This is a genomic window from Lactobacillus sp. UMNPBX17, assembly GCF_002553735.1.
Lineage (GTDB): Bacteria > Bacillota > Bacilli > Lactobacillales > Lactobacillaceae > Lactobacillus > Lactobacillus gallinarum.
Window position 1 is genome coordinate 1 of record NZ_PCYT01000002.1, and the last position, 57671, is coordinate 57671.

At 35.4% G+C, this 57671-nt stretch carries 59 protein-coding genes, 1 pseudogene and 1 other annotated feature (1 of these 61 running past the window's edge); of the genes and pseudogenes, 14 read left to right on the forward strand and 46 right to left on the reverse strand.

Annotated features, from left to right (window positions below):
* The first annotated feature begins 67 nt into the window (after positions 1-67).
* Genes CP368_RS00525 through CP368_RS00535 form a run of 3 tightly spaced genes read left to right on the forward strand, consistent with a single transcriptional unit; the run spans position 68 to position 1887 of the window.
* The gene (locus tag CP368_RS00525; protein ID WP_098036819.1) at positions 68-340 is read left to right on the forward strand and encodes an acylphosphatase; all 273 of its coding nucleotides are present in this window, start codon (positions 68-70) and stop codon (positions 338-340) included.
* Between the two features lie 46 nt (positions 341-386).
* The gene (gene yidC / locus CP368_RS00530; RefSeq protein WP_087176477.1) at positions 387-1349 is read left to right on the forward strand and encodes a membrane protein insertase YidC; all 963 of its coding nucleotides are present in this window, start codon (positions 387-389) and stop codon (positions 1347-1349) included.
* A gap of 49 nt (positions 1350-1398) precedes the next feature.
* Positions 1399-1887: a YbaK/EbsC family protein gene (locus CP368_RS00535; protein WP_098044102.1), complete on the forward strand. Its 489-nt coding sequence runs from the start codon at positions 1399-1401 to the stop codon at positions 1885-1887.
* A gap of 101 nt (positions 1888-1988) precedes the next feature.
* On the opposite strand, the gene CP368_RS10675 is transcribed toward CP368_RS00535, so the two are convergent.
* Positions 1989-2633, reverse strand: a complete 645-nt coding sequence (locus CP368_RS10675) for a fibrinogen-binding adhesin SdrG C-terminal domain-containing protein (RefSeq protein ID WP_369822566.1) — start codon at positions 2631-2633, stop codon at positions 1989-1991.
* Between the two features lie 104 nt (positions 2634-2737).
* Here CP368_RS10675 and CP368_RS00550 point away from each other — a divergent pair, with 104 nt between their 5' ends.
* Entirely contained in the window at positions 2738-3916 is a 1179-nt protein-coding gene (locus tag CP368_RS00550) for an IS256 family transposase (protein WP_040457022.1), read from the forward strand.
* A gap of 46 nt (positions 3917-3962) precedes the next feature.
* On the opposite strand, the gene CP368_RS00555 is transcribed toward CP368_RS00550, so the two are convergent.
* The 33 genes and pseudogenes from CP368_RS00555 to CP368_RS00715 all read right to left on the reverse strand — a co-directional run bounded on the left by CP368_RS00555 (position 3963) and on the right by CP368_RS00715 (position 37809).
* Positions 3963-4538: an Ig-like domain-containing protein gene (locus tag CP368_RS00555; protein WP_098045618.1), complete on the reverse strand. Its 576-nt coding sequence runs from the start codon at positions 4536-4538 to the stop codon at positions 3963-3965.
* 170 nt (positions 4539-4708) lie between these two features.
* Positions 4709-4906, reverse strand: coding sequence for a YSIRK-type signal peptide-containing protein (locus CP368_RS00560; protein ID WP_098045619.1), 198 nt, complete (start codon positions 4904-4906; stop codon positions 4709-4711).
* A gap of 400 nt (positions 4907-5306) precedes the next feature.
* The gene (locus CP368_RS00565) at positions 5307-6875 is read right to left on the reverse strand and encodes a HAMP domain-containing histidine kinase (RefSeq protein WP_098045620.1); all 1569 of its coding nucleotides are present in this window, start codon (positions 6873-6875) and stop codon (positions 5307-5309) included.
* Positions 6853-7569 (reverse strand): response regulator transcription factor, encoded by a 717-nt coding sequence (locus tag CP368_RS00570; RefSeq protein WP_087176673.1) that lies wholly within the window; start codon positions 7567-7569, stop codon positions 6853-6855. The genes CP368_RS00565 and CP368_RS00570 overlap by 23 nt, the downstream gene beginning before the upstream one ends.
* A gap of 162 nt (positions 7570-7731) precedes the next feature.
* The gene (locus CP368_RS00575; protein WP_098045621.1) at positions 7732-8286 is read right to left on the reverse strand and encodes a DUF177 domain-containing protein; all 555 of its coding nucleotides are present in this window, start codon (positions 8284-8286) and stop codon (positions 7732-7734) included.
* Between the two features lies 1 nt (position 8287).
* Entirely contained in the window at positions 8288-9439 is a 1152-nt protein-coding gene (locus tag CP368_RS00580; protein WP_098045622.1) for a nucleotidyltransferase, read from the reverse strand.
* A 5-nt stretch (positions 9440-9444) separates the two neighbouring features.
* Positions 9445-9792 (reverse strand): ribosome silencing factor, encoded by a 348-nt coding sequence (gene rsfS / locus CP368_RS00585; protein WP_025005322.1) that lies wholly within the window; start codon positions 9790-9792, stop codon positions 9445-9447.
* 20 nt (positions 9793-9812) lie between these two features.
* Positions 9813-10406, reverse strand: a complete 594-nt coding sequence (gene yqeK / locus CP368_RS00590; RefSeq protein WP_056945533.1) for a bis(5'-nucleosyl)-tetraphosphatase (symmetrical) YqeK — start codon at positions 10404-10406, stop codon at positions 9813-9815.
* Complete coding sequence (locus CP368_RS00595) at positions 10387-11043, reverse strand: nicotinate-nucleotide adenylyltransferase (RefSeq protein WP_025005321.1); 657 nt, start codon at positions 11041-11043, stop codon at positions 10387-10389. The genes yqeK and CP368_RS00595 overlap by 20 nt, the downstream gene beginning before the upstream one ends.
* A 10-nt stretch (positions 11044-11053) precedes the next feature.
* Entirely contained in the window at positions 11054-12163 is a 1110-nt protein-coding gene (gene yqeH, locus CP368_RS00600; RefSeq protein WP_087363261.1) for a ribosome biogenesis GTPase YqeH, read from the reverse strand.
* Positions 12156-12680, reverse strand: a complete 525-nt coding sequence (locus CP368_RS00605) for a YqeG family HAD IIIA-type phosphatase (RefSeq protein ID WP_087176669.1) — start codon at positions 12678-12680, stop codon at positions 12156-12158. The genes yqeH and CP368_RS00605 overlap by 8 nt, the downstream gene beginning before the upstream one ends.
* A 134-nt stretch (positions 12681-12814) precedes the next feature.
* Positions 12815-13171, reverse strand: a complete 357-nt coding sequence (gene rplT / locus CP368_RS00610) for a 50S ribosomal protein L20 (protein ID WP_005719897.1) — start codon at positions 13169-13171, stop codon at positions 12815-12817.
* A gap of 43 nt (positions 13172-13214) precedes the next feature.
* Positions 13215-13415 carry a 50S ribosomal protein L35 gene (rpmI, locus tag CP368_RS00615; RefSeq protein ID WP_014918452.1) on the reverse strand — a complete coding sequence of 67 codons (201 nt, stop codon included), beginning with the start codon at positions 13413-13415 and terminating at the stop codon, positions 13215-13217.
* A 21-nt stretch (positions 13416-13436) separates the two neighbouring features.
* Positions 13437-13970: a translation initiation factor IF-3 gene (gene infC / locus CP368_RS00620; protein WP_098044107.1), complete on the reverse strand. Its 534-nt coding sequence runs from the start codon at positions 13968-13970 to the stop codon at positions 13437-13439.
* Positions 13971-13995: 25 nt separating this feature from the next.
* Positions 13996-14107 (reverse strand) — a sequence feature (ribosomal protein L20 leader region).
* Positions 14108-14160: 53 nt separating this feature from the next.
* On the reverse strand, positions 14161-15858 hold the full coding sequence (locus CP368_RS00625; RefSeq protein WP_087176668.1) for an aryl-sulfate sulfotransferase: 1698 nt from the start codon (positions 15856-15858) through the stop codon (positions 14161-14163).
* Positions 15859-15949: 91 nt separating this feature from the next.
* Complete coding sequence (locus tag CP368_RS00630; RefSeq protein WP_087235666.1) at positions 15950-17209, reverse strand: DUF389 domain-containing protein; 1260 nt, start codon at positions 17207-17209, stop codon at positions 15950-15952.
* A 95-nt stretch (positions 17210-17304) separates the two neighbouring features.
* Positions 17305-17841 carry a hypothetical protein gene (locus tag CP368_RS00635; RefSeq protein ID WP_087176666.1) on the reverse strand — a complete coding sequence of 179 codons (537 nt, stop codon included), beginning with the start codon at positions 17839-17841 and terminating at the stop codon, positions 17305-17307.
* 205 nt (positions 17842-18046) lie between these two features.
* On the reverse strand, positions 18047-19981 hold the full coding sequence (gene thrS / locus CP368_RS00640; RefSeq protein ID WP_098045623.1) for a threonine--tRNA ligase: 1935 nt from the start codon (positions 19979-19981) through the stop codon (positions 18047-18049).
* A 290-nt stretch (positions 19982-20271) separates the two neighbouring features.
* Positions 20272-21180 carry a primosomal protein DnaI gene (gene dnaI / locus CP368_RS00645; protein WP_087235664.1) on the reverse strand — a complete coding sequence of 303 codons (909 nt, stop codon included), beginning with the start codon at positions 21178-21180 and terminating at the stop codon, positions 20272-20274.
* Positions 21181-21211: 31 nt separating this feature from the next.
* Positions 21212-22543, reverse strand: a complete 1332-nt coding sequence (locus tag CP368_RS00650) for a replication initiation and membrane attachment family protein (protein ID WP_098044109.1) — start codon at positions 22541-22543, stop codon at positions 21212-21214.
* Positions 22544-22545: 2 nt separating this feature from the next.
* Positions 22546-23013 (reverse strand): transcriptional regulator NrdR, encoded by a 468-nt coding sequence (gene nrdR / locus CP368_RS00655; RefSeq protein WP_098044110.1) that lies wholly within the window; start codon positions 23011-23013, stop codon positions 22546-22548.
* A 2-nt stretch (positions 23014-23015) separates the two neighbouring features.
* A complete protein-coding gene (coaE, locus tag CP368_RS00660; protein WP_098045624.1) occupies positions 23016-23618 on the reverse strand; it encodes a dephospho-CoA kinase in 603 nt (200 codons plus the stop codon).
* Positions 23615-24445, reverse strand: a complete 831-nt coding sequence (gene mutM / locus CP368_RS00665; RefSeq protein ID WP_098045625.1) for a DNA-formamidopyrimidine glycosylase — start codon at positions 24443-24445, stop codon at positions 23615-23617. Before mutM ends, coaE begins: the two co-directional genes overlap by 4 nt.
* An 8-nt stretch (positions 24446-24453) precedes the next feature.
* Positions 24454-27117, reverse strand: a complete 2664-nt coding sequence (polA, locus tag CP368_RS00670) for a DNA polymerase I (protein ID WP_098045626.1) — start codon at positions 27115-27117, stop codon at positions 24454-24456.
* A gap of 299 nt (positions 27118-27416) precedes the next feature.
* The gene (locus tag CP368_RS00675; RefSeq protein ID WP_098045627.1) at positions 27417-27821 is read right to left on the reverse strand and encodes a hypothetical protein; all 405 of its coding nucleotides are present in this window, start codon (positions 27819-27821) and stop codon (positions 27417-27419) included.
* A 404-nt stretch (positions 27822-28225) separates the two neighbouring features.
* The gene (locus CP368_RS10680; RefSeq protein ID WP_233185776.1) at positions 28226-28654 is read right to left on the reverse strand and encodes a hypothetical protein; all 429 of its coding nucleotides are present in this window, start codon (positions 28652-28654) and stop codon (positions 28226-28228) included.
* A 27-nt stretch (positions 28655-28681) separates the two neighbouring features.
* Positions 28682-29149, reverse strand: a complete 468-nt coding sequence (locus CP368_RS00685) for a hypothetical protein (RefSeq protein ID WP_098045628.1) — start codon at positions 29147-29149, stop codon at positions 28682-28684.
* 64 nt (positions 29150-29213) lie between these two features.
* The gene (locus tag CP368_RS00690; RefSeq protein ID WP_098045629.1) at positions 29214-30692 is read right to left on the reverse strand and encodes a restriction endonuclease subunit S; all 1479 of its coding nucleotides are present in this window, start codon (positions 30690-30692) and stop codon (positions 29214-29216) included.
* Positions 30692-32170 (reverse strand): class I SAM-dependent DNA methyltransferase, encoded by a 1479-nt coding sequence (locus CP368_RS00695; protein ID WP_098045630.1) that lies wholly within the window; start codon positions 32168-32170, stop codon positions 30692-30694. The genes CP368_RS00690 and CP368_RS00695 overlap by 1 nt, the downstream gene beginning before the upstream one ends.
* A 13-nt stretch (positions 32171-32183) precedes the next feature.
* Complete coding sequence (gene hsdR / locus CP368_RS00700) at positions 32184-34487, reverse strand: EcoAI/FtnUII family type I restriction enzme subunit R (protein WP_098045631.1); 2304 nt, start codon at positions 34485-34487, stop codon at positions 32184-32186.
* Between the two features lie 326 nt (positions 34488-34813).
* Positions 34814-36411: pseudogene (purD, locus tag CP368_RS00705) on the reverse strand (phosphoribosylamine--glycine ligase).
* A 184-nt stretch (positions 36412-36595) separates the two neighbouring features.
* Complete coding sequence (locus tag CP368_RS00710) at positions 36596-37477, reverse strand: SPFH domain-containing protein (RefSeq protein WP_098045632.1); 882 nt, start codon at positions 37475-37477, stop codon at positions 36596-36598.
* A 17-nt stretch (positions 37478-37494) separates the two neighbouring features.
* A complete protein-coding gene (locus CP368_RS00715) occupies positions 37495-37809 on the reverse strand; it encodes a type II toxin-antitoxin system RelB/DinJ family antitoxin (protein WP_025005298.1) in 315 nt (104 codons plus the stop codon).
* A 169-nt stretch (positions 37810-37978) separates the two neighbouring features.
* Between CP368_RS00715 and CP368_RS10555 the strand changes: the two genes are divergently transcribed.
* The gene (locus CP368_RS10555; protein WP_180706846.1) at positions 37979-38146 is read left to right on the forward strand and encodes a hypothetical protein; all 168 of its coding nucleotides are present in this window, start codon (positions 37979-37981) and stop codon (positions 38144-38146) included.
* 58 nt (positions 38147-38204) lie between these two features.
* Here the strand turns inward: CP368_RS10555 and CP368_RS00720 are convergent, their stop codons facing one another.
* Positions 38205-39182, reverse strand: a complete 978-nt coding sequence (locus CP368_RS00720; protein WP_098045633.1) for a class III bacteriocin — start codon at positions 39180-39182, stop codon at positions 38205-38207.
* Between the two features lie 133 nt (positions 39183-39315).
* On the opposite strand from CP368_RS00720, the gene CP368_RS10560 reads away from it, so the two are divergent.
* The 4 genes from CP368_RS10560 (at position 39316) to CP368_RS00735 (ending at position 43348) form a co-directional block, all read left to right on the forward strand.
* On the forward strand, positions 39316-39474 hold the full coding sequence (locus tag CP368_RS10560; RefSeq protein ID WP_199161325.1) for a hypothetical protein: 159 nt from the start codon (positions 39316-39318) through the stop codon (positions 39472-39474).
* Positions 39475-39483: 9 nt separating this feature from the next.
* Positions 39484-40830 carry a M1 family metallopeptidase gene (locus CP368_RS10690; RefSeq protein ID WP_233185778.1) on the forward strand — a complete coding sequence of 449 codons (1347 nt, stop codon included), beginning with the start codon at positions 39484-39486 and terminating at the stop codon, positions 40828-40830.
* A 98-nt stretch (positions 40831-40928) separates the two neighbouring features.
* A complete protein-coding gene (locus tag CP368_RS00730; RefSeq protein WP_098045634.1) occupies positions 40929-41906 on the forward strand; it encodes an SLAP domain-containing protein in 978 nt (325 codons plus the stop codon).
* Positions 41907-42013: 107 nt separating this feature from the next.
* A complete protein-coding gene (locus tag CP368_RS00735) occupies positions 42014-43348 on the forward strand; it encodes an MATE family efflux transporter (protein ID WP_098045635.1) in 1335 nt (444 codons plus the stop codon).
* A 56-nt stretch (positions 43349-43404) separates the two neighbouring features.
* Here the strand turns inward: CP368_RS00735 and murC are convergent, their stop codons facing one another.
* Positions 43405-44718: a UDP-N-acetylmuramate--L-alanine ligase gene (gene murC, locus CP368_RS00740; RefSeq protein ID WP_098045636.1), complete on the reverse strand. Its 1314-nt coding sequence runs from the start codon at positions 44716-44718 to the stop codon at positions 43405-43407.
* Positions 44719-44812: 94 nt separating this feature from the next.
* Here murC and CP368_RS00745 point away from each other — a divergent pair, with 94 nt between their 5' ends.
* Positions 44813-46132, forward strand: a complete 1320-nt coding sequence (locus CP368_RS00745; RefSeq protein WP_098045637.1) for a hypothetical protein — start codon at positions 44813-44815, stop codon at positions 46130-46132.
* 60 nt (positions 46133-46192) lie between these two features.
* Here CP368_RS00745 and CP368_RS00750 read toward each other — a convergent pair whose 3' ends face one another.
* The 7 genes from CP368_RS00750 to CP368_RS00775 form a co-directional block, all read right to left on the reverse strand.
* Complete coding sequence (locus CP368_RS00750) at positions 46193-46666, reverse strand: hypothetical protein (protein WP_199161326.1); 474 nt, start codon at positions 46664-46666, stop codon at positions 46193-46195.
* A complete protein-coding gene (locus tag CP368_RS10470; protein WP_158227417.1) occupies positions 46666-46839 on the reverse strand; it encodes a hypothetical protein in 174 nt (57 codons plus the stop codon). The genes CP368_RS00750 and CP368_RS10470 overlap by 1 nt, the downstream gene beginning before the upstream one ends.
* 99 nt (positions 46840-46938) lie before the next feature.
* Positions 46939-47586 carry a YtpR family tRNA-binding protein gene (gene ytpR / locus CP368_RS00755; protein WP_012212147.1) on the reverse strand — a complete coding sequence of 216 codons (648 nt, stop codon included), beginning with the start codon at positions 47584-47586 and terminating at the stop codon, positions 46939-46941.
* Positions 47587-47605: 19 nt separating this feature from the next.
* On the reverse strand, positions 47606-47926 hold the full coding sequence (locus CP368_RS00760; RefSeq protein ID WP_025005554.1) for a thioredoxin family protein: 321 nt from the start codon (positions 47924-47926) through the stop codon (positions 47606-47608).
* A 69-nt stretch (positions 47927-47995) separates the two neighbouring features.
* Positions 47996-48649 (reverse strand): tRNA (guanosine(46)-N7)-methyltransferase TrmB, encoded by a 654-nt coding sequence (trmB, locus tag CP368_RS00765; protein WP_087176134.1) that lies wholly within the window; start codon positions 48647-48649, stop codon positions 47996-47998.
* Between the two features lie 11 nt (positions 48650-48660).
* On the reverse strand, positions 48661-49860 hold the full coding sequence (locus CP368_RS00770; RefSeq protein ID WP_162606873.1) for an ABC transporter permease: 1200 nt from the start codon (positions 49858-49860) through the stop codon (positions 48661-48663).
* Positions 49853-50596, reverse strand: a complete 744-nt coding sequence (locus CP368_RS00775; protein ID WP_025005551.1) for an ABC transporter ATP-binding protein — start codon at positions 50594-50596, stop codon at positions 49853-49855. The genes CP368_RS00770 and CP368_RS00775 overlap by 8 nt, the downstream gene beginning before the upstream one ends.
* Before the next feature lie 90 nt (positions 50597-50686).
* Between CP368_RS00775 and CP368_RS00780 the strand changes: the two genes are divergently transcribed.
* The 4 genes from CP368_RS00780 (at position 50687) to CP368_RS00795 (ending at position 53050) form a co-directional block, all read left to right on the forward strand.
* A complete protein-coding gene (locus CP368_RS00780; protein ID WP_003627196.1) occupies positions 50687-51124 on the forward strand; it encodes an HIT family protein in 438 nt (145 codons plus the stop codon).
* 9 nt (positions 51125-51133) lie between these two features.
* On the forward strand, positions 51134-51469 hold the full coding sequence (locus CP368_RS00785; RefSeq protein WP_098045638.1) for a hypothetical protein: 336 nt from the start codon (positions 51134-51136) through the stop codon (positions 51467-51469).
* 117 nt (positions 51470-51586) lie between these two features.
* Positions 51587-52489 carry a peptidylprolyl isomerase PrsA gene (locus CP368_RS00790; RefSeq protein WP_025005549.1) on the forward strand — a complete coding sequence of 301 codons (903 nt, stop codon included), beginning with the start codon at positions 51587-51589 and terminating at the stop codon, positions 52487-52489.
* A gap of 138 nt (positions 52490-52627) precedes the next feature.
* Positions 52628-53050, forward strand: coding sequence for a PAS domain-containing protein (locus CP368_RS00795; protein WP_098036478.1), 423 nt, complete (start codon positions 52628-52630; stop codon positions 53048-53050).
* Between the two features lie 43 nt (positions 53051-53093).
* Here the strand turns inward: CP368_RS00795 and CP368_RS00800 are convergent, their stop codons facing one another.
* The 3 genes in view from CP368_RS00800 to CP368_RS00810 are tightly spaced (each overlapping or abutting the next) and all read right to left on the reverse strand, a layout consistent with a single transcriptional unit that may run on beyond the window.
* Positions 53094-54071 (reverse strand): 3'-5' exoribonuclease YhaM family protein, encoded by a 978-nt coding sequence (locus CP368_RS00800; RefSeq protein ID WP_098036479.1) that lies wholly within the window; start codon positions 54069-54071, stop codon positions 53094-53096.
* Positions 54064-56565, reverse strand: a complete 2502-nt coding sequence (locus CP368_RS00805) for an AAA family ATPase (protein WP_098043841.1) — start codon at positions 56563-56565, stop codon at positions 54064-54066. The genes CP368_RS00800 and CP368_RS00805 overlap by 8 nt, the downstream gene beginning before the upstream one ends.
* Positions 56546-57671 carry the 3' portion of a DNA repair exonuclease gene (locus CP368_RS00810; RefSeq protein ID WP_087176128.1) on the reverse strand. It continues 95 nt past the right edge of the window, so only the last 1126 of its 1221 coding nucleotides appear in the window; its start codon lies beyond the right edge, outside the window — the gene reads right to left on this strand; the stop codon is at positions 56546-56548. The genes CP368_RS00805 and CP368_RS00810 overlap by 20 nt, the downstream gene beginning before the upstream one ends.

Below are 57671 nucleotides of genomic sequence, written 5' to 3' on the forward strand. Positions count from 1 at the left end.
TCGAATAAACAAACTAAAAAGACAATCAACACAGATTTAATTTATATAATACGAGAAGGAAAATACTATGGAAACAAGAAAATTAACTGTCTCTGGTTTAGTACAAGGCGTTGGCTTTCGCTGGAGCACTATGGCACTAGCAAATAAAATGAACATCCCTGGTACTGTTAAAAATAATTCGGATGGCACTGTTACTATTTACTTACAAAGTACTCCCGATAAAATTGATTATTTTATTGAAAAACTACCATCTGCATCAGGATTCGCTCATATTGAAAATATTGCACAAGAATCTATCCCAAATGTGGAACAAATGCATGATTTTCATGTATTATATTAGAGATGCATATTTTATTTACTATAGAAACTAAGTGGTGATTTATTTAATGAAGAAAATCAAAAAATATACGGGAGTCTTAGCACTTTTAGTAGTTACTGCTCTTGTATTAAGTGCTTGTGGTGCTACAAATAATCCTAATGTTGCACCTCATAGTGGCATTTATGGTTGGGTTTACCAATGGCTAGGCCGACCATTACAAAATATCATGATTCACACGGCTCATATGGTCGGTGGTGACAACGGCGCAGGTTGGGGTATTGTGATTATTACCGTCGTTGTTCGTTTAATCTTAATGCCTTTAATGCTTGTTCAACAAAACAAGAGTGTGCGTCAACAAGAAAAGATGGCTCGTTTGCAACCACAAATGAAGTTAATCCAAACTGCAATGAAGCATAAAGGAATTACTCCTCAACAACAAATGACCTTGTCAGGTTGGCAAAGAGAACTTTATTCTAAGAATGAAATGTCATTAACTGGCGGGATTGGTTGTTTGCCATTGATCATTCAGTTGCCAATTATGTGGGGAATTTATCAAGCGGTATTCTACTCACCACAATTGGCTCACTCAACTTTCTTTGGCATTTCACTTAGTCAAAAGTCAGTTGTGTTAGCGATTGTTGCGACTATCTTTACGGTAATTCAAGGATACATTTCATTAATCGGTATTCCTGAAGAACAAAAGAAGACCATGCAATCAATGATGATCTTCAACCCAATTATGACTTTATTCTTCAGTTTATCCTTCTCAGGCGCTTTAGCATTATACTGGGCAGCCGGTAACTTAGTAATGATTATTCAACAAATCATTGTTACCTTCATTCTTACACCTAGCGTTAAGAAACATGTGGCTGATGAATTAAAGGATAAGCCGGTTGAAATTGTAGTTACTAAAGAAAAAGTTGCCGATTTGTTTGATACTAATTCTGGTAATAGCACTACTAGTCAAGCAAAGAAGGAATTGCACCAAGACTTACGTAACCGCAATAAGGGTAAGCAAAAACGTAAATAATAAAATGGAGTCAGGATTTTTCCTGGCTTTTTTAATAAGGAAAAACTTTATGAACAGCAAAGAATTACTTAGTTTATTAGACAAGCATGATGTTACTTATCAGACATTTACTCATCCTGCGGTCTCAACCTGTGAAGAAGCAGACCAATATTTAAAAGATAGAACTTTCGCTAAATGTAAAAATCTTTTTATTAAAACGCGAGATAAAAAATCATATTTTTTAATAATGCTTCCTGAAAATAAAAAAATAGATTGGAAGAAAGCAGAAAAAGAATTATTTACTTCTAGTTTAACTATGGCTAATGAAGATGAATTAATGAACAAATTAAAGGTAAAAAGAGGTTTAGTATCTCCGTTCAGCCTTTTAAACGATCAGACTAATACAATTCCATTAGTCATTGATCAAGAAGCGATGGAAGAAAATAATTTTGTTGGTGTGCACCCTAATGACAATACTAAAACGATTAGTCTGCAATGGATCGATTTAACACGTATTTTGAGTAGCTATGGGCATTTGGTTGAAGAAAGAGCGTTTTAGATAGAAAAAAATTACGATTATAAACTAAAAAGAGATTGATATATCTAACTTTTTTATAACGCAGATATTCAATCTCTTTTACATTATTAAGGATTTATTCTTTAATTTTTCTTACGTTTATCATCTATCACCAAAGCCATTAATCCAGTTGCAGCAAGTAAAGAACCTAACATAATAGTCATAATACTATGTCTTTCTCCTGTTTGAGGTAATGTTTTATGACTTGATTCATTAACCACTTTGCTTTGTGTGCTGTTCTCACCATATGGTTTATAATCATTAGACCAGCTTTCCCCTTGTGGTACGTAGTTATTAGTCCAGCGATTATTTTCAGCATGTATCCCACTATTCTTATTCCATGATTGATGTTTCTTGTGAACAACATACTTTTTATCATTATATTTACCACTATCATATGGATCATTTCCTGGTAAATCTAAATATAGTTTATTACCATAAAAATGCATGTTTCCTGCTAAGGCATCTGTGACATCCTTTGCAGTGTCCGGATCAAAATACATACTTTGAGTTGGAAATGAATTCTGATTATTTAATTCATATATTTTAATCTTTGTGTCATGATTATTATAATTTACTTCTGAATCTGTCTTGGGGCAATTTGATATAGTAACCGTTTCATCACCAATACTTTTGCCTAGAGGATTAATATAAATAGTATGTATAAAAGTATTATTATCTAGATTAACTTTATCTATAAGGGACTGTAAAATAGTTTGTGTAAGGATGAATGATTCCTTAAATTAATTTCTGAAAACATTAGAAAAAGGAGTTCCTTTCTCGTATGATTGGATTGAACAAAAAAACAACATACAGAAAGAAGAACTCCTTCATGAATGATTTTACCAAAAATATGGCTCAAGCACTATTCAATCAAGACAAAGTTAATGATTTTTTGCGCAAGGAAATTCAAACTGCAGTTAATCAATTGCTTGAAGCTGAATTGACTGCCTTTTTAGGCTATGATCCTTATGCAAAAAGCGGATGGAACTCTGGCAATTCCAGAAACGGCATCTATTATCGCAAGGTTGATACGCAGTTTGGCCAGATCGAAATTCAGGTTCCAAGAGACAGAAACGGCGAATTTCATCAGCACACTCTGCCTGACTACAAGCAGCACTCGGACGTCCTGGAAAGCATGATTATCAAGCTTTATGCCAAAGGTGTCACTACCAGAGAAATAGCCGATCTGATTGAAAAGATGTACGGCAGCCATTACAGTCCGGCTCAGGTATCAAATATTTCCAAGCAAATGATTCCAAAGGTTGAAGCCTATCACAAACGCAAGCTTAGCGACAGGTTCTTTTGCGTTTATCTTGACGCAACGTATCTTCCGCTGTGCCGAGAAACGTTTGAGCGTGAAGCCGTCTATATTGCCATCGGCATCAGGCCCAATGGCCATAAAGAAGTAATCGACTACTGCATAGCACCCAGCGAAAACGTCGAAGTTTGGACTGAAATGCTTCAAAACATGAGATCGCGGGGTTTGAAGCAAGTCGAGCTTTTCTTGTCTGACGGCGTTGTCGGCATGAAAACAGCTCTGGCAAAGACTTATCCCAAAGCACATTTTCAGCGCTGCCTGGTTCATGTCATGCGCAATATTTGCAATAAAGTGCGTGTTGACGATCGTGAGACAATCATGAACGATTTCAAGCAGATTCATAGGCAGCCTAACAAGACAGCCGCTGTACAAACTCTTCATGCATTCTATGACAAATGGAACAAGGCATACAATCATGTCATTAGGAATCTAAAAGACATTGAGCCTGATCTATTGGTCTTTTACAACTATCCCAAACAGATCAGACCCTCAATCTATTCCACCAACATGATTGAATCCTTTAACAATGTCGTTAAACGCAAGGCAAAGCCCAAAGCAGAGTTTCCAAGCGAGCAGTCGCTTGATACTTTCATTGGCATTCAGGCAATAAGCTACAATGATCGCTACTTCAACCGAATCCATAAAGGCTTCGGCCAAGTGCAGGATACATTGGAATCCTACTTTGACTAAGAAAAAATTAAAAAATCAATTTACGAGAAAGATCTATTTACACAAACTATTTGACAGTTTCATCTATAAAGGCTTCACCATTTAGATTTGAATTTTCAGATTGAATATCATTATTAAATGTACGATACTTTACATTTACATCTTTACTATAAGTTTTCGATCCAATGTTTGTCTCAAGCTCTTGTTGTGAATCATTAGGGACATTTTTAGGATCGATAAATACAGGAATAGAAAGCGAAGCAGATATATCTTCCTTACCATCAATATTTGAAGTAAAAGTATAAAGAATATCTCTATCCGTCACCTTATTAGAAGTAGTAGCAATTATATCACCATCTTGATCCATTAAATCTGGTATACTACGTCCTTCTTCATGAGCATGATTATTCATAAAATTAGGATCAGTCGTACCATATAAATTCAGATTGTCACTAAAATGAATCTTAAAACCGTCACCACTTTTTACGGAATCATTAGGAAGTTTGAAAGAATAATTAGCTCTGAGTATATCTCCATTTTCTGGTTCAACATTTTGATTATCTTCAAGTGCTTTTCCTTTTGAATCAGTGATATTTGTCTTTACATCTTTATCCTTTATCCCCTGAAGCCCAACTTCATTCAAGTTAGCAGTTTTCTCTCTTGCATCTTTATTAACAACTATCTTGCTTGAATTTATTTCACTTTCTGGTGAAACAGAAGTATTAACTTTAACAACATTATCTTGCTATGTATTATCTGCCTTTAAAGTTGAAGTAGCAGTATCTGTTGAGACCTTACCTACTGTTTTTTGGTTTATATTTTGTTTTTCAACTTGAGTAGCGGGTTGGGAACGTCATCCGCAGCTTGCACTACATTACCACCATTATTTAAATAAAATACTGTTCCAATCAAAACGGAAGCTGCACCGATTGTAAGCTTTCTAATCGAAAACTTATCACTTTTTTTATTCATTTGCTTAAGTTTTTCATCAAAATTATTTTTTGACAACATGATTTAACCTCCCAGTACTCAAGTTTTGAATCAATAACAACGTTTATCTTTACAAAATTCATTCTAGTTCTTTTTTTAATGCGCATAAATTACTCTTTTTACATATCATTTAAAGCTTAGCCTTGTCTTGTGACTTTTGTGTACGCGTATTATATAATATTGTTTTGTTATTTCTGCTTAATTCTGTTTATGCTAAGAACACCGTAATTCCAGTGTTTTATTCAATATCATTAAAACTAGCGAGTACGCTATCTTAGCAATCCCTTTAATCATTTCTATTATTCAATAATATTTTTGTTATTTAATAATCAAATAATATATTTTTGCATACAAAAAGCATCAAGTTTTTCAAATCAACTTGATGCTTTTAATTATTTAAAATTAAATTACTATTTTTTCATTATTCCAAATTACTCTTTGGCAATTCAGAATTTTCATTTAATTTCTTCAATTTAGCAGCCTTCTTTTTAGAAAGAAGTGGGAAAGTTAACTTAAATTGACTTCCTTGTCCTTCAACAGACTCTACACTAATTTCACCATGATAGCTGTCTACAAGTTTATGGGCAATAGACAAGCCTAAGCCATTGCCGCCCTTTTCACGAGTTCTTGCCTTATCCACTCGGTAAAAACGATTAAAGATTTTCTTTTGATCTTCCTTAGAAATACCTTCACCAAAGTCTTGAACAATAATGTTAACTTCTTTTTTGGTTAACCCAGCAGAAACATTAATTTGCTTAAGATCGGTGGAATATTTAATCGCATTATCAATTAAAATCACTAGTAATTGTTCTAAATGACCGTGATATATTTGAATTTCGGTACCTTGAGGTAAATCATCCTCGTCAAGTCTAATTTCAAAATCAGGATGAACCATGGCTAGATCTGCGACTACTCGCTTAACTGTATCATAAACATTTGTTACTTCATGTGGATATTGTACATCAATTTGTTCAGCCCTAGTTAGATCAAGCATTTCTTGAATCAGATGTTTCATCCGGTCAGCTTCTTGCAAGGAGGCCTTAATTGATTCATCTAAAATCTGTGGATCATCTTTACCCCAACGTTCAAGCATATTCAAATGCCCTTCGATTACAGCCACAGGTGTGCGCAATTCATGCGAAACATCCCCTACAAACTGCTTCTGCTGTTCAATGTAGCTCTGCATTCTATCCAACATTTGATTAATCGAAGTGGCCAAATCTTCTAATTCATCATCACGATTTAATTCTTTAATTCGTGCTCCACTATTAGGATCCGCGTTAACTTCCTGGGCAACTTTAGACATCCGTTTAATCGGCTTAACAACATTGAATACCAAAATATATGAAGTCATTACAAACACAACAATCGCAATTATTGATATTGCAACCATTGAACGCAATAAGTTCTTCATCAAACTATTGTAATATGTCATATTGTTAGAAACTACAATATATCCTGTCAACTTATTGTTTACGGATGAATAAACTTTTTGATAAGTCAATAAAATTTGATGACCATTGCGTTTAATTATTTCATTTTTCTCTACTTCTTTAAACGGTTTGAATTTTGGTGTCACGTTTCCATTAGTAAAAACAATCTCACCATGTTTATTATAAACAGCCGCATTAATATCAGGATTAGAAATAGAAGCAATCAAATTATCGCTAAACGCATTATTAGTGGTGCCTTTATTGCTAATGACTGGCCCACCCTTTAGAATTCGTCTAGTAGCCGGAGAAAGAGATGGTATTACGTTAGATATCTGCAATTCATCTGGAATTGAACTTAACGTCCTATCTAGCGTAGTCACTACATTGCGCGATGTCTCTTGCTGCTGATCTAATGATTGCTGACTAACAATTTGATAAACAACGACTGAAAATATGACAAAAGAGACCGTAATCGTTAAAGCAACAATACTTACCCATCGCACAATTAACGATGAATGCTTGGTCTCTTCATTTTTATTCTTGGTCATCATCTTCATCTCTTACCATATAACCGGTACCACGAACCGTCTTAATGTAAGATGGTTGTCCTGGAACATCGATTTTATTGCGCAAGTAACGAACATAAACTTCTACAACGTTAGTTTCAATATTAGATTCTGGACCCCAAATCTTATTTAGCAATTGATCACGACTAACAACGTTATTCTTATTCTCAATTAAAGTCATTAATAAGTTGTATTCGCGCTTAGTTAAATCGATTGCCTTGCCATCTCCGCGGTGAACAATACGATTAGCAGTTTCAATTGTTAAATTCTTAAATTTCACAGTCTTTTGCTTAGCTACAGTAACCTTAGAAGCATCTTTTTCAATCTTTACTCGGCGCAAAACAGCACGTAAACGAGCAAGAAGTTCTTCAATTGCAAATGGCTTAACAATATAATCATCTGCACCATGATCCAAACCTGAAACGCGATCAATAACAGAATCACGTGCGGTCATCATAATAATAGGCGTAGTCTTCACCTGACGAACACGACGAGCAATTTCTAATCCATTCAGGTCCGGCAACATTAAGTCAAGCAGGATTGCATCAAAATCTTGATTAAGGGCATCTTCTAGTCCCTTACGACCATTGTTTTCTACTACAGTTTCATAATTCTCGTGTTGTAATTCCAACTCCACAAAACGAGCTAAATTTTTTTCATCTTCAATAATTAGAATTTTTGCCATGTTAATTCAATTCCTCATCGATCAATTTAGTTCTCTAAATACTAACAAATATATTAAAAAATGTCTTTATAATTAAAGGATACTTTAAAAGTGCCCTCAAAACAAGATAAAAAAACAATCAAAGCCAAAATTCTTTGATCGTTCTTAGTCAATTAGATAATCTTACTTTTTCTTATTATTCTCATTATTATCAAATAAAACCTTTAATTTGGCAAATGCAGGATTTACTTGATTTTTCTTTCCTTCTTCAAATGCTGATTCAGAAACTACTTCCCAGCCTTTACCCTCAGGATAGATATCCTTTTCCTTTTCTTCAGGAGTTAAAATTGTGGTCGGAATACTAAGTAACATATTATCTTCAATTGCTGTCTGTAAATCAATTACATCATTTTCAATTTTAACAATTGTATCATTATCTTCAAGTTCTTCTTTAGTTGGTTTTCGATCAAGATAATTTTCTGTAAAAGTAAAATCTTCATGGTATTTAACAGGCTGCAAGCTTCGACTTGATGGAACCACTAAATCAGCAGTAACATGAAAATTTCCAGTTACAAAAGGCTCTTGATAAAACAAATCTCCAGAAACATATACGTTTTTGGCATCAATTAAAAGATCCTTGCTTCTTTTGAAAAATTCTGGTCGCATTTCTACATCACGTTCAATATGTGTTAACGGCTCAGAACTATTTCTTATTCTAGAAAAACTAAGTTCTAACATATTACACCTCAATTGGTCGTTGACCAAAGTTTTGATCAACACCCATTATTTGTTCAAATAAACGATCTGTTCTAACTTGCAATGCAAGTGAACCGCTTTTAGCACTTCGCTTATCTACTTTAGAAATAATTTCAGTTTGAAAATCTTTTCGATTCTTCTTCAAATATTGACGTCCAATTTTACTAAATCCTAATAACATTAAGGATTCTTGATTGAAACTAGCAATCATATCATCTTGAGTAACATTTAAAAGCGTATAAAGGCTTAATCTACGCAAACGAGAATAAGTGTATCGTTTAGACTTAATCCTACGTAAAAATTCTGTGAAATCACGAGATAAATGAATTTCTTGTTTTATTTTATACTCTAAGCCTTCACTCATTTGATAAATTTGTCTTAAATCCTCAATTGAAGAAGATTCGATCCGATATTTTAAAAACGGATACAATAAATTCCAATTAGGATAAACTTGTTGCTTGCTCAGTTCAATTGCTTCGGCTTTAGGCATCCAGTATTTTAAATTACTCGTATCCTCACCATGGAGCAGTAAATTTCTAATAGCACTTGCGCTTTGGACTACGCCATTTCTTTGCAGAAGATCATCATGTCCCGCTCCAATTCGGTTAACAGGATGTAACTTCAGTGGTGAACCTAAATTATGATTTGCAACTGCATAGGCCAAACCCAAAATTGCATTAGGCTGATTAACCTCATGTCCTACCTCACGAGCTACCATCTGATTATACTGGGTTGAATAAGTCTGGCTGTAATCCTTAAAATCCATATGATTCTGGGGGATTTCAGCAATTCTACTGCCCAAATATGCAAAATTAAGGTTAGCATCTTCAACGCCGAAAACAAGATCAGTCACGCCTAATTTAGCTAATTGTTCAATATTGCCTAATGAAAATAAGTCTGCCGGTTCAACAGCGGTTGAAAAAGGCGTCTCAAAGACTAAATCTGCACCTGATTGAAGTGCTGCTTTAGCCCGTTGCCACTTACTCATAATCGCCATTTCTCCACGCTGCACATAATTACCAGACATCAAAACTACAATTGGATCATTCCCAGCAATTAACCGTGCTTGATTTAGCAAGAATTCATGACCACTATGAAAAGGATTAAATTCTGCAATAATCCCGACAACGCTCATTTTTATTAATCTTCCTTTAATTCAACTTGCTTACCATTAGCCCATAATTTTTCAAGATTATAAAATTCACGAGCTTCTTTGGTAAAGACATTAACTACTACATCGCCTAAATCAAGCAAAAGCCAATTTGAATCTCTAGTACCTTCAATACGGTAGTCACTATATTCATTTTCATGTGCTGCTTCTACAATTGAGTTAACAATAGCATGAAGTTGACGATTAGAACCAGCACTGGTAATTACATAATAATCAGCTAAAATACTAATACCGCGCATATCATAAGCTTCGGTATCTTCACCATGACGATCACTAATTGCTTTAGTTGTAAAATCTAAAATTTCTTGACTAGTCAAATTTTTTCTCCTTTATAAAACTATTTTGTACTCCAAACGTTATAAGCTTTTAAAGTACGTGGATAAACTTTATTTCTTTGTTCAATTAAAAAACTTAAAGTATGAGCCAGTTGGTAACCTACTCCCTTATCTAAATTGGCATAGGTTATTTTTCTAGCTTCGTCAACACCTAGGAAATCACGACCAGGCTCGATAAAATCCGCCATAAACACAATTTTGTCTAAGGTGGTCATTTCTACATCCCCAGTAGTATGACGGCGAATAGCAGTCAAAATCTCAGGATCTCGAATTTTCAAATCACGTTCTACAAAATATGTTCCAACGATTCCGTGCCAAATAGCGCGATTCCAATTAAGTAAATCTGGATCAAAATCTTGCTCTTTAATTACTTTAACATATTCTTCTACAGGCACTTGCTTTGCATAATCATGAACAAAACCTGCAAGTGCTGCTTTATCTTCATCATAACCATTCAATTTGGCTAATTTACGTGAAGTCTCACTAACTCGAACGCAATGCTGAAATCTTTTATCATCCATATTTGCCTTTTCCTTAGCAATAATTTCAGCGCTTGTTAATGGTGAATATGTCTTTTTAAAAATTAGTTTCGTCAAGATAAAGCCCCTTTTCCACAATATATTTTCTAACTGCTTCAGGCACTAAATATCTAATTGAAGTTCCAGTAGCTACAGAACGACGAATAGCAGTCGAGCTTAATCGAATATCGGGTGCATCTACCCAGATCATTGGATACTGCGGATCTTGCGGATAACCTGGGCGACGAATACCAACCAAGGTAACTAACTTAGCTAAAGTAGATGCTTCTTTCCAAGTATGGAAACTGTTTACCTGATCGCTACCCATGATTAAATAATAATTATTTTGAGGTGCTTTTTCTTTTAGATAACGCATTGTATCTACAGTATATGAAACACCTCCGCGGAATAACTCCAACAGCTTCACTCTAAATTTAGGATTATCTTTGGTTGCTAAATCAAGCATAGTTGCTCGATCTTTGGCTGAAGTTAGCGGTGCATTTTTATGTGGCGGAATATTATCTGGAATAAACCAAACTTCATCTAAACGCAATTTAGTCATTGCTTGTTCTGCAGCTACCAAATGGGCAATATGGACTGGATTAAAAGTACCACCCATAATTCCAATTTGCCGGCCTCTGCCCTTTTCCTGTTCTAATTCAGCTTTTTCTTCAACAGTTGGTGCTTCTTTTTCAATACATTTTGGATTAACCATACGCAAACCTCTAAATTAATGCACGACGAATACCCAAGCCAATACCATCTGGCGTATATGTCTTAACTAAACAGCCCTTTGGCACAGTTACAAAACCAATGCCTCCAAATAATAGGTCACTCTTAAATTCCGTTTTAAATTCTTTTCCCTTAAGTGGTGCCATTTTATCATCTGGAGATGGAGGTGCTAATAATTCGCCCTTATGTTTTTCATAAAACGCATCTGCATTGGCAGTTTTTGTTCGATGAACATACATGTTACGTGCTACATAAACTGTAAAACTAGTTGATTCACCTTTAAGGTAATCAATTCTACCTAATCCAGCCAAAAACAGAGTATTCCCTGGCAAAAGTTGGTAAGTAGCTGGCTTTAACGGTTTCTTAGGTGAGATCAATTCCAAATCCTTAGCATCTAGATGAGTGGCTAGTTGATTGTCTGTCATAATTCCTGGCGTATCAATCAAAAAATGTCCATTTTCAAGCGGAATTTCAATTTGATCTAAAGTAGTACCTGGAAAACGTGACGTTGTGATCAGATTTTGAATATCACCCATCATGTCAATGATTGCATTGATTAAAGTTGACTTACCGACATTAGTTGTTCCTACAAAGTAGACATCTTTATCTTGAGATTGGTCATTAATATATGAAATCAAACTTTCTAAATTTAATTTCTTTTTAGCAGAAACTAAGAAAATATCTTTAGGATAAAGCCCCATGCGATTAGCTTCTTGTCTCATCCAATCTTTAATTTTGCTTTGCTTAGAATTCTTAGGAAAAAGATCAAATTTATTTCCAACAAGAATAAAATCATTATTCCCTACAAAACGCTTTAAAGATGATAACAAAGAATTAGAAAAGTCGAATAGATCAACCACATTGACAATCAAAGCTTTTTTCTCAGCTAAAGAATTGAGCAAAGCCAAAAAGTCATCATTGTTTAAATCTACTGGCATAATTTCATTATAGTGACGTAATTTAAAACAACGTTGACAATAAACATCTGTATTTTCTTCATTTTTTGCTTTTTCAAGAGCGCTCTTTGGCAAATAACCCGCCTTTTGTGGATCATCAGACTGAAGAACTGCCCCACAGCCAATACAAATAATATCCTCATCCATTTTGCAAATTCTCCTTAAAGGTTACTCGATGTGATAAACCAAGAAAGAAAAAGATAATCTTTTCAAAAAAGCGATTAATTCGCGTATTCCATTTATCAGTTTCAACCAATGGTTTTACTAAAACAGTTTCTACTCCTGCTAAATTCCCGGCTTGCATATCAGTAATCAGCTGGTCACCAACCATCATTACTTGATCTTTAGCTAATTTCATCTCTTCGCGTTTACGCGTGATCGCAAAAGGTAACGGTTTGCGAGATTCAGAAACAAAATCAATATGATATGGATTTAATACCTTACCAACTCTTTCAGCATTATTATTGGAAATAACTACCAATTTAATATTAGCTTTAGCAAGTTTTTTATTAAAATTATCCATCTCTTTAGCAGTTTCAAACTTATTCCATGCAAGCAATGTATTATCTAAATCTGAAAAAACTGCTTTTATTCCCATTTCATTCAACTTGACGGGGTCCAAATTATAAATTGTATTTATTGTATATTTTGGTCTAAATAACATAAAAACTCTCCATTTTTTCTCATTCTCTATAATATCAAAAATGGAGTTGCATTAGAAATTTTTGTCTTAGAATATTTGCAAAATCATAAAAAATAAGGACCAGGAATATCTCCTGATCCTTATTCATAGTCATATTAGTTCAATGCCTTCTTAGCAGTTTCTGCTAATTGTGCAAAAGTCTTTGAATCGTTGTAAGCAATATCAGCTAACATCTTACGGTTCATGTCAACACCGGCTAACTTCAAGCCGTGCATTAACTTAGAATATGAAATATCATTTTGTCTTGCAGCTGCGTTAATACGAGCAATCCATAACTTTCTGAATTCGCTCTTACGTCTTCTACGGTCGCGGAATGCGTACTTGTATGAAACAAATAATTGAGTACTTGCGGCCTTAAATTGCATGTGCTTTGCGCCACGGTAACCCTTGGCAAGCTTCATGATCTTCTTACGACGTTGACGTGTTACAGTTCCACCTTTAACTCTTGGCATTTAAAATTCCTCCTACTATAGTCAGTTATTAAAGAACTAATAATTAGTGCATTTGAGCAAGCATTTGCTTAATACGCTTCATGTCGCTACGTGAAACCATAGCAGCCTTTCTCAAGTGACGACGTTGCTTCTTAGTCTTACCGTGGAAACGGTGACCAGTAAATGCGTGGTGACGCTTCAAGCCACCATTTGCAGTTCTCTTAAAACGCTTAGCAGAAGCGCGGTGTGTTTTCATCTTTGGCATATTTCTATTTCCTCCAATTAACTACTTTTTCTTTTTGTCCTTATCACTCTTAGGTGCTAACATCAAGAACATTGAACGGCCTTCCATCTTAGGCTTACTGATAACATTAGCAATATCTGAAGTTGCTTCAGCCATCTTTTCAAGAACTTGTTGACCTAATTCCTTGTGAGTGATGGCACGACCTCTAAAACGAATTGATACACGAACTTTAGCTCCTTCTTTAGAAACGAACTTACGAACATGCTTCAATTTAGTTTCGAAGTCGTTGCCTTCAATAGTTGGACTCAAACGAATTTCTTTGACACTAACTGTCTTGGACTTTTTACGGGATTCTTTAAGTTTCTTCTGTTGTTCGAAACGATATTTACCGTAGTCCATGATACGTGCTACAGGTGGTTTAGCATTAGGTGAAATAAGAACTAAATCTAAGCCAGCATCACTTGCTTTATGCAAAGCTTCATTCTTAGATACAACACCAACTTGCTGACCATCTTCATCAATTAAACGAACTTCGCGTGCACGAATTCTTTCGTTTAAGATTAAACTTCTTGGTATGATTATTCACCTCCGTGTTAATTTGAGGACAAGAAAAAGGCGGGATAAGAATCACCCGCCTTTAATCAACAGAAATTATCGATCAGCCCAGAGGTTAACTTAACTTAGGCGAGAAGCGGGAGCTTCTTCTTGTTCTCAACTAGGTGTATTATACGCGTTTAAACCAGCTGCGTCAATACATGATGTGTAATTATTTAGTTGCATCAAAAACATAATTATCAGGATAAAATTGCATCCGATATGCACGATATACATATGTCATATCTTTAGCACTATTAGTAATAGTCAAATTAAAGACTTGATTTCCATAGGCATCAACTTCAATTATATTGCTTTCTTTACCCTTATTTTTAAAACCAAAATTAATCAAAGTATTACCATTATTCAAGCGTTGTGCATAACCAATAACTTCGGTAAAGTTTTGTTTACCTAAATTCTTGCCATAACTCCAGACTTGTTTAATGGTCTTTTTCTTAGTATCAATTTGATATTCCGTAGCAGCAGAAAACTTGCTACTTTGCGTCTTATCACCGTTAGTAACAGCAATATTGTTATCGTAAAGCAGAACATTTAGTTTATTATTTTCTTCATTAAGAATATATACACCATGTTGTCCACCAGGATATTTAGTACCCGAACTTGGCTTTAACAAATACTTACGAAATGAACTAGGCCATTGACTTTCAGGTTTACTTGAAAAAATCCAATTAATTTTATTTGTTTGATAATTCATTGACCAGATCATATCTTGATTGCGGGCAGACAATAAAATGTTCCCCGTTTTATCATCATAACTAATCGTATTAATATGAAGCCAATCCATCAATCCTAAACCACTGCTAGTATTATCATTTGCTTTGATCTTGCTATTTTTATACATTGACTCAGGAAAAATCTTCTTAAAGTCGATTACCTTTACAATTTTTCCAGTATTAGGGTCAAGTTCAGCAATTGTATCTTCTACATATTTACTACCATCATGAACTGTTAATAACCAATTTCCGTTAGACATTTCTACTACATCATGATGTACTAGTGATACTCCTTCTCCAGAATAACTTTTACCTAATGTTTTATCGAAACTAAATTGACGATATACTCGCCCTAAATAGTCAGTTTCGACTAACATATTGTATTGTTCATCCCCAGATTTGATTTTATTGAACAATAAAATATGTCCATTATCTAACTGCTCAAAAATATGTTGATTCCAACGTAAATAATACCAACGTACTTCCCCATCACCATCAACCGCAAAAGTTTGTTTAGTACTTCTATTTAAAACAGTTAACTCATTTGAACCCAAATTCATCTTACTTTTATCATTGACAGTAACTTTAATTGGAAATTTACTAATCCAACTAGGTAATTTACTTGTTTTTATCTTGACTACCTTTACTTGTTTTTTACCTGCTTGATCAGTCATAGTAACTTCAACCGAATTATCATAACCAGCATAAAGACCAACTATTGGCACTTGATGATCAGCTTGATAGCCCTTTACTTTATTTTCAATTGTCGTATTTTCAGTTTTTCCTATTACTCGATAACTAATTTTAGCTGGCTTATCAGTATGAAAGACCATTAATGCCGTTAGCGGTGAATTTTCATACGGATTCACTTTAATATAAGGATTTTCCCAGGTATAATGCTGCTGTTTTACAATATTTGCATATTTAGCTGTTAATTTATCGTTATCTGAATTAGCTACCTTTTTGACACCTAAATTTTTAATAATTTGGCTGTCACTTAATTTAGTTTTTTGGGCATTAGTATTTTTCTTCTCTGCTGTTACAGTTTCAACTTGCTTATCATATAGCATCATAGCAGGCTCAATTAACATTAATGTCCCTAATGCTAATAAAAGCACAACCTTATTACTTTTCACAGAAATTCTCCTTTTTATAATAAAACAAACTTTTAAAAATTTATTTTAGTATCAAGATATTTCACAATAAAAGTAATATGCTATATGCTTTCTAATTTTTAATATTTTCTTGAACAAATTCCACTAAATTAATATTTGGATATTTATCTTTTATTTGTCTTACTAAGGCGTTTTTTCTCTTCTTAGATAGCGGCTTTTTTAACTCTATCAAAGTAATTTGCTTATTTTTATTATCACTAACTGCAGTAACAGAAGATATTGCAGAGGACAGTTTACGAATTTCTTGATTACGTTTTTCTTGTTCTTGTTGACGTTTTTCATCAGCTTGTTCTTGTTCATGCTGACGCTGATTAATAATATTATTTACTTGTCGATCTAATTGATTTTCTGCATTGGGATTAACCTGAGCTACTTGTACAATATTCAGTGAATAGCCTTTCAGGTCATATTTTGTTAAGTTTGCTTTAGCCACTTGAATTTTCTTAGCATTAATTTTATTACCTGAAACTGTAAGATTAATTATTTTTCCTTGCGTATCGACATTTTCTTTAATTAGATTAACATTGCCTAACTCATTAACAACAAGATTTTGAACATTTTGATCTACTAGAGTTTTATTCACCATCTGATTAGCTGATAAGATACTAGGAATAATTAAAATAATTACTACTAAAATTATCGCAAACTCTTTAAAGGTTGGCTTGCGTAAGAAAAACAACTTAGATTGCTTAGTAGAATAACTTAGCCATTTCATAATTTTTACACCCAAAAAAGCAGTCAAAATTATGAAAACACAATTAATCAAAAACAAATAACTTGATCCTAAAAAATATTTAAGATTGCCTGCTGCAATTGAATACCCTATCGTACAAGCTGGTGGCATTAAGGCTGTTGCAATCGCTACACCAGGTACGATATTATTTGCTTCTTTTTTACGTGCACCGATTATTCCAGCAACTCCTCCAAAAAACGCAATCATTACATCCCAAATCGTTGGTGAAGTTCGTGCAATAATTTCTTGGCTAGCATAAGTCAAAGGAGAAAAATGAAAATAAATTGTAGATGCAGCTAAACTAATAATAATTTCTGCTAATAATGAAATCGTTCCTTTACGCAGCAAAGTAACATCATATAAAGCAAGGCCTGTGCCAATTGCTAGCAGCGGTCCCATCAAAGGTGAAATTAACATTGCACCAATAATAGTAGCTGTTGAATTAACATTTAATCCAACACTTGCAATAAAAATTGCGCAAGTCAGAACAATCAAACTTTCAATATTCAAAGTTCCATCTGCACTAATCTTAGATAAAAATTGAGAAGTTAAATAATTTTTTCGCTGGCGTATTATCATCTTATTTAGTCTAATCCTCATGAAAAAAGCACTGAATTAAGATTTCAGTGCAAAATATAAAAATGTGATTGAATAATCAATAAAATTATTATAACCTATTTGACTAATTTTTTGCTCTTATAGCAATAATATAAAAATGAATTATCTGCTCCATTTCCTACTCTCAGTGCATCTACTTTATCATTATTACTTTTATCTTTTTTCTTTATAGCAACATAAGTGTGTCCTGAATCTGCTCTATCGCTAGATAGCCAGCCATTAGCAGCAAAACCTGGTGTTTTATGAAATTTGAAATCAGTAGCTTCATACTGAGAAGTACCAACCTTTTGAGCTAATTTATATCCTGATTTCTTATCAGCCTTAGCTAATTTTTTAGTCCACTTAATTGCTTTATTACTGCTCAACATTTTATACAATTTGATTTTATTAAATGTATGCGTTGTGATTTTAAGCTTCTTGATTTCGCCTTCATGCTTATAGTACCATGTTCCGCGAGTTTTCTTTGGCGTAGTAAATAAGTTCTTAGCTCCCCAGGATGCAGCATCCACTCTATTTTGACCCATTACAATAATAGCTAACATAAATAGCGCAGTTGTCATAAATATAATGAGTTTATTTTTCACGTTTATCACCTTCCCTTATATAACTGCTATTTTCATTATTTCATTAAAATATTTCATAAAAGTTAAAGGCGATTACATTTTTTTTACTTCTTACTTACAAACGTAAAAAATCAATTACATTAGTTTTACCAACAAAAAAAACGTATGCAATAAAGCCGTCTTAATTAGACCTAGCATAGCATACGTTTTTTATTTTATTTTTTAATTATATTAATTAATTTTCTCTTGAGTATGACTTAACATCTGCATCAATTTCGTTAATGAAGTCATCAAGACTCTTAGAAATTTCTTCGTCAGTACCGTAACGACGTACGTTAACCTTACCTGACTTCATTTCTTCATCACCTAATACCAAAGTGTAAGGTACCTTTTGGGTTTGTGATTCACGAATCTTGTAACCCATCTTTTCGTTTCTGTCATCAACTTCTACTCTGAAGCCGCGCTTAGCAAGTTCTGCACGAACCTTTTCAGCGTATTCGCCGTGAGCTTCGTTGTTAACTGGAATAATTTCAGCTTGAACTGGAGCAAGCCAAGTTGGGAATGCACCCTTGTAAATTTCAGTTAAGTAAGCAATGAATCTTTCCATAGTACCAACAATACCACGGTGAATCATAACTGGACGGTGTTCTTCCCCATCTTGACCAACGTAAGTTAAACCAAATCTTTCTGGAAGCATGAAGTCAAGTTGGATAGTTGACATAGTTTCATCATTACCCAAAGCAGTCTTAGTTTGAATATCAAGCTTAGGACCGTAAAAGGCTGCTTCACCTTCAGCTTCAACATAGTCAAGGCCAAGGTCATCCATCGCACCTTTAAGCATCTTTTGACTTCTTTCCCACATTTCGTCGTTTGCAAAGTACTTGTCAGTGTTCTTTGGATCACGGTATGAAAGTCTGAAGTAGTAATCAGTAATATCGAAGTCCTTGTATACGTCCATGATCAACTTCAAGATCTTAGCAAATTCAGTTTGAACTTGATCAAGTGCTACGAATGTGTGACCATCGTTCAAAGTCATTTCACGTACACGTTGAAGACCTGACAAAGCACCTGATTTTTCGTATCTGTGCATCATACCAAGTTCTGCAACACGAAGTGGAAGATCACGGTATGAACGAATGTGGTGCTTAAAGATTTGAATATGTGAAGGACAGTTCATTGGACGAAGTTCAAGCATTTCGCCATCACCCATGTCCATTGGTGGGAACATGTCATCACGGTAGTGTGCCCAGTGACCTGAAGTCTTGTAAGCATCAAGGTTCATAAGTACTGGAGTGTAAACGTGTTGGTAACCGTCAGCTACTTCACGGTCAATGATGTAGCGTTCAACAACACGACGAATAGTAGCACCCTTTGGCATCCAGTAAGGAAGACCTGCACCAACCTTAGGGTCAACGAAGAAGAGGTCAAGGTCACGACCGATAGTTCTGTGGTCACGTTCCTTAATTTCTTGACGGCGCTTAAGATCAGCCTTTAAATCAGCTTCCTTAAAGAATGCAGTACCAAAGATTCTTTGAAGCATTGGGTTTGATGACTTACCTAACCAGTAAGCACCAGCTACTGACAATAACTTAAATTGCTTAATCTTGCCAGTGTTTGGAAGTAAAGCATCAAAACCAAAGTCAACAAAATCGCCAAGCTTGTAAGCATCAACAGTATTGCCTTCAACCTTAGCAAGAAGTTCGCTCTTGAACTTATCATTCTTGTAAAGGTCTTCAAGTTCTGATTTAGCAATTTGAACGTGTTCAATCTTTTCACCGTTCTTAATTACCTTTTGCATAGCTTTTTCAAGCTTTGGTAATTCACCAACTTTAATTTGGTCATCTTTATCGGTGTCAACGTAGAAACCACCTTCATCGGCAACATGTTCACCTAAACGAAGTTCAGGATATTCACGCTTAGCTACAGCTTCAAATACAAAAGCAGCAGTAGCACGTAAAACGTCTAAGCCCTCTTCATCTTTATCAGTAATAATAGCAACTTCGCTATCACTATCAAGCTTGAAGTCAAGTGGCTTAATTTCACCATTAACCTTACCAGCAACAGCAGCTTTACCAAGTGAAGTTGCAATGTTGTGAGCTAAGTCAGCAATAGTTAAACTTTCTTCAAAATCTTTCTTTGAGCCATCAGGCAAAGTGATTGAAAAACTCATATTTTCCTCCAGAAAAAATATAATAAAAAAAGTCCCAGTGCGAGAATGCACTGGGACGTTAATTAGCGTGGTTCCACCCAAAATTCAGGTTAGCGTAATCTAACCTCTTTACGGATTGATAAAGGCATCCAACCTAATATTAATAACTTTGAGAATAAGCGATTGGGGTAACTTTCTAATGAAGAACTTCCAGAACAAGGTTCTTCTCTCTGAATCGAAAGCTGTCATGTCTCGCTTAATTAACTCTCATTATACGCACGAAACTTTTAGATGCAAGACCTTTTTTAAAATTAATGCAAAGAATTTCTTCGATCGGGTCCAGAAACCACAACTTCTTTAGCTAAAAAACGTACTCGCTGCATAAGTCTCCTAGCCTTTACTGGATCAGTCGCATTACGTGTTTCTTCAAAATGAGATTCTAATGCTTCCATGTCAAGATTAGATGAGAAAAATGTTGGTAAAACATTATCCATCCGAGCTTGTAAAATTACACCCAATACGTCATCTCGTGACCATTGACTAAGACTCTCAGCACCAATATCATCTAAAATCAATAAATCACATTCAGACAAACGGCGAATTTCACTTTGCAAACTATTGTCGTCAAAATGACTTGCTAATCCGGCTATAAAAGTTGGCACATGCAAGAACACAACATTTTTATTCATATTCGTGACCACATAATTAGCTAATCCTGCTAAAATATATGTCTTACCAACACCAAAATCACCTGACAAATATAGTCCCTGAATATGCGGATTTTGCTTATATTTTCTTAAAAAGTCGTAGATCAAAGTTAAAACTTGTTTACGATCATCATTTACATCAATTTCACTCAAACTCACATCATGAAGACGAGTCGGAACATCGATTAGTTGTAATCTTCGCTCGGCAGCTTGCTTGCGATCTTGAGCTAATTTTGCCTTAGTTGGCACATACCGAATATCAATTACTTTACCATTCAAAAATAATTGGGGAGCATACCCTGCCATCACCTTACTTGCAGTATGCTTTTGAGAATAATACTCATACAAGTTAGATATACTATTTCGAATCATCTTTTGATCAATTTTATCTGCATTTGCATGAATAAATGACTGCACATCAGGATCACGCAAGGCTTGTTCTATCAAAGATTGTTCATCACCCAGATTACGCTCTTTTACAATCTTTTTAATTACATTGCCAATTGGCTCCATTTTTTCACCTACTTCCAATTATCTTTGAATCCTATTTATTATTTAAATCTTTAAATAAATTCTTCAATTGCTCGGTAGAAATGCCAGCATCCCTATCAGCCTTTTTCTTACTCCAATCAGTGCCTTTTTCGACTCGCTTTTGATAAGTTCGAACAGATTTTTTCTTACCAAAGCTATTGCGCCGCTTTTTCACATATTGCAAAGCCTGTACGGCTGTAGCCACGCCATGTTGCAGCCAGTCATTGGCAATCTTATAAGCCAAATTAGAACTAACCACTGTGTCATAAGTAAGACATGTATAGGTCAAAATGTTGATTAAGTCTTCAGGCAACCCATACTGGGTGTGCAAATTATTAATAATCTGCTTCTCATTGGCACTAGTTATACCGCCTTTTTGCGTTTTTATTTTATACAAAAATTCAGCGGGTGAACTCTCATTAGCTGCTTTTAACAGCTTTTTATCATGGTCATCCATATCTTTAATCACAGCTAATGCCTTTTTTTGCCCTTCATTTAACTGCTTTTGTACATTTTCTCTAGTATTAGCCCTCTTATAATTTTCCGCTAAAGTATTGCTAATGTCATGCATATTTAAGCTATATGAGCCATGAAGACATGGCAAGCTTTCATCTACAAATTCTTTTTCTGATAAGCCATACGTTTGGATTAAACCACGAATTTGATCTTTATTAAGGTCAATTTCACTAGCTGGAATTTGATAGCGATTATACTCCTGCTTGATAAAATCCCAATCAATACTATCGTGATCATTCACCTTGGCAGTTTCAACTTCATGAATCTTATTTTCTTGTGCGGCTTGAACCACATCACTAGACGGAGTGATTGCTTCATCCCCAGGTAAACGAAAAACATCAAAAAAGTTTGCTGACACGTCTTTAGCATTTTTAATAGGTTTTTCCCTTAATTTTGCTTCTTGAGCAAAAGCATGACTTAAATCATGAAAGGTTGATACACCAACCTTTTCTTTTAATAAACTAGCTAAAAGTGGCGTCGCAAAAAATTTGTCTGCAGCTGGAACTTGCAGCAATTTAAAAACTAAAACATTATTGAATACATTATCAGACAAAAGTGTTTGGACTAATCCCACAGCCTCTAATTTATGCAATGAATCAAATAATTGTTTCAAGCTGCAATCCAATTGCTCTTGCAATGAATATATCCCCTTCGAGTCGGAAATTATGCCATACGGATCATAATTTTGAATCAAAGTCTGATATAGCGCTACTGCTACTGCACCTACTAACGGTTGATATAATTTGATTAAAACTTTTTCATCTTCGGGAAAAAGCTTCACACGATTGGCTACATAATAAAGATGTTTGGGATCAGACGTCTCAAACATGACTAATTGCCCTTACCTTTCTTAGCCATCATGTCTTCCATAGTCTTCATGAAGCTAGACATATCTTTAAATTCACGATAAATAGATGCAAAACGAATGTAAGCCACATCATCAAGATCAGCCAATTCATCCATAACGTATTGACCAATCTTCTTAGATGAAATTTCACTAATGCCTTGCTTTCTTACTTTATTTTCAACATGATCAACCAATTGCTCAAATTGCTCACTGCTAATTGGTCGTTTCTGTCCTGCAGCCATTACACCATGCAAGATTTTCTTGCGATTAAATGGTTCACGCGTACCGTCATTTTTAATTACAAGTAACGGAGTTGTTTCTACTCTTTCAAAAGTTGTAAAACGAAAACCACAATTTTCACACTCTCTGCGTCGTCTGATTGCACGGTTTTCATCACTAGGACGTGAATCAATAACGCGGGAGGCATTTTGATGACAATTTGGACATTCCATAGCTATCCCTCTTCTTTGATCTTAATTAATATCTGTTCTAGTTTATTTTCTAATTCTTTTATTGTACCAGTATTTGCCACTACAAAATCGGCCATTTTTTCTTTTTCAGCTAATGGCATCTGACTATTAATCCGCATTCTTGCTTCCTCGTCAGATAGATTATTACGCTTTTTTAAACGTTCAATCTGTATTTGCTCAGGAAGGGTAATCACTAAAACTCCATTAGCTACATGTTTTTTATCCAATCCCGCTTCAAAATACACTGGTGCATCTAAAATAACAAGAGCAAAATTCTGATATTCTTTTATCTTTGCTACTGTTTTATCGAAAATTAACGGATGCGTCAACTGATTTAATTCAGACAAGGCTCTTTTATTACTAAAAACTAATTGCCCTAATTTTTTACGATTTATTGTTTGGTCTGAATTTAAATATTCTACCCCAAAATGATCTTTAATCACTTGCCAAGATGCATTGCCGGGTTTCATCAGTTCGTGGGCAATTTGATCACAGTCAATAATCGGAATGTTTTTCTTTTTAAAAAAATCATCAGCAGTACTTTTACCGGTGGCAATTCCACCTGTTAATGCTAAGACATAACTCATTTATAAATCACCTGACAATGAGGACAAAAAGTGGTTCCCCGACCATTAACCTTAATTTTTTCAAATTTAGTACCACAAACTGGACAGGGCTCACCTACATGACCGTAAACTTGCAATTTACTTTGAAAGCCACCAACTTGTCCATTCGCATTCAAAAAGGAATGAACTGTAGTACCTTGCAGCTTAATTGCTTCGGCAATAATTTTATTAATCTGATCATGTAATTCAGATACTTTTTCCACAGGAATTTTATTGGCCTGACTTAAAGGATGAATCTTGGTTCGCCAAAGAACCTCATCAACATAAATATTACCTAGACCAGCTACTAATGATTGATCAAGCAAAGTGTTTTTGATATTTTTCTTCTTACGCTTTAAGCCATTGATTAAATATTCTGAAGTAAATTTAGAACTATTTGGTTCTACTCCAAGCTTACCAATCCCTGTAGTTTGTCTTTCGGTGCCAGTTAAAATTAGCTGCATCCGCCCAAATTTGCGCACATCATTATACCGCAATGCTGTTCCATCAGTAAAAACAAACTCAACGTGATCGTGTTTATCCTTAGGCGCAGCAGACGCAGTTAAATGATACTTTCCTTCCATTCGCAAATGAGAAACAATCGTTAAATTATCACTCAAGCGAATAAGCAAATACTTGGCGTAGCGATCAATATCGATAATCTTTTTACCAGGCAATTCAGATAAAAATTTTTCATGATCAGTCGCCACAATTTTTGGATACCACAAAATCACTTTTTTAATAGTTTTTCTCTTAACTAAAGGAAGCAGCGTTCTTCGAACTGTTTCAACTTCAGGCATTTCAGGCATCTAATCACCTACTTTGCATCGTACCAATTGTTGCCCCAACCAGAATCAGCAATCAATGGCACGTCCAACTTAACAGCTGATTGCATTACTTCAGGCACAATCTTTTTAATTGTTTCTAGCTCATCTTTTGGTACATCAAAAATCAATTCATCGTGTACCTGCACTACCATTTTAGTCTTCAAATGTAGTTCATCTAACTTCTTTTGCATGTTAATCATTGCAATTTTAATAATATCGGCAGCTGAACCTTGAATTGGTGAATTAATAGCAGTTCTTTCAGCAAAGGCACGAACGGTGTATTTCTTAACATGAATATCTGGCAAGTATCTGCGACGGTGCATGATTGTTTCGGCATAGCCCTTGTCACGTGCTTCTTGTACTGCTTTATTCATGTAATCCTTGATTTGAGGATATTGTTCGAAGTAGTTGTCGATAAATTCTTGCGCACGTTTTCTAGAAATGCCTAAGTTCTTGGACAAACCGTAATCGGAAATACCATAAACGATACCGAAGTTAACTGCCTTGGCGTGACGACGCATCAGTGGTGTTACCTCATCAGGTGAATCCAAGTGGAAAATCTTCATCGCTGTATGTGAGTGAATATCATAACCGGTCTTGAAGGCTTCTTGCATGTTTTGATCACCAGAAACATGGGCGAGCACACGGAGTTCAACTTGTGAATAGTCGCAAGAGAAGATGTAGCCGTCTGGTTCACTTGGCACGAAGGCCTTTCTGATTTGCTTTCCTTCTTCGGTGCGGGTAGGGATATTTTGCAAGTTAGGATCCACACTAGAAAGTCGACCAGTTGCAGTCAAAGTCTGCAAGTAACGTGTGTGCACGCGGCCATCTGGTTGGATAACGTCAAGCAAGCCTTTTACATAGGTAGATTGAATCTTGGCAATTTGACGATAATCTAAGATTTCACTAACAATTGGACTTTGTGTCTTCAATTGATCAAGCACTTCAACTGAAGTTGAGTAACCAGTCTTGGTCTTCTTGATGACTGGCAAACCAAGCTTTTCAAACAAAATGTGACCTAATTGCTTAGGTGAATTCAAATTGAACTTTTCACCAGCTTGGTCATAAATCTTGTCTTCGAGTTCCTTCAATTTAACGGCAAATTCATTTTGCAGTTGAATTAAAGTACTTGCTTCAACCTTCATCCCGTTCATTTCCATTCTGGCTAAAACGCGAGCAGTTGGGATTTCGATTGTGTCAAACAAAGCATCCTGTTCGTGTTCTTTAAGCTTTTTAAGAAGCTCCGGCTTAAGTTTTTCAATGGCGTTGACCTTGGAAGCTAAGTGGTTGAACAATTCATCGTCATCATCGGGAACATGTTCACTCTTACCTTTGCCGTAGACTTCAAGGTCGGTCTTAACTGAGCAATCTCCATAAAGATGGGCAATTTCACCAAGATCATTAGAGTTGTTTTCATTATTGATCAAGTAGGATGCCAAAAGCATGTCGTAATCAAGACCGTGAGTGTGAATGCCCAAACGATGTGCAGCAACCATTGTTCTCTTTAGGTCAAAGACATTCTTCTTAATCTTTTCGTCTTCTAAGATGTGCTTGATATTATCTTCTTCAAGCAATTCCACGTCTCTTGAAACGTAGATCTTGTCATTGAGCTTCAAACTGAAGCCAACAAAAGGAGCTAGGTGATAGTTAGCACCGAGCATTTCTAGATAAAATTCAACAGTGTCTTTTTCAGTAGCTTTGACATCTTTAACATTGTCATCATTTAAAACGGTGTATTCAACTTTTTCAACATCTGCACTACCTTGACCAGCACTTGACGCATTAAGTTCTGCCAAGAACTTACGGAAATTCATCTTTTCATAGAACTGACGCAGTTTCTCATAATCAACTGGTTGACGTTTTACATCATCAATATCGAGTGTAACTGGTGAATCACGGTCAATAGTAGCAAGTTTTTTAGCTAAAAAGGCCTTGTCTTTATCACGAATTAAACGTTCCTTACGCTTAGATTTCTTCATTTGATCAATATGATCGTAAAGATTTTCTACTGAACCATATTCTTGAATTAAATTAGAAGCTGTCTTAGGACCAATACCTTCGACACCTGGGTAGTTATCAGAGTTATCACCCATTAAGGCCTTCATGTCGATGAATTCGGTTGGAGTTACCCCATTAACTTCCTTCATATGTTCTGGTGTATAAGCTTCAAGTTGAGAAACACCAGATTTAGTTACTTCGACAGTCGTCTTGTCGGACGCAAGTTGGGTCAAGTCGCGGTCACCAGTTACGATCGTGGTTGTGAACCCGGCCTTTTCACCCTTCGCAGCAAAAGTACCAATGATGTCGTCTGCTTCGTAATTCTTTAATTCATAAGTTTTAATGCCTAAATCATGCAGCATTTCTTGAATATAAGGCATTTGTTCAAGTAACTCCTCTGGAGTTTTCGCACGTCCGCCTTTGTATTCGCCATACATTTTTGTTCTAAAAGTGACTTTTCCTGCATCAAAAGCTACCAATACGTGGGTTGGATCAATGTCTTTTAAAAGGACATCGAGCATGTTCTTAAAAGCGTAAATGGCATTAGTGTGCAGGCCGTCCGGACTCTTGAAAGATTCTAGTTGACGATAAAGAGCGTAAAAGGCTCTGAAAGCTACAGAGTTACCATCGATTAGAAGTAATTTTTTATCTGCCATTTTATTCCCCTTTTTAATAAATTGTTCTCTATACTTACTTATCTATTTTACCAGTTTCAAGGGCATTCTTTTAATAGGAAGTTTAACGGAAAAAGAAAAAAGCACCACTTTTATGGAGCCTTTAAATATTAACCTTTCTGATTAGCCTACAATTAGCTTTAAAAGGAATAACAGAAAGCATATATTGATTTCAATCCACGCACTCATATAAATGCGACCATAATTTTAAAAATTGTTTTAACAACAATCTTAAAATTAGATTCTTAATTATTATATCAGATCAAATATAAACTTTTAGCTTAAAATTTAGTTGACGTTATAGTTCTATCAGAAATTTTACTAAAGTCTTTTTTTATTTTTAGCATTAAGTCTTTTCTTTTTTGATTATTCTCAGTGGCAAAGCCCAATGTAGATCTTTTCGTAATATCACGTAATAAACTTTTCACCTCAACTGAAAGCATCGTTTTATTTTCAATTAAGTATTTATACATATTTACTATATCGGATAATGCTTGATCACTTATTTCACTATTCTTCAACTCTCCCAGAATTATATCTAACTTAGATAATTCATCATACAAAAAAGCATCTTCTAGTTTTTCACTATTTAAAATCTCACTTATAGTAATGAAAATTTTTATTTCGTTATTATATCCCTTCTTAAAACGTGAATCCTGTAGTAAATTCTTAACATTATAAGTCACATAATAAGATTGTTTATCTGTATTTCTAAATAATGTTCTTTTAATAGCCTTAAATCCGACCGTTAAGGTATTTATATTTTTTATTTCATCGGGATCAGTAACGATAATTGGTAAATTAAACTTAGTATATGAATTAGCTTTAAATACTCCATATTGTTCTGTACACGCAAAAAAGGACGATTTCCACTAAGGAATCGCCTTTTTTATTGTAAATATATTTATTTGTAATTCTCTTGAGTTAGATAAAAAATTGACGTCGTGAAGACTTTAAGCCATTGTTTGTTGTATTTACATTTCTCACGAGTTAAATGAAGATTTTAAACAAAACATTTGTTTTCTACTCATAAAATTATATCAAAAGATATCAACTAAGAATAGTAGTTTCAAGTAGAAATTTATCAATCTTATTTTTGATGTTTTTTATTAAAGTCTCTAATAAATTGTTTCAACTCATCATCAGGTTTAAACTCACAACGCTTTATCTCACTATTAAACAAAAATTCATTAAATGGTGGAAGGCCCCAACGTGGATTACTGTATAAGATTGCTTCAATCTTAGCAACAATACCTATCGGTATAAATATGGTAACCATATTACTGCTTCTTAGATGTCCTGTTTTATAATCCGTGTCATACCACATTAAAGTTAGGCTGTTTCCTTCTTCAGTATGATAAGGCTCATCTGCAAAGCCTTCGTAGACTTTACCATCATTCGTAGTAATTCTAGCTTTTTGACCTAGAATACTATATTTGTGTTGTGTAATTTCATCTGAATCTATAAATCGAGATTCGACTACTTTGCCACTTAATCTATATCTAGTGAATATCGGCATGGTACTATTCCTGTTTCTATATTTAAATTAATAATTACCATAGCGTTTTGCAGTAGCTCTTGAACGATAGAAATAAATGTATCCTCCGCCTTGTTGGAAATATAGTGCTTTATTATGATGACGACTTACTACACGGAAAGTTGTATCACTACCACCCTTTGCAAAAAGAATGATCATTGACTTTCCTTTATAACGAACAAGATTATGTTTGCTTACTCCTTCAGTGACATCTTTATAGCCACCATGATAAAAATTAGTGTAAGTCTTACCCACTACATTCCCACCTACAGAATTAGCAGTAATCTTCATTTTGTCATGCTTATTGACATACCATGTTCCTCGAAATCTCTTAGGAATATAGGCTCTTTTTAGTGAACTGGTTTGTACAGTTTGACTTTCTATCGGATTTTTGTCATGAGAGAATAACATTCCACCTACAAATACTAATAAAAGAGCTAAACTGATAAGAATGTAGTTAAGATTCTTTCTTTTCATTACTTACCTCATCAAATACTTGATAAAATTGATTATTTTTCAGTAGTAAAATATGTTCTATCTATCAATGATTATTTATTGAATTCATAATTTTTTCAATTTTTGCTACAATACGTTTTTGTTCTTCTAATGGTGGAAGTGGTAAACATAAGTTGCCAAATTTTGTTTTGTTTATAATCGGTGTAGCAGATCCAGAAGCATGTTGATGTATCTCTTCTTGAAAATGATTGCTCAACATCTCATAAAAAAGAAACATTACACTTACACCCTTGTAAGGAGTAGAGGCATTAATCTGTTGATTACAAGAAATAGCCCTGTCAGTATAATAGGTTTTTCCTGTTGATCCACCAATACAAACCGTAAGAAGAGAATTCTCATCAATTAATCTACCATGTCTCAAACCATCTTTAGATAGCCCAAAATTATTATAATTAATGCCCTTGCTGCTAATATCTCCAGGTTTAATAAAAGGAATATAATTTCCTTCATATCTACTTTTTCCAATCGAAGGAGTAGTACCTGTGTTTAACTGTGCAATCTCTTCTAATCTGACCCATTTCCAATTGTTAGGAATACGAAAAGCTTTTTCCTCATCGGAAATCGGAGATGCTTTTCTTAATTTGGAAATTTTACCTTCTTTAATTAATTCGGCTTTTTCATTTTCAATCTTCCTGATTAATTCACTGGCTGGTTCATCACTAAGGTTTTGCTTAACCAGCTTACCTTCCATGGCATACTGCAAGACAGATTGTTTTAATTTATCTTCAAATTCATTATCAATCTTTTGAAGACGATTATATGATTCAGCATATTCATCCACCAAAGGCATTAATTTTTCAATTTTTGCTACGATACGCTTTTGTTCTTCTAATGGTGGAAGTGGAAAGTCAACTTTATTTTTTAAATATTTTAAAGAAGCCAAATTTTTAATAGCTGAGCCTTTTGCATGAAGATTAAGTTGTACTGAAATAGATTCAAATTCTAATAAAAAGAATTTCTTATCAATTATAGAGGTATCTAAAGTGAGTTTTAATAAAGCTTGATTAATTATTCCAGGCTCTATTTTAGGGGGAAGAATAAAAGTTTTACCAATTGTTCCCGCACAGCTAACAATAATATCACCAGGTTTAACTTGAAAAGCACTTAAAGATTCAAATTTATCCTTAGTAATATAATATGAACCATAATTGATATCTCTTCTGATTGCATTTCCTTGTTCATAGACTTTATAAGTATCCTTACCCTTAGGAACAAACATACTTTTAGTTATAGAACTACCAAAGGGGCCTCTCTTTATGGAAGAGTTGTTTTTCTCACAAATTTCTTTTAACCTTGCAACTCCCCAGTTCTTTGGCAATTTTCCATTATTTTCAGCCTGAGTATATTTTTCCTTACGCAATTCTTTATTTTTAATAGCCTCTTTTATTTTTTCTCTTGCTTCTTTTAGATTTTGAATTGCTGAAATATCATTTAAGTTTTGCTTAACCAGCTTGCCTTCCATTGCATACTGCAAAATTGAAGCTTTTAATTGTTCAGGAGTCATTAGTCATCCTCCTCAAGCAATTGCTTAATAATGGATAATTGTTTATCAATCTTAGCGTTCAATTCTTTGCGCTCTTTTTGATATTTATTCATTAATTCAAATGGTGGCAAAACCTCTTCGGTTTCTGTTGGAAAACCACATAAATCAAAGTTGTAATTATTCTTAGCTAATTCTTCAGGAGTATAAGCTTTAGACTTATAATTACCATTTTCGTCTTGAATTTCATGACGATCATTCCACCATTCACGCACAGGATCAAAGTGTTTCAGCTTCATTGGACGAGTCTTAGAAAAGTGCTTGTATCCCTTAGGCATGTCTAAACGATAGAACCAAGTTTCTTTAGTAGGACCTGTCTTATCAAAGAACAAGATATTAGTTGCAATTGAAGTATATGGACTGAAAATACTACCTGGCAAACGAATAATAGTATGGAGATTGAAATCCTTAAGCATACGCTTCTTGATATTAAGCTTGGCACCATCATTACCAAATAAGAAACCATCTGGTAAAATCACACCAACCTTACCATTGTCTTTGATACGATACATGATCAATGCCAAGAACAGGTCGGCAGTCTCACTGCTTTGTAAATCTGTAGGGAAGTTTTGTTTAATAATAGGTAATTCTGATCCACCGAATGGAGGATTCATCATAATCAAGTCAAACTTATCCTTGTCAGTATATTCAGTAACACGCTTTTCAAGCGAATTACCATGAACAATATCTGGATTATCTACATCATGAAGAAGCAAGTTAGTTACGGCCAAGATATATGGTTGGCCCTTCTTTTCAATACCGAAAACTGCCTTATTGTACAATTCTCTATCTTCAACACTATGAACTTGCTTACTTAAGATGTTTAAAGCACTAACAAGGAAGCCACCAGTACCACAAGCTAAGTCGGCAATTCTTTGGCCTAATCTAGGCTTTAAATTTTCTGCAATAAAGTCAGTCAATGCACGAGGAGTATAGAATTCACCGGAGCTGCCAGCACTTTGAAGTTCTTTCAAGATACTTTCATAGATGTCACCAAACAAGTGACGATCTTTAGGATCAGTGAAGTCAACTTCATCAACTACGTTAACCACTTGGCGCAATAGAACACCATTCTTCATGTAGTTATTAGCATCAATAAATGCATCTTTAACGATGGCTTTACTAATAGGAGTTTCATTAGTTACAGTAATATTCTTCAATGTAGGCAATAATTTATTGTTAACGAAATCTAATAATTCATCACTAGTTAATGCCTTACCATCTTTTTTATCGTGAGCCCATTCACGCCAGTGCATCCCTTCCGGAATAATTGATTCATAATCATCTTGATCAATCTCCCAAATTTGTTCTCTATCATCGTAAACTTTCAAGAATAAGATCCAAGACAATTGTTCAATTCTCTGCGCATCACCATTGATACCTGGATCATTACGCATGATATCTCTTATTCTCTTAACAAACTGAGTAGTTGTACCTGCCATTTAATAAAACTCCCTAACTGTAGATTTTTTCTTTAATTTCTTTAATAGTGTTTTCGTAATTCTTTTTACCACCAAAGGTCAAAATAATCTTAACGGCACCACCGTATTTTTCAAATTCAGGTAAACTCAATACCTTATTACTTTCCAAATCAGTAATTCCATCATCTTTATATTTTTCTAGTAAAGCATCAAGAATCTCCCTAGCAGCACCTTGGTATTTATCAAGAATACCTGACTTTTTAACATTCTTAATTCTCTCTGACTTAGTCAGTGGTTTTTGATTGTATGCAAGATGAATCATGAGATCAAATGGATCCATGTCCCTGATACCCTTTTGCTTGATGATTTCCTTATAGAGAATGCCATGCTTTTCCATCTCATCAAGCAGCACTTGTTTCTTATCAGCTTTATTCCAAGCTTGAAGGAAATTATCCAATGTAGCATATTCACCAAGAATATTCTTCTTAGTGTAGTCAACCAGAGAAGTGGTGATTAGGTTACCATGTTCATCTAAGAATTGAGTTTCAGCATTTGAAACCTTTACATTACGATTTACTTCATATTTTTGCTTAGCAGAATCTGATACACCAGAATGATGAGATTTGTGAGAACTTGTGCCTTTATTACCATCAATTATCTCAATTGGTTCACCATCAAATGCTGGATCAGCAAATAATCTTGATACTCCACGGAAATCAATAATAGTGAAGTAACTCTTCCCATGATCTGTATCTAATCGAGTACCACGACCGATGATCTGCTTAAATTCTGTCATGGAATTAATGTTTGAATCTAGCACAATTGTTTTACAAGTCTTTACGTTAACACCAGTAGTTAACAACTTAGAAGTTGTAACTATTGTAGGAACCTTACTTGCAACATCTTCAAAATTATCTAACTGTGCTTTACCTGTGTTATCATCACCAGTAATTCTCATAACATAGCGTGAGTCTTCAGCAACTAAATCAGTATTTTCATTTACAAAAGCCTGACGCATTCTTTCAGCATGTTCAATATCTTCGCAAAAGACAATGGTCTTATCCCATCGGCAATCGTTGTCCTTCATATATTTGCTTACATATTTAGCCACCATTTCGGTACGCTCATCTATGACTAAGCTTTTATCAAAGTCGCGTGTTGTATACAACTTTTTATCAAACTCACGACCATGTTTATCTTTTTCACCTTTAATTGGACGAAAACCGTTAATATCCACATTGAAATTAACTCTGATAACTTTGTATGGTGCCAGGAAACCATCCTCAATACCTTGTTTAAGTGAATATGTATAAACTGGATCACCAAAGTATTGAATATTTGAAGCTTCTTTATCATTCTTAGGCGTAGCTGTCATACCTAAGTGAGTTACATTAGGTCCATCAAAGTAATTCAAGATCTTACGCCATTGACTATCAGCTTTAGCAGAACCACGGTGTGCTTCATCGATTACAACTAAATCAAAGAAATCAGGCTTAAGTTGTCTAAATGGTTCATGCCCAACATCTTCATCTTTTCCTGCTAATTGTTGATATAGAGCAAATTGAATTGGATATGAACTATCCATATGTCCATCTTGAACTTTAGTTATCTTGTCACTTAATGGATTAAAGTCGCCTATTCTTGCCTGATCAACAAGGATATTACGGTCAGCTAAATAAAGGACTCTATGCTTAATCCCAGCTTTTAACAAACGATAGACAATTTGAAAGGCAGTGTAAGTTTTCCCCGTACCAGTAGCCATGACTAATAAGGCACGACGATCACCATTGGCTATTTTTTCTACTACACGGTTAATAGCATTTTGTTGGTAATATCGAGGTGAATATGTATCTCTGGATGAATAATATGGCTCATTAATTGCTTTGACTTCTTTGTCAGATAGTTTCTTTTCTTTGACATATCTCTTCCAAAGCTCTTCTTTAGTTGGAAATTCATCAAGAGCTAAAGTTCTTTCTTTGCCTGTTAACATGTCATGCTCAACGAATGCATCCCCATTGGAAGAATAAGCAAATGGAACTTGTAAATCCCTAGCATAATCCATACCTTGTTGCAAACCTGCACTAGGTAATGCATGCTTCTTTCTATCCTTGGCTTCAATCACTGCGATTGGATAATTAGGCTTGTATAAGAGTAAGTAGTCTACTTTCTTACCATTTCCACGTTTGGCTACATCATCTACAACATTGATTTGACCATCCGTGTAGTAATATTCCATCAAAGAATCTTTTTTCTTCCAACCTGCTGTTTCAAAAATAGCAGGTGAAATATATCTGTTCTTGATATCCTCCTCCGTTAAATTCATTTTTTCAGGATCCATATCATTCACCTCATTTAGTTAGGATTTGATTCATCAAAAATCACTTTTAGTTCTATTATCGTAGAAAAAGCGCTACAACTCAATATTCCTGCTACTGAAAAAGCCCTTAGTTTTCACAACTAAGAGCTTTTTAATTATCTTCAAAACCTCCACTTACGTGGAGAACACTAATTACTCGTTCTTCTATTAAAAGTCGCTTCAGGATCACCTCCACCCACGTGGAGAAAAATATATCATCGATCCCATTACTGCGACCGAGCGTTCGTATTAATTATACTAAATCCACCTAAAACAAAAAAGCCCCAACCGGGACTTTCTTCAAACATCTAATCTCTCAAAGCGCGATTGCCAATATCATGGCGGTAGAAGCAATCTGGCAAATCAAGCTTACTCAAATAAGAGTACACATTATCCTGCGCCTGGACTAAATTGTTGGCTTCCGAAATCACCATGAATAAGCGACCACCATCACCTATCAAATTATCCAAGTCGCCTTTCACATTGGCATAATCGATATAAGTATTAGTGCCTTCAGGCAACTTACCGATCTTCACATTAGGTGCCGGATGCGTTGGATAGCCTTTGCTGCAGACAACCACGCCTAAGATAGAGCTATTGTTTTCTTCAATTTCAGGCAGCTTTTCATGATTTACCGCTGCATCGATCACTTCTGCAAAATCATTTTTAATTCGAGGTAAGACAACTTGAGTTTCAGGGTCACCCAAGCGAACGTTATATTCAATGACCTTTGGACCATTCTCCGTCATCATTAAACCGATGTACAAAATACCGCAATAATGGTAGTTTCCTTGAACCAATCCATTCATCGTTGGCTTCACGATCTCGTCGATCATTCTTTGACGATCTTCTTTTTTCAGTTGTGGCAAAGGAGAATATGATCCCATACCGCCGGTATTTGGACCCTTGTCGCCATCGCCAACTCGCTTATGGTCTTGCGCCATTGGCAAAATGGTGAACTGATCTTCAGAAACAACCACGAACATTGAGTATTCAGGACCAACTAAGCATTCCTCAAGGACGACAGCAGTTTGACCACCAGCAAACATTTCTCTGATCGTTTCTTCAGCGACGTCTTGGTTCTGAGCAATGGTTACACCTTTACCACCAGCTAAACCATCTTCTTTGATCACCACTGGATAATCGAAGTTCTTCAAACCTGCAATACAAGTTTCAACACTGGCATAAGTTTCATAGCGAGCCGTTGGGATGTTGTATTTACTCATGAAGCGCAAAGCATAATCTTTTGAGCCTTCTAATTGTGCCGCTCTTTGGTTAGGGCCGAAAATCTTTTGTCCTGCCTTTTCAAATTTATCAGTAATGCCAGCACAAAGACATTTTCTGGACCAACAAATGTCCAATCGACCTTTTTATTTTTACCACCATCACGTGCAATAAACTCACGGATCAATTCAGTACTATCACCCGAACCATAGCCACCTTCAGAAAGGAATGGTGCAATCTCCTTGTTAGAAAACTCGCCACCATATTCAAGTAGGAATGCCTTCATTGGCTGACTCAAAGTCATTGCCCAAGTTTGATAGCCTAAGTAAATTGTGTCATATTGACTCAAATCAGGTAACTGCATCTCAAGCTCTGGTGGATCATTCTGAATTCTTTCACGGTTAGCACGACTGAGCATTTTACGATAGTTAGCTGGGTATGGATTTCTTAAAGTAATTTCTAAAATATCAGCATCAGTTTCACGCGCAATTTTACTTGCTAGCAGCTTAGTTGAACCGGAACACGACCAAAAGATAATGATGCTTTTGGCATCTTTAGTTAATTTTCTAACTGGTTGACCATCACGATTAGTATCTTGACCATCGGATGGAGTGCCATAACCATTCTCCCAATCATAGCCACGTCTTTCTAATTGATTTGCGCGAATATCTTCACCATTAATTTATCCAACAACTGAACCTAAATCTGAATAAGTACGACCAAACATAATTTTCTTCCCCTCTTGTTCTCAATTGTTACTACAAGTATAAGGCGAGCAAGAGAGTGTGAAAATTACTTAATGTTGATGCTGGTATACGTTAAAAGTATAAAAAAGCTCAATCCTCATTTTAGAATTGAGCTAATTTTTATTCATCTTTCTTATCGTCGCTTGCATCCCACACCTTTTTCAAAACGGGAACCTTACCCAAGTCAGTCATTTCATCCTTGCCAACCACGATTAAGTTGTTAGGACCTTGAGCTAATTGGTTGAAGCTGTCTAAACTTTGGTTTCTGAAGTAACCTTCGCCAGCCTTTGACAAGGCTTCTTGCATCTTTTGTACACGGTAAGCGTCGGCATCAGCTTGCGTCTTAACTGCCTCAGCGTTGGCCTTAGCAGTAGCAACCAAAGCATCGTTCTTAGCCTTGGTGGTCATTTCAATGGTACGAGCTTCACCTTCGGCCTTAGCAATTGCAGCAGTCTTTTCACGGTCGGCAGTAAGTTGTTTGTCCATGGCACGTTGAATTTCAGCACTTGGTAAAAGTTCATCAACGTTGACACGAACGACCTTGATACCGTAGATATCAGTCAAGTCACCAGTTGCAGTGAAAAGTTGATCGTTAATTTCCTTAGTTGAGCCAAGGGCTGCGTTCAAATCCATACGACCAATAATGTCACGCAAGTGACCACGGATTAATTGCACCATTGATTCAACTGAGTCGGTGTTGTTGTAGAAGTAACGGTATGAATCAGTGACCAAGTAGTTCAAAGTTAAACTAGTAGAAATTTCAGCGTTATCTTTGGTAATGATTGAGTACTTAGAAATTTCAAGTGGTTGAAGTGCTAATGGAACTTTGCGAATTCTTTGGAAAAGTGGCCAGACAAAGATAAATCCAGCTTTTACTGTCTTAGAATACTTACCCAAGGTTTCAACCAGACCTTCATTATTTTGTGGAACGATTCTAAAACCAAAACAAACATACATAATAACTAAAGCAACAATAATGCCAATAATAATTCTTACCATCATAATTTTTACCTCAAAACTTAGTTGTCTTTCTTTTCATTCTTTTCCGCATCAAGCCTCTTGGCGACATCTCCAAGCAAATCTTCCCTTCCGGTCAATGTGTTCAGGCGCTCGTCAAGCAGTTTGGCGTATTCATACTTATTCATTTGATCTAAATTATCCCATGCATTCGGAATCTCTACTCTGAAAGGAATACCATTATGAAGAATAATCTGATCATAGAACATGTTAATTGCCGTAGCTGAATTTAACCCCAGCTTTTTCAGAATAGCTTCTGCCTTTTCCTTCTTTTCTGGATTCATTCTGACATAAAGTCCTGTTGTTTTTTCTGCCATAATTTTTACTCCTTTCTGAATTTGATACTATTATATATCATTTGCATATAAATTGCATATATTTTTGCAAAATATTTCATTTTGAATTAATCGATCTTAATAGCTAAAAATAGATTTGGTTTTCAGAGTATACTTATATTTGTAGAAAGTGAAAATGAAGGAAACAACAATGAAAACTAACAGAAATTCAAAGATTAAGAAAAACAAGTCTAGCTTTTGGGATATTCTTCCTCAAATCAATAACAAAGAAAAAAGACAAGAAATTGAAGAATTAGGTTATAATACTTCCGAACAACGTGCTGTTGGTAAAGAAAGAATTACTGATAAAAAGTGCTGATAGTCTTCATAAGCAAAGACACATCAGCACTTTTTTACTTGGTTAAATTTTTATTATTCTACAAATCAGTAATATGGAAAATTTGGTTTTCCAAAGTTCTTAACTTATATTCTCCACCCTTAATGTACTTTTGGTGGTAAGCCACAGTTAAGTAAATATCATTTGCGGCATTAACATGGATACTTTCCATTTCACTGTAACGATCTGGTAAATCAATACCATCAACCATAGCTACTTGCCAGTTATCACTGTTTGTTTCACCCCATGGGAACTTAACAATCTTACGTGACCAAGTAGTTACTTCACCAGTTTCATGGTTAATCTTTGGTGACAATTGGTTAGAAATATAGATATTCTTGTCATCATCAATAGCATAGCCTTGAACTGAATCAATCATTTGTAGCATTTCTTCATCTGGAGCAACACTTGGATTATCGAAGTGGTCGATGTGGAAAGCACTCAAGCAATGTAAATCAGTGATTGGCGTGTTCTTAGTGCCATTTTCATTCAACTTTTGGTTTACTTCATTTAAGTCAAACAAACCAAAGTGACCTGAACCATCATCCCAAATTGAAGCAATCATGAAGTACTTGACATTTGGTGAAACTGAAGCTTCTACTCTGTGCAAGTGATCATGACCATCATAAGGAACGTCGGTTACGTGATTCAAGTGTGACAAACGTGGAAGTTGTGTATTTGAAGTATATCTTTCTGGTAAAAGTCTTGGGTACTTTACTCGTGCAATTTGAGTAGTCCAGTTGCCTGAATTTGGTTTAGCACCTACGAAATATTCATCCTTGTCATTAGCTGCTACCCAGGTTTGCGTGTGGCCAAAGCCCATCATTACTAAGTGTGGATCAGTATAATCGATGTTCTTGGTTAAACCTTCATGTTTTCTATAAACCAACACATCATGTGCACTGTGAAGAAGTTGCAAGGCAAAAACATGATCACCATTTACTACACCAACTTGTGCTACAACATGGTGCATCCCATTCAAGCGATAAACCAAATGAGGTGTAATACTTTTAACCATTCTTATTTATCTTCTTTCTTTATATCTATTCATTTTCACTTATACATAAATTATATCCTATCATCAAAAAATAGATTGACTTTATGCCGATAACTTCCAATAATTAGAGCAAATTTTTCTTGGAGGGAAAATTATGAAAAGAAGAACAACACTTTTATTGTCGAGTGCAGTAACCATTGCGGCATTATTTAGCTTCAACTCAAAAGTTCAAGCTGCGGCTGATCCTACGATCAAGGCAACAAATTACAACATGACCGTGAAGTTGAACACTCGCAAGAATCAATTAACATAAAAAGTTACCATGCACGTTGTTAATAACGGCAATGAACCTGTTAGAAATTTATTGGTTAGAAATATTGCTAGCGGCGTGTTGAAATACGACCATAAGAATTTTGAGGCTACAAGAAATGCGACAACTTCAGTTAAAAGCATTTCATCAGATGGTCAAAAGCTTTCTTACACTACCGGTAAAGACAAGAGCAATTTATTTGTTAACAAAAGTCTAAATACAGGTGAATCTACTGATTTAACTGTCAACGTAGTTACCGGTGTACCTAAGAGACAAGATCGTTTTGGCTACCAATATATCAACGGCGGTAAGGTTTATAACCTGTCATTCTGTTTCCCATACTTAAGCGATTATCGCAACGGTAAGTGGAATTATCACCCATACTACGATGCTGGTGAAAACCACAACAGTGCTGTAAGCAACTTCCACGTTAGTTTCTTTGCACCTAAGAGCTACAAGGTTGCAGCTTCTGGTCAAAATACCACTAAGAATGGTAAAACCACAATTGTTGCCAACAACATGCGTGAAGTCGGCATCGCAGCTTCCAACAAGTTCAAGGTTGATCACGCTTATGCAAACGGCGTAAGAATCAACGACTACTACCTTGCAAGCAAAAACAGCAAGCAATACAACAAGCTAGCTTTAATGACTGCTCAAGACAGTTTCCACATTTTTACCAAGAAGATCGGTAAATATCCTTACAAAGAAATCGATATTACTGAAGGCTTGCTTGGTAAAGATACCGGTGGGATGGAATATCCTGGTTTGATTATGATCGACGCTAGTGACTTTTTACAAAAGAAGCACCCACTTGATAGATATAATGAATTAACTGAAGATGTTTCTCACGAAGTTGGTCACCAATGGTTCTACGGCACTGTCGGCAGCGACGAATACATGGAACCTTGGCTTGACGAAGGTCTTACCAACCTCCTTGAAAATGGCGTTTACGATTTGACCTACACTAAGAGTAAGTCCTACTGTGCTAAACTGATGCACAGCAAGTTCTACACTCGTAAGAACGTCAAGCGTGCTAACAAGATCTTAAAAGAAAATGCTACCCAATTCATTAATAAGAATCAAAAGGCCAGCTACATCAACTACCCTGTTAATAATCCACCAAAAGGTGTTGATACTGAAGACATGGCTTACGAACTTGGTATGGATTTCCCTGCTGTTTTAAAAGTAGCCATGGGTGAAAATAAGTTTTTTGATGCTTTACACGATTACTACCAAACTTACTACTTGAAGCAAGCAACCACGGAAGACTTCTTGAACATTATCCGCAAGTATGATAATTCAAAGAAAGTTAACAACGTGATCAATAAATTTATTGATCCTAAGTACTTAAGTGAATGAAATCAAATAACCCCGAAAACGTTTGAGTTTCGAGGTTATTTTTATAGTCTCATAAGTGCTAAAATCAACTTAATGGATTATTACAAAGGAAACAAAATATGACTACTAAAAAATTAGCAACTATCGCAGCAGCTTTATTAATCAGTGTTACACCAGCAGCTGCTATTATCAATCAACCTGTTCACACAGTTCAAGCAGCTATGCAATCACAAAAAGGTAAAGTTACTCTCAAGAAATCCTTTAACGGCACAGTTCAAGTCTTCAACAGCAAAGGCAATGCCACTACCACTACCCAAAAAGTCAATGGCAAGAAGATGACTGTTGCTTCAACGGTTAAATCAGGCTCAAGTTTTAAATATTATGGCAAGCCTATCCTGATCCAAGGTAAAAAAGTAGATGCAAAAACTTCTAAGAACTACCACTACACTACCGCTTCTTACGTTAACATCGGTAAAAAACGCTACATCAAATCTTTGAATGTTAGCTCAATGGATGGACAAAATGTTTTAATCTTAAGTTCCAACTCTCGCATTTATGATAAAAACGGTCACCGCACTACTTTCAACGGTATGTCGCTTATTCCTAAATATATGCTAGTTAAAACGCCAGCTAAAACCCACGCCACAACTAAGAATGACGTATTTTACTACTTCTCAAATCTTAGCGGATCTAAAAAGAGAAGTTTGAACACAACCACTATCAAGGGCAAGCCATTCTATGCCTTAGGTAATGGCGCTTATATCTATGCTTCAAATGTTGGCTTTGTCAACGGCAACACCCTTTACCTAGCTTCTGGTACTACTACCGCCACTATTTTAAACAAAATCCATGTTTTGAATAATAATCTTAAGTCAACCAGCAAGTTGCTCAAGATTGGTCAAAAAGTTAAGGTAGATGCCACCAAGACCACTGGTAAAGGCGACAGCGCTGCACTTTACTTCAGAATTGCCGGTACCAAGGGCAAAAATGCACAATACATTTACTGGGGCGACGATGCTGAATATGGTATGGATCAAGAAAGCACCACAGATGAATTCCAAGGCAACTTCAATTTAGATAATCACCTTGCTAATTAAGATAATATGCTAAAATTAAATTAAAGATAATATATGGCGACCTAGAATCGTGAGGTTTTCCTCAAAGTATCTTTCTAGGTCGCTTTTTTCAATGTAGGAGAAAATTTATGGATGAATTATTTGCTAAAGCCCCGATCAAAAAGGTCTACTTTAAGCTAGCATTGCCAGTTGTTCTAGGGATGATCACTACCATGATCTACAACCTGGCAGACACAATGTTTGTTGCCAAAACTGGTGATACAAACTTGGTAGCAGGAATCACGATCGGTACCCCGCTCTTTACCTTTTTAATCGCTGTTTCTGACATTTTTGGGCTCGGTGGATCTTCACTAATTTCACGGCTATTCGGTGAAAGAAATTATCAATTAAGTAAACGTGTAAGCAGTTTTTGTATGATCGGTGGACTTGTTACTGGTTTAATACTAACAGCCATTTTACTAGTTTTTGAAAATCCGATCCTTCATCTTTTAGGAGCAAAAGCTGCCACCTATCAAGATGCTGCCGATTTTTATCGTGTAATATCAATTGGCGCTGCGCCAATTATCTTCTCAATCATTCCGCAGAACTTAATCAGAACAGAAGGCTTAGCTACCCAAGCAATGGTTGCTACAATGACGGGAACCATTTTAGCTATCATCCTTGATCCTATTTTCTTGTTTGTTTTCAAAATGGGTGCAATCGGTGTTGGGATTGCCAACGTTACAGGTTATCTAGTCACTGATGCTATTCTCATTTACTACGTTTTATACAAAACTGACTACATCAAATTAAAGCTAAAATATAGCAAAATTAGCGGCAAAACAATCAAAGATATCGTAGCAATCGGCATCCCTGGTTCAATCACCAACTTTGCACAAAGTTTCGGTATGGCACTGCTCAACTCATCTTTGGCCCTGTATGGCGCAAACAAAATCGCCGCAATGGGCATTACCCAAAAAATTTATAGTATCGTTATCCTGGTAATCGTCGGCTTTTCCTTTGGTTCACAACCTTTAATTGGTTACAACTATGGTGCTAAAAACTGGAAACGACTAAAGAAAATTTTAAACTTCGATATTCTTGTGCAAGTTGTCTACGCTGTAGTTTCAGGTGGATTATTAATTTTATTTGCTCGTCCAGTCACCGCTCTATTTATGAATCAACCAGATATCGTCAACGCTGGTAGTTATATGTTAATTGCCACTATTATTACCACACCAATTGTTGGTATCATTTTAGTTTACACTACCGTCTTCCAATCAGTAGGTAATGCTTGGGCTGCCTTCATCATGGCAATTACTCGTCAAGGCGTTGTCTACTTTATCGCATTAGAAATTCTAAAAGTCACATTTGGCTACCACGGTATCGTTTGGGCTCAAGCAGCCAGTGATATCATCACCTGCATCATCGGTTACTTTATTTATGAAAAGAGCCTGGATCTCAAGGATAAAATCAAAGATTAGCCAAAATAAAAACTGCTCTCTTATTGAGAACAGTTTTTTTCATGCTTATCTTTCAATTAAAGCAATTTTTCAAAAGCGTCTTCATACTTAGGAATATCGCCGGCACCCATAAATACGATGACAGAATTCTTATTCTTAGTTAAATCAGCAATATTATCCAAATCAATTACTTCAGAACCTGGAATATTTTTAACTAAGTCTTCGCTTGAAATATCACCATTAGCTTCACGAGCTGAAGCATAAATTGGAGTTACATAAGCCTTGTCTACGCCACGTAAAATTTCTTCGAAGTCTTTTTGATACTTCTTAGTTCTTGAGAAAGTGTGTGGTTGGAAGACGACAACCAACTTCTTGTCTGGGAACTTTTGACGGGCAGCTTGGATAGTTGCACGCATTTCAGTTGGGTGGTGAGCATAGTCATCAATAACTGCAATGTCGCCAAAGTCTTTTTCACTAAATCTACGCTTAGCACCCTTAAAGGTAAGAAGACCATCACGAATGTCATCCATTGGTACCTTTTCAGTGTAGGCAACCGCAATAACAGCAGTTGAGTTCAAAATGCTGTGGTCACCAAACAAGTGAATTTCAAATTCGCCAAGATCCTTGCCATGTGCTAAAACATGGAACTTAGAACCAGTAGTTGACTTCTTAATGTCAACGGCTTGGAAGTCATCAGTATCTTTAAAGCCGTAAGTGTATTTAGGAATTTCAGTCTTAAGGCTTTGAAGACGCTTGTCATCGCCCCATACAAACAATGCCTTCTTAGTTTGATCAGCTGCTGATTGGAATGCGCTGGTGTAATCGTCTTGATCCTTGAAGTAATCTGGGTGATCAAAGTCGATATTAGTCATAATTTGGTAATCTGGGTGATATGCCAAGAAGTGACGACGGTATTCATCAGCTTCGTAAACGAAGAAGCGTGAGTCTGGAACACCCTTACCACGACCGTCACCAATTAAGTAAGTAGTTGGTGCAACTTCACCTAAAACGTGTGACAAAAGACTAGTGGTTGAAGTCTTGCCGTGAGTACCTGAAATACCAATTGAAGTATGCATTTGAACGATTTCTTCAACAGTATCTGGGTAGCTTTGCCACTTAACGCCCTTATCAAGACATGCCTTAACTTCTGGGTTATCTTCCTTGAAGGCGTTACCCTTAACGATTACTTGTTCATCGTTACTCTTGATGTTGCTTGGATCAAAGTTCTTAACATCAATTCCTACTTTTTCAAGTGGCACTTGAGTGAAAGTATATTTTTCGATATCACTACCTGCTACGTTGTAGCCTAAGTCATGTAAAAGCAAGGCAAGGGATGCCATACCTGTACCCTTAATACCAATGAACCAAATTTGCTTATTCTTGTCTAACATTTATTTACCCTCGAATTTTTAACGTTTTTATTCGTTAACTATTTTACCATTTTTGTATGATATAATTTTGAAAAATTACAGAAAGGTACCCAATATGAAATTTGATAAATTTTCTCCCGTAACTGGCAATGACTTAACAATCGTCCAAGGTCAATCACGCTACGGCGTTGACTGCCAAGATAGCACAATCGATATTTATGATTTAACTACTGACAAATACTGGCAAGATAATCCTTTTCCAGGTAATCAATTGGTCTTCTTCAATTTTCAAACTGGACAAAAATTTGAACCGATGTCACGTAAAGAAAACCAATTCTTCTTTAGCGTTATCTACCAAAATGGTTATTTCTATTTTTTACATGCCCAACTTGATCAAGATCAACTAACCTTATTCAAATATCTTCCTAGTCAAAAACCTGAAATTATTCATCAAATGCCACTTACTGGTTTACATACTCTTAATTTATCGCTAGTTAATGATCGAGCACATGTCTGGATTGCTTCTTTTAATGATGCCATTGACTTCTACTATCCGCAAAAATTTTCCGTAGTTAATGAACCCGATCAAAGCCTGCTTTTCATCGATGATAACAAGCTTTACTTTGAACAAAATAGTGACTTTTATTCAGATAACGAATACGAACACATTCCTGATCGGATAATCATCAAAGATTTTAATGATCATGTTCTCAACAACATGCAAGGAAATATCATCTTGCTATCTAATGGTCTATGGCAAAAAGTTAATGATAGTTTCATCTTGCCTTATTGGGGAGAACAGCACCCGTTAAATGGTCAAGATCGGTATTGGGTAACAATTTCTGATTATACTAATTTTGAAGATCTACGTAAGAGTTATTGGAAAAATAGAATCTATCCTGGTAATCGTCTGATCTTTTTTGATCAAAAGACTGGCAAAACTCTTTCACCATTTTCAGCTAAGCCTAATATTTGTTACGGTGAAGCAATTTTCAATGATGGATTTTTCTATTTTACTCAAGTAAACATTGAAGCAAACGAATTACATATTTTTAAATACTATCCTGAACAAGAAGCAGAAATTATTTTTACCTGCTCATTAAATGCGGTAAATTTAAATGATCTATATCTAATACGTTCTGATAATCAAGTACAATTAATCAGCAATACTGATCAGAACTCAGAAACAGAAAAATCCGTAGTCAAAGGTGTTTTCCCTGAAAAATTCACCCTAACTTGTACTGAAAGTCAACTGCCTCTATTTATGAAGAATCATCAAATGTATTTCAGTGATTATGAAGAGCAGTACAATGACAATGGTGATTTTGTTAAATACGTTTACTACACCTGTAGCAAAAATTTAAGCAATAAATTGATTTCAAAAGAACTTGGCTTGTACACTCTAGCTCCAGACGGCAAATGGTGGTTAAGCTAACAAAAAAGTTGATAAATTAGCTTCAAAACTAGTTTATCAACTTTTTACTTTATATTTTTATTAATTATCATGTGCTATTATTTTTCTTGACCAATTAGGTAGTTCAGAAGTCATAAAATGCTTATTATCAATCCGCTGATAAATTCTAATTAATGAGTCACCTGAATTGTCATAGATACTTACAGAATCAAACTTTCTTATCAATTCGTATAATGTATTTAAGGATCTATCATATCTTTTCTTTATCATTTCTTTTCTAACACCGTGACCACCGTTTGCTACTCGAATTTTAACACGCTCAATTGCCAGTTCGGCTGATGATAAACCTACATGATGTTTAATATGTCCTTTTAATTCATTTGCGGCAATTCGCATTGCCGCTAAATTTTTAGAATTATCTTGCCAATCCCAACCATTTCGACGACTTATTTCATCTGCATTTATTTCATATGGTATGACTTTATTAAACTGACTTTGAGTTAATGTGGATTTCCCCGCTCCATTCACACCAGCAAAAATATACAAAATAGGCATTAATACGGTCCACCTTGACTAATAAGTTTTTGCTGTTTTTGTGCCAGAATATAATTATAAATACTATTCCATAATGTCCATTCATTTTGATCTTTTGCATCATTACAACGATGCTCAACATCAATTAGACTAACGGCATTAATTGAGCGAATAATTTGTTCAGTATCTGACATAAAATCACATCCTTTGAGTATATATTATACTAAATTAAATCAAAAAAAGATTGCAAAACCATTCAGGTGTTGCAATCTTTTTTATATACTAAATTCAAATTATAAAGTGATTTCACCACTAGCGATCAATTCGTCGCACTTAGTTGGTTCAAATTCTGCACCAACTTCAAAGTTGTCAGGAACAACCATAATACCACGCTTTTGTGGTGCGTGTGGAAGTCCTAATTCACGAGCTGAACAAATCATACCGTATGAATCAACACCGCGAAGAGCGCCTGGCCAAATTTGTTCACCATTTGGCATTAAAGTACCTGGAAGAGCAACAACAACCTTTTGGCCTTGTGCAATGTTAGGAGCACCACAAACGATTTGGTGTTCTTCACCGTCACCTACTTCAACAGTAGTTACGTGAAGGTGATCTGAATCTGGGTGCTTTTCACAGGTCTTAACGTAGCCGTAAACAAGAGTTGGCTTGCCATAAGCTAACTTATCATCAAAACCAACTTCAGCAAGCTTCTTATTTAATGCTGCAAGTTCATCATCTGAAAGCTTAACTGGACCATTTGGCAACTTGTCAAAGTCGATTAACTTATCAACATTGAAAAAGTTAAAACCAATAGTCTTGCCTTCATCGTTAGTTACGCGAGTAACATCTTCTTTTTCTTCAAATGAACTACGGCCTTCATCATGACCCATAATCACGATCAAAGTATTAGGATAAGCTTCTTTATTAGTACTAGTAATCATGCTTCTCTATTTTCTCCTTTTAATCAAGTGATCGTAAAAAGTTTTCTACTTCATCTTTAGTTTTACGGTCCTTATTTACTAGTCTACCAATTTCTTTGCCATCTTGGTAGACAACAAATGAAGGAATTCCCATAATCATTAATTTTTTTGCAACATCCATTGAGCCATCACGGTCAATTTGGTAAAACTTAGCATCTGAGAAATCTTTTTCAATTTCTGGCAAGAATGGATCTAAGAAACGGCAATCAGGGCACCAGTTTGCAGAAAATTCCAATACAACGCGGCCTGACTTCGTGATTTCTGTTAATTGATCTTCTGTTAATTCTTTAATCTTTTCCATAATTTTATCCCTCATTATCAGCTTACTATTTATAAGTATTTTAATGATTAAAAATTCATTTTACAAGTGCTATGCTTCAAAACTTGCATGCAATGCATAAATTGGATTGCCTTTAGCAGCAAATTTATGCTCGTATTCAGTTTCAATATTCTTCTCCACGATTTCGGGCTTTTCGTGATGTAAGTCCACTGAAACGAAATCAAAGTGCATCCCAAAATTATTCATACTTTGCACAGAATAAGCAAACAAACCAGAATTATCTGTCTTAAATTCGATATGACCGTCATTAGTTAAGACTTGTTGATATTTAGCTAAAAAGCTCTTATAAGTCAATCTACGCTTCTCGTGGCGGGTCTTTGGCCATGGATCACTAAAGTTTAAGTAAATGACATTTGTGCTGTTTTCAGGGAAGAAACAGTTAATATCAGCCGCATCCCCACGCAAAATTTGTAAGTTATCTAGACCCTTTTCAAGCTTAGTTCTCAAAATAATCCCAGCTGCAGTAGTTTGAAGTTCAAGTGCTACATAATTTTTATCGGGATTATTTTCAGCTAATGTAGTAATAAAATGTCCTTTACCAGAACCTACTTCAATTTCAATCGGATTGTCATTACCAAAACGTGCTGCCCAATCAATCTTCTTGTCAGGGTCAGGATTTTGCAAAACACTTTCAGGATGTTCATTAACGAGCTTTACAGCCCAAGGTTTATTTCTTAATCTCATTCTTTCAATTCCTATCTCTTTATTTTTTGTTGTTTAACTCTAACTGGCAAATAACCATAATTGATAATCATCGTGAAGACAAACAATACCACAATACTAATCCAAAGATGAGAATCAATTGGCAATAATATCAACCAGAATACGCTGACTAATAACCATTGAATCAAAAGTCCTAAGTTTAAGACTTTGACTAAGTCTTTCCCGCGATTATCACGCACAATGGGATAAACACGATACATGATGTTTGAATCAAATTCGGTTGCCATTGGCAATAATTGGTAAACGGTCAAGAAAATAACTAAGCAGGACAAACCAAGTGCCCAGCGCCAATCTTGTACTAGCCAGGAAATCAAAATGGCAAAAACTGTCATTCTAACTAATAAATTCAAGTATTCTGGATTTCTAAGCAGTGATCTCCGGTACAAGAATAAGTTAGGATTTTCTTTAGCAATTGCCTTAGGTAAAAGAAAATCAAGATATTTTCTACGTTTAATCGTCACTTGTTTTTCTTCAACATCGGTGAACATGCTGAAGATGCTGTAGACACGGTCTTTTCTTGCCTTTTCACTTTCAACAGCATAACGCCAGTTAAAAACTCCCTTATCTTTTTTTGTACCTAAGTGACCCATCATCATTAAAACAATGACTTCAATCGGATATACATAAGAACCAAGGCTACCAATTAATAAAACCACCAAGGTAATTAATAAGCTAACCCAATTAGGAAAATTGTAGTAAAAATACAAATTCTCTTTTTCAATTAATATCATGACTGCCTTTAAGAGAATCGTCCCAATTAAAATTAAAGCATATGACCAGACTGGAATTCCTGCCTTAATCGTAGCAAATGGAAATAAAATTCCCCCTAAGAGTACAATCAAGATTGTTGGCAAAACCAAGCTATACTTGATCATTGGTTTGAGATATTCATCCATCTGCTCATCTTGAGTGAACAAAAACTGCATATCAGCATCTTTTAACAAAGTAACCAAATGCCCCGTTAATAGCGGTAGCCACAATAAAAAGCCCACTAATGGCTTGTAAAACCATAAGTTATTGGGGATCACTTTCATGGCTTGTGCATACCAGAACATCAAAGCCCCGAATAAAAAGATCAAAGCCAAAATAAAGAAGTCATTGAAAACCAGTGTTAAATACTTAACTGATTGCTTAAGGTTTTCGTTTAACCTTTTTTTCGCTAAATCACGCATTGCCATTATCCTCTCTATTCAAAGCTAAATAGAGTTTATCAAATGGATCATCAGGCCTTAAACCATAGTGCTGACGAATTTCTTGCAAATTGCCAATCACTTCAATTGTTCCGCGATTTAAAACAGCATAATTAGAAATTGCTTGTTGCGCATCAGCTAATACGTGAGTAGTCATCAGCACCATCTTGCCGTTAGCAATTGACTGCTTAATTAAATCTATCAAATTGGCTACCGCAAGTGGATCAAGCCCAGTAAATGGTTCATCAATAACGAGCAAGCTTGTATCTGCTAAAAAGGCTGACACGATCATTACCTTTTGTCGCATCCCTTTAGAGAAGTGAATTGGTAACCAATCAAGCTTATCATCTAATCTAAACATTTTAAGCAATTCATGTGCTCGATCCCATGACTTACTTGCATCAAGGCCATAACTAAGCATGGTTAATTCCAAATGTTCCTTTAACGTTAATTCTGGATACAAAACCGGTGTTTCAGGAATATAAGCAACTTGCCGCTTAAATTTGGTTGGTTGCATCGTCAAATTCACGTCATTGAGTAAAATCTTACCCTTCTGTGGTCTAAGCAAACCTAAAATGTGCTTAATCGTAGTCGACTTACCCGCACCGTTTAAACCAATTAAGCCCAGTGCTTCTCCTGGCTTAATCTCCAAATTAATATCTTTAATAACTGGGACACCAGTATAGCCCCCAGTTAAGTGTTCAATTTTTAATGTCATTTTTTCGTTTCTTTCCTTAGTAAACTATCATATTTTATAATATCATGGATATTAGTAGAAACTAAAGTCTAACAAATAAGAGGTAATTATATGGAAAATAAAAATTTAGTTGACGATTGTTTATTCTGCAAAATTATCCGCGGTGAAGTTCCAAGTTACACTGTCTTTGAAAACGACGACGTTAAAGCTTTCTTAGACATTTCTCAAGTTAACCCAGGCCACACTTTGATGATCCCTAAGAAGCACATCACTAACTTATTTGACTACACTAAGGAAGATGCCCAAAGATATTTGCAATACATTCCTGAAATTGCTAATGCAATCAAAAAGGCATTTCCTAACGTTACTGGTATGAACATTACCACTAACAACGGTAAGTCAGCTAACCAAGTAGTAATGCACTCACATATTCACTTCATTCCTCGTTTTGAAGGCGATGGCTTGAAGCTCATGACTCGTAACAACGCCGATCAATACGATGAAGCAAAATACAATGAAGTAGCTGATAAGATTAAAGCTCAATTTTAAGGAGAAATAATGAAACATTTTCTTTTAGGTACTATTTTGGGTGCAGCAGCTGGAACCGTTTTTTCTTGCATGAAAGATAGCGAAGGCAATCGTCCCGGCAAACCACTCAAAGATGAATTTGATGCATTTAAGCATGAAACTAGCCGCTTTAATCAAGCTTTACAAAAAGCCAAAAAAGCTAGTCAAGATTTAAATGATCAAATGCCTCAAGCTGAACGAACTATTAGTGATATCAGTGATAATATTGAAAAATATTCAAGACATATTGAACCAACTGTTGATAAAATCAAACAAAAAAGTGATCAATTAAATCAAGATTTTGGTGAAAATAATATCGTTAAATAAGAAATATTAAAGAAAATTTGATTTTTTTATGAATATTGCTTATTTGAAAACGAAACAACTAATTTTATGGTATATTAGTTGACAGTTACTTAATTAAGGATGTGGAGATTTATTTATATGAAGAGTTATATGAAAAAAGTTGCTGCAGTTGTTGCTGTAGCTGGTGTTGCTTTATCTACTGCTGCCTGCTCAAATAGCGGCAACAATGCTACTGTTGCTTCATACAAGGGTGGTAAGATCACTCAACAACAATACTACGATGAAATGAAGAAGTCTCAAGCTGGTAAGTCAGCTTTGGCTAACATGATTATTAACCGTGCTTTGGAACAACAATACGGCAAATACGTTTCATCAAAGAAAGTTGACAAGCAATACAACAACTACAAGAAGCAATACGGTTCACAATTTAGTGCTGTTTTACAACAAAATGGTATGACCGCTTCAACATTTAAGCAAAACTTGAAGACTAACTTGCTTTCTGAAGCAGCTTTGAAGCACATTAAGAAGATTTCTAAAAAGCAAGAACAAGAAGCTTGGAAGAATTACCAACCTAAGGTAACTGTTCAACACATTTTAGTTGCTAAGAAGTCAACTGCTGAAGACATTATCAAGCAATTGAAGGATGGTAAGAGCTTCAAGAGTTTAGCTAAGAAGTACTCACTTGATACTGCTACTAAGAATAAAGCCGGTAAGCTTCCTGCATTTGATTCAACTGATAACACTTTAGACAGTGCATTCAAGACTGCCGCATTCAAGCTTAAGACTGGTGAAGTTACTGAAAGTCCAGTTAAGTCACAATCTGGTTACCACGTAATCAAGATGATTAGTCACCCAGCTAAGGGTAAGTTTGCTGATCACAAGAAGGCTATCGATGATGAAATTTACGCATCAATGGCTCAAGATCAAGCTGTTATGAAGGACGTTATTGCTACTGTATTGAAGAAGGCAGACGTTTCTATCAAGGATAACGACTTGAAGGATGTATTATCAGCTTACGTTTCAACTGGTGCTACTAAGTAATAAATTTTACTAAATTAAAAAATCCAATTCTCGCTTGAGAGTTGGATTTTTTCTTTACTCTTAATTATCTATCCTTTTAATAACAGCGTAAGTAACCGCTTTAATGCTACAATTAAAGTATAGAAAGAAGCTTTAATTATGAATGAAATCAAGTTAAAAGGTGGTCACTTATCACTTTCCGAATTAAACGCAATTTTTACTACCATTCCACAAGAATTTGATGTTCTTGATGAAAATGATATCGTCGTATGGTCATCAATGAATGAGCATCGCATCTTTCCTAGAACCGAGAAAGATATTGGTAAAACTGTCTTCGAAGTGCATCCCGGTCACTCACAAGGACGAGTTAAAGCAGTTTTAAAACAAATGCACGAGGGTGAGCGTAATTCAATTTCAATCAATATTCACAAAAACGGACAGCCATTAAATATTTCTTTTTATAGCCTTCATGATGATAATGGTAAATATTTAGGCTGCGTAGAAGTTACTCAACCCGTCCAAAGTTATCAGGTTAAAGGTAGTAAATGGCGTAATTTTATAAATATAATTCACAAAAAATAATTACTAAAAAAGCAGTACAAACGATAATTTGTACTGCTTTTCTCTATTCTAAATGTCGTGCCTTTTCCAGTGCTGGATCATGCTTAGGGTGATAATACCTCTTACCATCTTGGCTAAGCAATGGTTCTGTAAACTGCCCCTTAGGCGTATGCTGCAAAGCATTCGTTACAGCATACACAGTCGCATCTAAATCATCAATGCGGTGAAGCAATTCAGCTTCAAGCAAGGCTGGCAACTTAGGTGACCCATATTCAAATTTACCATGATGCGATAAGACCATATGTCTAAGCAAAAGCAAATCTTCTGATTCAAGATCAAAGTTTAATTCATTAGCTGCAAGCATAATTTGTTCATCTATTAATACTAAATGACCAACTAGATTTCCTTCAGCCGTGTACTGTGTTGCAGCAGGTCCTGTAAGCTCTAAAACTTTGCCCATATCATGTAAAATACATCCTGCGTAAAGCAAAGACCGATTAACTTGCTCATAATTATCAGCCAAACCTTTAGCATCCTTTAACATCGATAATGTGTGAAATGCTAATCCGCCTCGAACCGCATGGTGATTACTTTTGCCCGCTGGATAATCATAGAATCTTTTACCCCATTTTTTAAGCAAATATTCTACGATTGTCTTCCAAGTCTTATTTTGAATCTGAGCCACAAAATTGTTAATCTCCTGCTCCATTTCATTAATTGGTTCAGGAGCAGATTTAATAAACTGATCAAGCTCATATCCTTCTTGTGGACCTACAACACGCAAACTATAAATTCGAATCTGTGGTCGCCCTTGATACTCTTCTCTTTTACCATTTAACTCAACGATCGTACCAGTACTAAAGGTCGCTGCATCCTGATTATTAGCATCCCAATAATTGCCACGGATTTCACCTGAGCCATCGCCAAATTGCATAGCTAAATAAAGATTATTTTTCTTATTATTACGCAATTGTGAATTCTTAATTAAGACCACAATATCCATTTCTTCGCCATCGTTATAATCTAACAATCGTTTAAGCATCTTGAGTTCCTTTCGTAAAAGTTAAAGGCGTAATTTCTAATTGATCAACCAATTTTTCTTGAGCAGTAAAAATCAATACTTGATTATTTTCACTAATCTTTTCAAGTAATTTCTTAATATAGCTGATTCGACGATCATCAAAATTAACAAATGAATCATCAATTAAAATTGGTAAATTAATCTTATCTTTGATTTGTTCAATAAATGCTAATTTCAATGCAAAGTAAAGCTGTTCGGCTGTCCCACGAGACAAGTATTTCACTTCACGCTTCTTACCATCTTTACGCATAACCGTTAGCTTTTTATCTAAAACGATATTTACGTAGCGACCACCAGTAAGCAAAGCAAAATATTCCTTAGCGGCATTCAACATCTTAGGGAAACGCTCATTGGAAGCTAAATCGAGTGAACGGCTAATCCACTTAGAAGCTAGCAAATTAGCCAGATACTCTTGACTGCTGTTAACGAAATTAGTTTCGGTATTGGCTAGCTCCTGCTTTGCCTCAAAAACTGCAGTAGAATCAGCCAAATTGTCCAATTGAACCTGCAATTTAGCCACCTGCTGCTGTAATTCATCAATTTCTTCAGTTACATCAGAAGATTGGGCAGCCAGACTTTGAAGTTGTGCTAAAACCTTGCCTGGTTCTTTGGCTTCTTGTTTTAATTCATCTAAATCATCATGCAAACTTTTTTCAAGAGCATCATATTGAGCTTTAATTTTAGCTTGATCTAAAGACTCTTGATAAGCTGCATCATAATCCGCCATATTTTCTACATTAGCTTGCGCAAACACAGCCTTTAATTTTAAACCAAGCTCTTTTAACTCTTGCTTATCCTGATTCAGTGAACTAGTTAAATTAGACTTCTTCTGCGTTAATTCTTGTTGTTTATTAATTTGTTCTTCGATCTCATCTAATCCATTCAAAACCTGATCAAAATCATCGTCGATCGGCTCTCTTAAGACATTCTGGACATTGGCAGCTAATTGAGCAACTTGCTGATTAATTTTATTTAATTCTTCCGCATTAGTCTTTTCGGCACTCTCTTTAAGCTTGTATTGATTTAAATTAGTCAACACACTATTCAGATCCAACATATCAGGATCCAAATTATATTTTGAATAAAAAGCTTGCCTTTGATTTTTAACTGCCTTTTGTTTTGCTAAAATATCCGCTGCTTGTTTACTTGCCTGTGTATTTTTGACATAGCCAAAGCCTGCAAGTCCAATACCAGCTATTAACGCAATAATCCCTAACACTCCAGCAGTTCCTAATAAAATTAAACCTAGAACTACTAGTACAGCACCAACAATATACCAAAGTTTATCACTAGGGCTAATTTCATTAACTTCTTCATTTTGTTTTGCTGGCAACGCTAAGAAATCTTCTTTTAGCTGCTTAATATCTTCTGTATTTAAATCGCGCAGCTCATTAATTTCAGGTGATAAAGCAAGTAGTTGCTGCTCTTCTTGCTTCAACTGATCAGCTTTTTGTAAACAATTACGATATTCAACCTGCCATTGCAATAACTGCGGCTTTTGTTGAACAACTTTCTTAGATTCGTTTAGATCAATTAAGTCTTCTTCTGTTAACTCAGATAATTGCTCTTGTAAAGATTGCATCATCTTTTGTAAATTTCGCCCTTGAGCCATTAAATCTTGAGCTTTTTGGTAGTTTTCACTATCAAATTTGATATCTTTTATCTGCTTTTGTAAATCTAATAAAGTTGTATAGTTGCTTAATTCTTTTTGTAAATCACGCAAACTTGCCTGTTTAGTTTGAATATTTGCTAAAGCCTGCTGTGCCTTTTTCAACCGATCTTGATGATCTTTCAGATCCTGAGCAAGCTCTTCATAATCACTAAATTCCGCTTTAGTTTGAACTAACTTGTCACGATCCGTTTCTATTTGCTTTAATAGGCGGTTAACTTCTGGCTTTTTCCCAGTCTTTTTAAAAAGTTTGCCAGCTTCCTTGGCAAAATCATCACGTAATTTCAGTAATTGACCACTATTAGCCGCACCTAAATAATAAATACGCTCCAGCAAATCTTCCTGACTCAGACTAGTAACTTGGCCCAACATTTCCTGATTAAAAATAAAGCTATCAGCATAAAAAGAGCCATCAATATTTTGAATCTGGTCAAAAAACAAGCTTTCAGGGACAACTTGACCGTCTTTTTTAACGGTTAAAATTCCTTTTTTAGTTTTATCACCCTTGGCATAAAGACGTTCCAGCTCATATTCTGAATCACCGTTTTCAAAAATCAAGCTACCGCCCATTGGACTAACATGTGCTAGCGGCGTATAGTCTTCAAAAAATGGCGAAGCATTGCTACGCAAATGAAAACCAAACATTATTTGCTTAATAAAAGCTACAGTTGTACTCTTGCCGGCTTCGTTAGCACCAAAAAAGATATTAATTTGGTCACCAGGTAAATCAAATTTTTTATTAGAGAATTGGCCAAAGTTGACTATCTTAATTTGTTTCAGTCTCATCAGTAATTCCTTTCAATTTACCCATTAACTTAACCTCAGTTAGTTGCTTCACAGCCTTAATAAAAGCGGGATCTTCCGTTAATTGAGCTGCTATAGGATCCTTTTTCTTCCAATCGCTAACAATCTTATCAAACTCATCATTTTCAAATATTTCTGCCTTAGCTTGCTCAAAGGCTTGCTGATCATTTTCATTAAGTTCCAAATTAGAACTTATTTTCAACCGTACATCTACTAATTGCGAATCAAACGGCAAATTCTGTGAAATGTTTTGCCAAAAATCCGTGTCTTGCACTAACTCTTGTTCTTCATCAGTCATAAATTGGGCGCCAGCAGTAGTTAAACTGAAATAAGTTTTTTGTTTTGCATTATTTAGACTTGCAATAATTTCATTTTGTAAATCAGCTTTACTAATTTGAGTATCTAATTCAACTTGTACTCCTTGCCATAAAATTGGGCCTGTCGTCTTAAATTCAATACTTGTTTTTTTAGTATTCTCATCAATCACGCCAAGGTAGCATCCCTTAGCACCCATTTCATTGATGTGACGTCCTTGAATATTGCCTGAATAAACAATCCATGGCTTTTCACTCAAATTACGCCGAGCATGAATATGTCCTAAAGCAAAATAATCATAATTCAATGCTTGAACCTCAGATACCGTAAAAGGTGCATAAACATTTTTACGGCTATCAGCTTCTTTTTCTTGGGCGTGCATTAAACCAAAAGTATAATTATGTTCCTTTCCAGGAAAATCTGGAATTTTATCTTCTGTAATATGATTATTTAAATATGAAAAGCCCACAACATCGTAGTTAAAATTATCTTTAGTCTTAAATGTTGCTTTTTCTACTGCTTCATTTGCACCAAGCAATTTAAAATATGGGCTCTGATTAACCAATAAATCTTCACGTCGCATATGATCATGATTACCAAAAATCATTACTACTTGGATCTGCGCATCTGTTAAACGTTTAATCTGCTGTGCAAAAAACAACTGCGAACGTGGAGATGGCTTAGCACTATCAAAGGTATCACCTGCAATTAAAACCAGGTCGACCTTTTCAGCCAACGCCAAATCTACAATCCGTGTTAATGATTGGTCTGCT

What these genes read in the sequence shown, in the direction of transcription:
- murC (WP_098045636.1), bottom strand. Translation starts at nt 44,718, where the DNA reads ATGTTAGACAAGAATAAGCAAATTTGGTTCATTGGTATTAAGGGTACA.
- CP368_RS00775 (WP_025005551.1), bottom strand. Translation starts at nt 50,596, where the DNA reads ATGACATTAAAAATTGAACACTTAACTGGGGGCTATACTGGTGTCCCA.
- dnaI (WP_087235664.1), bottom strand. Translation starts at nt 21,180, where the DNA reads ATGGAGCCAATTGGCAATGTAATTAAAAAGATTGTAAAAGAGCGTAAT.
- CP368_RS00685 (WP_098045628.1), bottom strand. Translation starts at nt 29,149, where the DNA reads ATGAAAAGAAAGAATCTTAACTACATTCTTATCAGTTTAGCTCTTTTA.
- CP368_RS10470 (WP_158227417.1), bottom strand. Translation starts at nt 46,839, where the DNA reads ATGTCAGATACTGAACAAATTATTCGCTCAATTAATGCCGTTAGTCTA.
- yidC (WP_087176477.1), top strand. Translation starts at nt 387, where the DNA reads ATGAAGAAAATCAAAAAATATACGGGAGTCTTAGCACTTTTAGTAGTT.
- rpmI (WP_014918452.1), bottom strand. Translation starts at nt 13,415, where the DNA reads ATGCCAAAGATGAAAACACACCGCGCTTCTGCTAAGCGTTTTAAGAGA.
- CP368_RS00720 (WP_098045633.1), bottom strand. Translation starts at nt 39,182, where the DNA reads ATGGTTAAAAGTATTACACCTCATTTGGTTTATCGCTTGAATGGGATG.
- trmB (WP_087176134.1), bottom strand. Translation starts at nt 48,649, where the DNA reads ATGAGATTAAGAAATAAACCTTGGGCTGTAAAGCTCGTTAATGAACAT.
- CP368_RS00750 (WP_199161326.1), bottom strand. Translation starts at nt 46,666, where the DNA reads ATGCCTATTTTGTATATTTTTGCTGGTGTGAATGGAGCGGGGAAATCC.
- CP368_RS00605 (WP_087176669.1), bottom strand. Translation starts at nt 12,680, where the DNA reads ATGTTATTTAGACCAAAATATACAATAAATACAATTTATAATTTGGAC.
- thrS (WP_098045623.1), bottom strand. Translation starts at nt 19,981, where the DNA reads ATGAGTTTTTCAATCACTTTGCCTGATGGCTCAAAGAAAGATTTTGAA.
- CP368_RS10690 (WP_233185778.1), top strand. Translation starts at nt 39,484, where the DNA reads ATGCACGTTGTTAATAACGGCAATGAACCTGTTAGAAATTTATTGGTT.
- rplT (WP_005719897.1), bottom strand. Translation starts at nt 13,171, where the DNA reads ATGCCAAGAGTTAAAGGTGGAACTGTAACACGTCAACGTCGTAAGAAG.
- CP368_RS00760 (WP_025005554.1), bottom strand. Translation starts at nt 47,926, where the DNA reads ATGGAAAAGATTAAAGAATTAACAGAAGATCAATTAACAGAAATCACG.
- CP368_RS00690 (WP_098045629.1), bottom strand. Translation starts at nt 30,692, where the DNA reads ATGACTCCTGAACAATTAAAAGCTTCAATTTTGCAGTATGCAATGGAA.
- hsdR (WP_098045631.1), bottom strand. Translation starts at nt 34,487, where the DNA reads ATGGATCCTGAAAAAATGAATTTAACGGAGGAGGATATCAAGAACAGA.
- CP368_RS00570 (WP_087176673.1), bottom strand. Translation starts at nt 7,569, where the DNA reads ATGGCAAAAATTCTAATTATTGAAGATGAAAAAAATTTAGCTCGTTTT.
- CP368_RS00560 (WP_098045619.1), bottom strand. Translation starts at nt 4,906, where the DNA reads ATGTTGTCAAAAAATAATTTTGATGAAAAACTTAAGCAAATGAATAAA.
- CP368_RS00745 (WP_098045637.1), top strand. Translation starts at nt 44,813, where the DNA reads ATGAAATTTGATAAATTTTCTCCCGTAACTGGCAATGACTTAACAATC.
- nrdR (WP_098044110.1), bottom strand. Translation starts at nt 23,013, where the DNA reads ATGGAATGTCCAAATTGTCATCAAAATGCCTCCCGCGTTATTGATTCA.
- yqeH (WP_087363261.1), bottom strand. Translation starts at nt 12,163, where the DNA reads ATGGATGAGGATATTATTTGTATTGGCTGTGGGGCAGTTCTTCAGTCT.
- mutM (WP_098045625.1), bottom strand. Translation starts at nt 24,445, where the DNA reads ATGCCTGAAATGCCTGAAGTTGAAACAGTTCGAAGAACGCTGCTTCCT.
- CP368_RS00715 (WP_025005298.1), bottom strand. Translation starts at nt 37,809, where the DNA reads ATGGCAGAAAAAACAACAGGACTTTATGTCAGAATGAATCCAGAAAAG.
- polA (WP_098045626.1), bottom strand. Translation starts at nt 27,117, where the DNA reads ATGGCAGATAAAAAATTACTTCTAATCGATGGTAACTCTGTAGCTTTC.
- CP368_RS00735 (WP_098045635.1), top strand. Translation starts at nt 42,014, where the DNA reads ATGGATGAATTATTTGCTAAAGCCCCGATCAAAAAGGTCTACTTTAAG.
- CP368_RS00785 (WP_098045638.1), top strand. Translation starts at nt 51,134, where the DNA reads ATGAAACATTTTCTTTTAGGTACTATTTTGGGTGCAGCAGCTGGAACC.
- CP368_RS00565 (WP_098045620.1), bottom strand. Translation starts at nt 6,875, where the DNA reads ATGAAGATGATGACCAAGAATAAAAATGAAGAGACCAAGCATTCATCG.
- CP368_RS10555 (WP_180706846.1), top strand. Translation starts at nt 37,979, where the DNA reads ATGAAAACTAACAGAAATTCAAAGATTAAGAAAAACAAGTCTAGCTTT.
- CP368_RS00770 (WP_162606873.1), bottom strand. Translation starts at nt 49,860, where the DNA reads ATGCGTGATTTAGCGAAAAAAAGGTTAAACGAAAACCTTAAGCAATCA.
- CP368_RS00525 (WP_098036819.1), top strand. Translation starts at nt 68, where the DNA reads ATGGAAACAAGAAAATTAACTGTCTCTGGTTTAGTACAAGGCGTTGGC.
- CP368_RS00595 (WP_025005321.1), bottom strand. Translation starts at nt 11,043, where the DNA reads ATGGTTAATCCAAAATGTATTGAAAAAGAAGCACCAACTGTTGAAGAA.
- CP368_RS00730 (WP_098045634.1), top strand. Translation starts at nt 40,929, where the DNA reads ATGACTACTAAAAAATTAGCAACTATCGCAGCAGCTTTATTAATCAGT.
- CP368_RS00550 (WP_040457022.1), top strand. Translation starts at nt 2,738, where the DNA reads ATGAATGATTTTACCAAAAATATGGCTCAAGCACTATTCAATCAAGAC.
- coaE (WP_098045624.1), bottom strand. Translation starts at nt 23,618, where the DNA reads ATGAGTTATGTCTTAGCATTAACAGGTGGAATTGCCACCGGTAAAAGT.
- CP368_RS00580 (WP_098045622.1), bottom strand. Translation starts at nt 9,439, where the DNA reads ATGAGCGTTGTCGGGATTATTGCAGAATTTAATCCTTTTCATAGTGGT.
- CP368_RS00535 (WP_098044102.1), top strand. Translation starts at nt 1,399, where the DNA reads ATGAACAGCAAAGAATTACTTAGTTTATTAGACAAGCATGATGTTACT.
- CP368_RS00695 (WP_098045630.1), bottom strand. Translation starts at nt 32,170, where the DNA reads ATGGCAGGTACAACTACTCAGTTTGTTAAGAGAATAAGAGATATCATG.
- CP368_RS00800 (WP_098036479.1), bottom strand. Translation starts at nt 54,071, where the DNA reads ATGCTTAAACGATTGTTAGATTATAACGATGGCGAAGAAATGGATATT.
- CP368_RS10560 (WP_199161325.1), top strand. Translation starts at nt 39,316, where the DNA reads ATGAAAAGAAGAACAACACTTTTATTGTCGAGTGCAGTAACCATTGCG.
- CP368_RS00790 (WP_025005549.1), top strand. Translation starts at nt 51,587, where the DNA reads ATGAAGAGTTATATGAAAAAAGTTGCTGCAGTTGTTGCTGTAGCTGGT.
- ytpR (WP_012212147.1), bottom strand. Translation starts at nt 47,586, where the DNA reads ATGATTACTAGTACTAATAAAGAAGCTTATCCTAATACTTTGATCGTG.
- CP368_RS00575 (WP_098045621.1), bottom strand. Translation starts at nt 8,286, where the DNA reads ATGTTAGAACTTAGTTTTTCTAGAATAAGAAATAGTTCTGAGCCGTTA.
- CP368_RS00795 (WP_098036478.1), top strand. Translation starts at nt 52,628, where the DNA reads ATGAATGAAATCAAGTTAAAAGGTGGTCACTTATCACTTTCCGAATTA.
- CP368_RS10680 (WP_233185776.1), bottom strand. Translation starts at nt 28,654, where the DNA reads ATGCCGATATTCACTAGATATAGATTAAGTGGCAAAGTAGTCGAATCT.
- CP368_RS00630 (WP_087235666.1), bottom strand. Translation starts at nt 17,209, where the DNA reads ATGATAATACGCCAGCGAAAAAATTATTTAACTTCTCAATTTTTATCT.
- CP368_RS00780 (WP_003627196.1), top strand. Translation starts at nt 50,687, where the DNA reads ATGGAAAATAAAAATTTAGTTGACGATTGTTTATTCTGCAAAATTATC.
- CP368_RS00710 (WP_098045632.1), bottom strand. Translation starts at nt 37,477, where the DNA reads ATGATGGTAAGAATTATTATTGGCATTATTGTTGCTTTAGTTATTATG.
- CP368_RS00650 (WP_098044109.1), bottom strand. Translation starts at nt 22,543, where the DNA reads ATGTTTGAGACGTCTGATCCCAAACATCTTTATTATGTAGCCAATCGT.
- CP368_RS00805 (WP_098043841.1), bottom strand. Translation starts at nt 56,565, where the DNA reads ATGAGACTGAAACAAATTAAGATAGTCAACTTTGGCCAATTCTCTAAT.